This is a genomic window from Ventrimonas faecis, from assembly GCF_040096075.1.
GTDB lineage: Bacteria > Bacillota > Clostridia > Lachnospirales > Lachnospiraceae > Brotaphodocola > Brotaphodocola faecis.
Genome location: NZ_JBBMFJ010000011.1, coordinates 1 through 57,671 on the forward strand (window position 1 = coordinate 1; position 57,671 = coordinate 57,671).

At 51.3% G+C, this 57,671-nt stretch carries 50 protein-coding genes, 1 tRNA gene and 1 riboswitch (1 of these 52 running past the window's edge); of the genes, 8 read left to right on the forward strand and 43 right to left on the reverse strand.

Features of this window, described 5'->3' with window-relative positions; genetic code table 11:
* Positions 1–241: 241 nt before the first annotated feature.
* The 8 genes from WMO41_RS06785 to ribD form a co-directional block, all read right to left on the reverse strand.
* A complete protein-coding gene (locus tag WMO41_RS06785) occupies positions 242–2,068 on the reverse strand; it encodes a putative bifunctional diguanylate cyclase/phosphodiesterase (protein WP_349229099.1) in 1,827 nt (608 codons plus the stop codon).
* Between the two features lie 45 nt (positions 2,069–2,113).
* A complete protein-coding gene (locus WMO41_RS06790) occupies positions 2,114–3,598 on the reverse strand; it encodes an AAA family ATPase (RefSeq protein ID WP_349229100.1) in 1,485 nt (494 codons plus the stop codon).
* 106 nt (positions 3,599–3,704) lie between these two features.
* The gene (locus WMO41_RS06795; RefSeq protein ID WP_349229101.1) at positions 3,705–4,238 is read right to left on the reverse strand and encodes a DUF3877 family protein; all 534 of its coding nucleotides are present in this window, start codon (positions 4,236–4,238) and stop codon (positions 3,705–3,707) included.
* A 76-nt stretch (positions 4,239–4,314) separates the two neighbouring features.
* Entirely contained in the window at positions 4,315–4,725 is a 411-nt protein-coding gene (locus WMO41_RS06800) for an ACT domain-containing protein (protein WP_349229102.1), read from the reverse strand.
* Between the two features lie 108 nt (positions 4,726–4,833).
* Positions 4,834–5,301: a 6,7-dimethyl-8-ribityllumazine synthase gene (ribH, locus tag WMO41_RS06805; protein ID WP_118532110.1), complete on the reverse strand. Its 468-nt coding sequence runs from the start codon at positions 5,299–5,301 to the stop codon at positions 4,834–4,836.
* A gap of 89 nt (positions 5,302–5,390) precedes the next feature.
* Positions 5,391–6,590, reverse strand: a complete 1,200-nt coding sequence (locus WMO41_RS06810; RefSeq protein ID WP_349229103.1) for a bifunctional 3,4-dihydroxy-2-butanone-4-phosphate synthase/GTP cyclohydrolase II — start codon at positions 6,588–6,590, stop codon at positions 5,391–5,393.
* A 101-nt stretch (positions 6,591–6,691) separates the two neighbouring features.
* Entirely contained in the window at positions 6,692–7,393 is a 702-nt protein-coding gene (locus WMO41_RS06815) for a riboflavin synthase (protein WP_349229104.1), read from the reverse strand.
* A complete protein-coding gene (gene ribD, locus WMO41_RS06820) occupies positions 7,374–8,477 on the reverse strand; it encodes a bifunctional diaminohydroxyphosphoribosylaminopyrimidine deaminase/5-amino-6-(5-phosphoribosylamino)uracil reductase RibD (RefSeq protein ID WP_349229105.1) in 1,104 nt (367 codons plus the stop codon). The genes WMO41_RS06815 and ribD overlap by 20 nt, the downstream gene beginning before the upstream one ends.
* A gap of 202 nt (positions 8,478–8,679) precedes the next feature.
* Positions 8,680–8,794: riboswitch (FMN riboswitch) on the reverse strand.
* A gap of 147 nt (positions 8,795–8,941) precedes the next feature.
* Here ribD and WMO41_RS06825 point away from each other — a divergent pair.
* Positions 8,942–11,005, forward strand: a complete 2,064-nt coding sequence (locus tag WMO41_RS06825) for a M28 family peptidase (RefSeq protein WP_349229106.1) — start codon at positions 8,942–8,944, stop codon at positions 11,003–11,005.
* Positions 11,006–11,046: 41 nt separating this feature from the next.
* On the forward strand, positions 11,047–11,682 hold the full coding sequence (locus WMO41_RS06830; RefSeq protein WP_349229107.1) for a GNAT family N-acetyltransferase: 636 nt from the start codon (positions 11,047–11,049) through the stop codon (positions 11,680–11,682).
* 74 nt (positions 11,683–11,756) lie between these two features.
* Here WMO41_RS06830 and WMO41_RS06835 read toward each other — a convergent pair whose 3' ends face one another.
* The 6 genes from WMO41_RS06835 to WMO41_RS06860 form a co-directional block, all read right to left on the reverse strand.
* Positions 11,757–12,476, reverse strand: coding sequence for a transglycosylase domain-containing protein (locus WMO41_RS06835; RefSeq protein WP_349229108.1), 720 nt, complete (start codon positions 12,474–12,476; stop codon positions 11,757–11,759).
* A gap of 211 nt (positions 12,477–12,687) precedes the next feature.
* Positions 12,688–13,254: a chromate transporter gene (locus WMO41_RS06840; protein WP_349229109.1), complete on the reverse strand. Its 567-nt coding sequence runs from the start codon at positions 13,252–13,254 to the stop codon at positions 12,688–12,690.
* Entirely contained in the window at positions 13,255–13,818 is a 564-nt protein-coding gene (locus tag WMO41_RS06845) for a chromate transporter (protein WP_349229110.1), read from the reverse strand.
* A 14-nt stretch (positions 13,819–13,832) separates the two neighbouring features.
* Positions 13,833–14,360 carry an anaerobic ribonucleoside-triphosphate reductase activating protein gene (gene nrdG, locus WMO41_RS06850; protein WP_349229111.1) on the reverse strand — a complete coding sequence of 176 codons (528 nt, stop codon included), beginning with the start codon at positions 14,358–14,360 and terminating at the stop codon, positions 13,833–13,835.
* Between the two features lie 17 nt (positions 14,361–14,377).
* Positions 14,378–16,057, reverse strand: coding sequence for an ABC transporter transmembrane domain-containing protein (locus WMO41_RS06855; RefSeq protein WP_349229168.1), 1,680 nt, complete (start codon positions 16,055–16,057; stop codon positions 14,378–14,380).
* A 76-nt stretch (positions 16,058–16,133) separates the two neighbouring features.
* The gene (locus tag WMO41_RS06860) at positions 16,134–17,885 is read right to left on the reverse strand and encodes an ABC transporter ATP-binding protein (RefSeq protein ID WP_349229112.1); all 1,752 of its coding nucleotides are present in this window, start codon (positions 17,883–17,885) and stop codon (positions 16,134–16,136) included.
* A gap of 172 nt (positions 17,886–18,057) precedes the next feature.
* Here WMO41_RS06860 and WMO41_RS06865 point away from each other — a divergent pair, with 172 nt between their 5' ends.
* Positions 18,058–18,894, forward strand: coding sequence for a YihY/virulence factor BrkB family protein (locus WMO41_RS06865; protein ID WP_349229113.1), 837 nt, complete (start codon positions 18,058–18,060; stop codon positions 18,892–18,894).
* Here WMO41_RS06865 and WMO41_RS06870 read toward each other — a convergent pair.
* Entirely contained in the window at positions 18,891–19,370 is a 480-nt protein-coding gene (locus WMO41_RS06870) for an NUDIX hydrolase (protein WP_349229114.1), read from the reverse strand. The two genes, WMO41_RS06865 and WMO41_RS06870, sit on opposite strands and share 4 nt — an antisense overlap.
* A 97-nt stretch (positions 19,371–19,467) precedes the next feature.
* Positions 19,468–20,283 (reverse strand): succinylglutamate desuccinylase, encoded by an 816-nt coding sequence (locus WMO41_RS06875; RefSeq protein WP_349229115.1) that lies wholly within the window; start codon positions 20,281–20,283, stop codon positions 19,468–19,470.
* Between the two features lie 146 nt (positions 20,284–20,429).
* Here WMO41_RS06875 and WMO41_RS06880 point away from each other — a divergent pair, with 146 nt between their 5' ends.
* Positions 20,430–21,305: a LysR family transcriptional regulator gene (locus WMO41_RS06880; RefSeq protein WP_349229116.1), complete on the forward strand. Its 876-nt coding sequence runs from the start codon at positions 20,430–20,432 to the stop codon at positions 21,303–21,305.
* An 18-nt stretch (positions 21,306–21,323) separates the two neighbouring features.
* Here the strand turns inward: WMO41_RS06880 and WMO41_RS06885 are convergent, their stop codons facing one another.
* The 16 genes from WMO41_RS06885 to WMO41_RS06960 form a co-directional block, all read right to left on the reverse strand.
* The gene (locus tag WMO41_RS06885; RefSeq protein ID WP_349229117.1) at positions 21,324–23,735 is read right to left on the reverse strand and encodes an ATP-dependent DNA helicase; all 2,412 of its coding nucleotides are present in this window, start codon (positions 23,733–23,735) and stop codon (positions 21,324–21,326) included.
* An 83-nt stretch (positions 23,736–23,818) separates the two neighbouring features.
* Positions 23,819–23,889: transfer RNA gene (locus tag WMO41_RS06890), tRNA-Trp, on the reverse strand.
* A gap of 168 nt (positions 23,890–24,057) precedes the next feature.
* Positions 24,058–25,425 (reverse strand): DNA repair protein RadA, encoded by a 1,368-nt coding sequence (radA, locus tag WMO41_RS06895; RefSeq protein WP_349229118.1) that lies wholly within the window; start codon positions 25,423–25,425, stop codon positions 24,058–24,060.
* A 29-nt stretch (positions 25,426–25,454) separates the two neighbouring features.
* Positions 25,455–25,868 (reverse strand): endosialidase, encoded by a 414-nt coding sequence (locus tag WMO41_RS06900; protein ID WP_118542998.1) that lies wholly within the window; start codon positions 25,866–25,868, stop codon positions 25,455–25,457.
* 105 nt (positions 25,869–25,973) lie between these two features.
* The gene (locus WMO41_RS06905) at positions 25,974–28,442 is read right to left on the reverse strand and encodes an ATP-dependent Clp protease ATP-binding subunit (protein ID WP_349229119.1); all 2,469 of its coding nucleotides are present in this window, start codon (positions 28,440–28,442) and stop codon (positions 25,974–25,976) included.
* A 24-nt stretch (positions 28,443–28,466) separates the two neighbouring features.
* On the reverse strand, positions 28,467–29,504 hold the full coding sequence (locus WMO41_RS06910) for an ATP--guanido phosphotransferase (RefSeq protein WP_349229120.1): 1,038 nt from the start codon (positions 29,502–29,504) through the stop codon (positions 28,467–28,469).
* Positions 29,501–30,121 carry a UvrB/UvrC motif-containing protein gene (locus WMO41_RS06915; RefSeq protein WP_349229121.1) on the reverse strand — a complete coding sequence of 207 codons (621 nt, stop codon included), beginning with the start codon at positions 30,119–30,121 and terminating at the stop codon, positions 29,501–29,503. The genes WMO41_RS06910 and WMO41_RS06915 overlap by 4 nt, the downstream gene beginning before the upstream one ends.
* A gap of 14 nt (positions 30,122–30,135) precedes the next feature.
* On the reverse strand, positions 30,136–30,519 hold the full coding sequence (locus WMO41_RS06920) for a GntR family transcriptional regulator (RefSeq protein WP_349229122.1): 384 nt from the start codon (positions 30,517–30,519) through the stop codon (positions 30,136–30,138).
* A 102-nt stretch (positions 30,520–30,621) separates the two neighbouring features.
* Positions 30,622–32,235, reverse strand: coding sequence for a cadherin-like beta sandwich domain-containing protein (locus tag WMO41_RS06925; protein WP_349229123.1), 1,614 nt, complete (start codon positions 32,233–32,235; stop codon positions 30,622–30,624).
* A gap of 116 nt (positions 32,236–32,351) precedes the next feature.
* Positions 32,352–34,595 (reverse strand): cadherin-like beta sandwich domain-containing protein, encoded by a 2,244-nt coding sequence (locus WMO41_RS06930; RefSeq protein ID WP_349229124.1) that lies wholly within the window; start codon positions 34,593–34,595, stop codon positions 32,352–32,354.
* Between the two features lie 226 nt (positions 34,596–34,821).
* A complete protein-coding gene (locus WMO41_RS06935; protein WP_349229125.1) occupies positions 34,822–36,234 on the reverse strand; it encodes an oxaloacetate decarboxylase subunit alpha in 1,413 nt (470 codons plus the stop codon).
* Between the two features lie 67 nt (positions 36,235–36,301).
* Positions 36,302–37,450 (reverse strand): sodium ion-translocating decarboxylase subunit beta, encoded by a 1,149-nt coding sequence (locus WMO41_RS06940; protein WP_349229126.1) that lies wholly within the window; start codon positions 37,448–37,450, stop codon positions 36,302–36,304.
* 39 nt (positions 37,451–37,489) lie between these two features.
* On the reverse strand, positions 37,490–37,855 hold the full coding sequence (locus tag WMO41_RS06945) for a biotin/lipoyl-containing protein (RefSeq protein WP_349229127.1): 366 nt from the start codon (positions 37,853–37,855) through the stop codon (positions 37,490–37,492).
* 21 nt (positions 37,856–37,876) lie between these two features.
* Entirely contained in the window at positions 37,877–38,653 is a 777-nt protein-coding gene (locus WMO41_RS06950) for an OadG family protein (protein ID WP_349229128.1), read from the reverse strand.
* 17 nt (positions 38,654–38,670) lie between these two features.
* Positions 38,671–40,119 carry an acyl-CoA carboxylase subunit beta gene (locus WMO41_RS06955; protein WP_349229129.1) on the reverse strand — a complete coding sequence of 483 codons (1,449 nt, stop codon included), beginning with the start codon at positions 40,117–40,119 and terminating at the stop codon, positions 38,671–38,673.
* A gap of 153 nt (positions 40,120–40,272) precedes the next feature.
* Positions 40,273–41,622, reverse strand: coding sequence for a D-alanyl-D-alanine carboxypeptidase family protein (locus WMO41_RS06960; protein ID WP_349229130.1), 1,350 nt, complete (start codon positions 41,620–41,622; stop codon positions 40,273–40,275).
* A gap of 123 nt (positions 41,623–41,745) precedes the next feature.
* Between WMO41_RS06960 and WMO41_RS06965 the strand changes: the two genes are divergently transcribed.
* From WMO41_RS06965 to WMO41_RS06975, 3 genes are all read left to right on the forward strand, one after another.
* Complete coding sequence (locus WMO41_RS06965) at positions 41,746–43,023, forward strand: DNA polymerase Y family protein (protein WP_349229131.1); 1,278 nt, start codon at positions 41,746–41,748, stop codon at positions 43,021–43,023.
* A 4-nt stretch (positions 43,024–43,027) separates the two neighbouring features.
* Positions 43,028–43,942: an RluA family pseudouridine synthase gene (locus WMO41_RS06970; RefSeq protein ID WP_349229132.1), complete on the forward strand. Its 915-nt coding sequence runs from the start codon at positions 43,028–43,030 to the stop codon at positions 43,940–43,942.
* A 154-nt stretch (positions 43,943–44,096) separates the two neighbouring features.
* A complete protein-coding gene (locus tag WMO41_RS06975; RefSeq protein WP_349229133.1) occupies positions 44,097–45,533 on the forward strand; it encodes a DUF1576 domain-containing protein in 1,437 nt (478 codons plus the stop codon).
* Positions 45,534–45,588: 55 nt separating this feature from the next.
* Here the strand turns inward: WMO41_RS06975 and WMO41_RS06980 are convergent, their stop codons facing one another.
* The 4 genes from WMO41_RS06980 to WMO41_RS06995 all read right to left on the reverse strand — a co-directional run bounded on the left by WMO41_RS06980 (position 45,589) and on the right by WMO41_RS06995 (position 48,802).
* Positions 45,589–47,022 carry an RsmF rRNA methyltransferase first C-terminal domain-containing protein gene (locus WMO41_RS06980; RefSeq protein ID WP_349229134.1) on the reverse strand — a complete coding sequence of 478 codons (1,434 nt, stop codon included), beginning with the start codon at positions 47,020–47,022 and terminating at the stop codon, positions 45,589–45,591.
* Positions 47,023–47,158: 136 nt separating this feature from the next.
* Complete coding sequence (locus WMO41_RS06985; RefSeq protein ID WP_349229135.1) at positions 47,159–47,563, reverse strand: DUF6465 family protein; 405 nt, start codon at positions 47,561–47,563, stop codon at positions 47,159–47,161.
* Between the two features lie 206 nt (positions 47,564–47,769).
* Complete coding sequence (locus WMO41_RS06990) at positions 47,770–48,090, reverse strand: AzlD domain-containing protein (RefSeq protein ID WP_435435937.1); 321 nt, start codon at positions 48,088–48,090, stop codon at positions 47,770–47,772.
* Positions 48,083–48,802, reverse strand: a complete 720-nt coding sequence (locus tag WMO41_RS06995; protein WP_349229136.1) for an AzlC family ABC transporter permease — start codon at positions 48,800–48,802, stop codon at positions 48,083–48,085. Before WMO41_RS06995 ends, WMO41_RS06990 begins: the two co-directional genes overlap by 8 nt.
* A gap of 205 nt (positions 48,803–49,007) precedes the next feature.
* Between WMO41_RS06995 and WMO41_RS07000 the strand changes: the two genes are divergently transcribed.
* Positions 49,008–49,934, forward strand: coding sequence for a LysR family transcriptional regulator (locus tag WMO41_RS07000; protein WP_349229137.1), 927 nt, complete (start codon positions 49,008–49,010; stop codon positions 49,932–49,934).
* A gap of 25 nt (positions 49,935–49,959) precedes the next feature.
* Here WMO41_RS07000 and WMO41_RS07005 read toward each other — a convergent pair whose 3' ends face one another.
* The 7 genes from WMO41_RS07005 to WMO41_RS07035 form a co-directional block, all read right to left on the reverse strand.
* Positions 49,960–51,051, reverse strand: a complete 1,092-nt coding sequence (locus WMO41_RS07005) for a M42 family metallopeptidase (RefSeq protein ID WP_349229138.1) — start codon at positions 51,049–51,051, stop codon at positions 49,960–49,962.
* Between the two features lie 16 nt (positions 51,052–51,067).
* Positions 51,068–51,880 carry a M55 family metallopeptidase gene (locus WMO41_RS07010; protein WP_349229139.1) on the reverse strand — a complete coding sequence of 271 codons (813 nt, stop codon included), beginning with the start codon at positions 51,878–51,880 and terminating at the stop codon, positions 51,068–51,070.
* A gap of 125 nt (positions 51,881–52,005) precedes the next feature.
* Positions 52,006–53,028 (reverse strand): ABC transporter ATP-binding protein, encoded by a 1,023-nt coding sequence (locus WMO41_RS07015; protein WP_118543020.1) that lies wholly within the window; start codon positions 53,026–53,028, stop codon positions 52,006–52,008.
* Positions 53,028–54,053 carry an ABC transporter ATP-binding protein gene (locus WMO41_RS07020; RefSeq protein ID WP_349229140.1) on the reverse strand — a complete coding sequence of 342 codons (1,026 nt, stop codon included), beginning with the start codon at positions 54,051–54,053 and terminating at the stop codon, positions 53,028–53,030. The genes WMO41_RS07015 and WMO41_RS07020 overlap by 1 nt, the downstream gene beginning before the upstream one ends.
* Before the next feature lie 14 nt (positions 54,054–54,067).
* The gene (locus WMO41_RS07025) at positions 54,068–54,967 is read right to left on the reverse strand and encodes an ABC transporter permease subunit (RefSeq protein WP_349229141.1); all 900 of its coding nucleotides are present in this window, start codon (positions 54,965–54,967) and stop codon (positions 54,068–54,070) included.
* 17 nt (positions 54,968–54,984) lie between these two features.
* Positions 54,985–55,905 carry an ABC transporter permease subunit gene (locus tag WMO41_RS07030; protein WP_177292106.1) on the reverse strand — a complete coding sequence of 307 codons (921 nt, stop codon included), beginning with the start codon at positions 55,903–55,905 and terminating at the stop codon, positions 54,985–54,987.
* Between the two features lie 152 nt (positions 55,906–56,057).
* A protein-coding gene (locus tag WMO41_RS07035) for a glutathione ABC transporter substrate-binding protein (RefSeq protein ID WP_349229142.1) crosses the window boundary here: on the reverse strand, positions 56,058–57,671 show its 3' portion. Its footprint extends 69 nt past the window's final position; 1,614 of the gene's 1,683 nt are visible here — the last part of the coding sequence; the start codon falls outside the window, past its right edge; it ends in the stop codon at positions 56,058–56,060.

Sequence of the window (57,671 nt, forward strand, 5' to 3'; positions counted from 1 at the left end):
GGATGGGGGCGAAATCACAACCGATTTCGCCCCCATTTGGGCATAAAGCAGGGCTGCCGCCCAGCAAAAAATATTTGATAGTGCGACAGACCCTTTCGTGTTTTCAGGATATTATGTTATCGTGGAAAAATGGATGAAAAATATGGATTTGGGGACTATAAAAGTCGCCTTGACTTAATGTACTTCGTGTACTGCTCGGCGACTTTTTTTCATGCCAGTATATGTGTTCACCAGGTTCCGCTTACTGGTCCAGCAGGGTCTCAAATTCCTTTAACGGCATTGGCTTTGCGTAATAAAAGCCCTGGAAAAAGTCGCAACCGTGTTCTTTCAGAAATGCCGCCTGCTCTTTGGTCTCTACGCCCTCCGCAATGACTTTCATATCAAGCCGGTGGGCCAGCTCAATCAGGGACATGAGAATATGGTCTGTCTTTTTGCTGGTTCCAATCCGCTGTACAAACCCCATATCCAGTTTGATGATATCAAATTCATAGTCCCGCACTGTGCTGAAGGAAGAAATTCCACTGCCAAAATCATCAATCAGAATCTTTGCGCCTTCCTTCTGCAGGTTTGTCAGGAAACGGACTCCGTTATCCGAAATGTCTGCGTACGCGGATTCTGTCAATTCATAATGGAACATATTGATCGGAATTTTCTTCTCTGCGAGATTATCCCAGATTCGTTTCATAAAATGATCATCCATCAGGTCCATACGGGATAGATTCACAGCCACCGGGACTACCTTCCGGCCCTCACGATAACGTCTTGCAATTGCCTCCTGAACAGTCTGATTGACAAAGGCATCCAGCTTGGTAATATGTCCGCTGTCCTCCAGCACCGGAATGAAACGGCCAGGCAGCACCGGCTTCTGGTTGTCTGGAATCCAGCGTACCAGCGCCTCAGCCGCCACAATTTCTTCTGTTTTCGCGTCATAGACCGGCTGGTAATACACACAGAACTCCTGCTTTTCGATGGCCTGCTCCAGATTGATCATGACCCGACTGTTTCCTTCGTATTCCAGCTTCATTTTTTCGTTATAAACGGCATACGGTCTCACATACTGGTTGGAAATATAGTTCTTGGCCAGCTTGGCGCAATCACACATATCGGATACGCTTAAATCACACTGCTCCGGAATATAATAAATACCACATCTTTCATGGAGTTCAATCTGAGTGTTGCCATCGCGGTAAGAATAATGCAAAAGCTCCGTCAGCTGTTCCAGATTCAGGTATTTCACATTGACCAGCGCAGCAAAGCGGTCCGCTTCCATGCGCGCTGTAATCAGCGGATTTAAGAAGCTTTTCTGGATCAGTTCCACGATCTTCTTTAAAATCCTATCTCCGGTATCGTAGCCAAACAGATCGTTGATTGCTTTAAAGCGCTGAATATTGAAAAACAGGATTGCATAGGAATCTCCAGTTTTCTGATGCAGGATTTTTTCCGCATGCCGGAAAAATCCCGCGCGGTTTGGGATTCCCGTCAGAACGTCTGTCTCCAGTTCCTGCGTCATATCATCCGCCACAAGCAAAAGCATATTTTCGGAGCGGTCAAGCCAGTAGCAGGTATAGCGTTCTGTCATATTTTTGATACTGCGCACCGTAAAAGAAAACTGTCCCTGTTTTTCCATGGTTTTTCTTAAGAAATCCAGATCTGTACAGGAAAGGAAACGTTCCTGGTCATTCGGATGAATATGCCGGCTGACAAACAGCTCCGTAATTTCTTCATAGGGATAATTTTTCCGTTCTTCCAGGGAAAGTCCCTTCATCCGGCAGCAGCGTAAATTGGCGATCTTCCGGTCCAGGCTGATCACGCTGAGGAGCATATAGTCCTTCTGATACAGAATATCGTTGGTAATGCTGTCAAGATATTCCTGGGCGATATCTTCCAGGAACATCTGGGCCTCCACATGCCCTGTCTGGCTGTTTTCAAAGAGATAGATGCTCACTTTATCAACCAGCATCATATCCCGTTTTACCAGATGACACTGATACACTAAAAGCTGTCTTCCCTGTTCAAATGCATGCAAAAGAGACTGACTGCCAAGCTTCTGTTTCATGGCTTCCAGCATATTCGGAGTTGAGGCGTAGGCATAAAGATGCCGTTCCTGCCACGGCTATCCGAGCAGTTCCATAACCATCTTCCGGTTAAAGACTACTTCCGATACGTGATCCACCTCAATCTGGTACAGCGCGTTGGCCGCGATGTGCTCTGCTGCCTGCTCCAGGTCTCGGATTCCACTGGTTCCCGCGAAAAATTCCACCACGGCATCCAGTCCGTCCGGCGCTACCACACACTCACCGTCTTTCAGTCCCATGCGCTTTAAGACCTTCGGAAGCGCAAACCGGGAGAAGATAATTTTCTTCTCTTCTGCCGTGTAGTCCGGAATATCGATCACCGCAAAACGTGACATGAGTGGCGCGCTGATCTGGGATTTATCGTTGGCCGTCGCGATTGGGTACACGCCCACAGTGGGAATCATACATTCCATGTAGTTATCGGTAAAGCCCAGGTTATCCAAAAGGGTTAAGAGTACATCGGCCGGACTGCCGTTGCCCTTGCCGGAAGCAGCTTTATCCAGCTCATTGATGATAAATACCAGATTGGACTCTCCCGCCATGGAAAAGGCATCCATGATGATGCCAGGCTTTGCGTTGGCATAGATACGGGAGCTTCCCGTAAGCTGTTCCGGATCGTTGATAGAGCTCATATCCAGCGTCGTCCACGGCAGTTTCAGGATCCGCGCCACCGCATAGGCAATCTGGGATTTACCGGTTCCCGCCGGGCCCACTAACAAAAGGCCATACGCCGGAAGCGTATGAGTCCGGTTGATCTGGATGATGGTCTCAATGATACGCTGTTTTACCCGTTCCATGCCGTAAAGTTCCTCATCCAGAATCCGGCGGGCCTCGTTCGGGTCAATGGACTCAAAATAATTGCTCTTCCACTGCACATTCATCATGATGGAAAGAGCACGCTGGGCATGACGGCGCTCCTCCGGAGATACCTCATGGGAACGCGCTACCGCCAGGTTTCTTCTGGCCCAAAGGCGGATGTTGTCCGGTAAGGTTCTTCCCGCGCAGTTCATAAAATCCGTGATGCTCTGCAGGCTGGTGAGCTTCATGTCATCTCCGGCCTCCTCCAGGCTTTCATCGGCTTCCTCCTCGCCCGGCGCATCGCTTGCAAACAGGCGCTCGATCATAAACTGTAAAAATCCGTCCTCCGCGGACAGTTTGGTTCCGCCGCCAAAAGCCGTCTCGCGGATTTTGTAGACCGCATAACCCTCCGGGCGGTTTTCGCCCGACAGGCGTACACTGATGTGGTTTTCTCCCAGCCACTTTAAGAGGCTGACAAAACGGGCATCTATCTTTAAAATATCGGCGCTGATCGTGCCATCCTCCTCATGAAATTCAAAGGTGGTGCGCTTGACCGGATTCGTAAACATTCCACAGGAATGATGCTGCCATTTTCGCTTGCTGTTGTCCAGAATCAGAATCGGCTTCTCCGGAGAAGCTTCCGGCTCACTGGACTGAAATGTGGTATAGGTGCATTCTGCAGGGTTCTTTTTATCCGGCGCGTCATTGAAATCAAATACTGGCATACTCGTCCTCCCATTATCTCATGTATAATTATAGAAATAATTGCATATTTAATCACCATATCAGTGTAACACGGTTTTCCAGAATCAACAAGAAGTTCCGTACCTCCTAAAAATCAAAATCCGCGTAATCTTCCGGAAGGAAACGGTGATAAATGATATGACAGCCTTCATCTTTAAAGCAGTAATAATACGGATCGTTGGGGCCTTCTCCAAAGCGGATCAGAATGTCAAATTCCCCATTGTTCACCGGCTCCACCGTCACCGGCCAGGGCTGTTTCTCAAATAAGGCTTTGATCTCGTCCATCGTGCAGTCGTGGCGGCCCACCAGGTCCACCAGATCATGAATAAATTCATTCGGACTGGTATGTTCCTTCACATACACAACCCCCTCCTCCGGGATCAGAAAGCAGAAACGTTCCTTCTTTGCCGTAACGGCAACGCCTCCAAGATGCTCCTTTGTCTCCTCACCAAATTCAGACAGCAAGTCCAGCATCTCCTGTTCTCCCAGATCTGCTCCGGTCAGATGAACCAGGGAACTGAGCGGATAATACAGACGGATGCTTTCTTTCCGGTAACCAAGCTTCGCCTGCTCCTCTTTGATCATGTCGATGATGTTCTGTTCCAGTTTTTCAAATCTCATGTCTATTCTCCCGCAAACATCAAAAATGGGGATGTCCGGCTTTCGCTTACACATCCCTCATTTTTTTGATTCCATTTTATACTTCGGTCATCTGAAAGCCCTTCGCTGCCAGACATTTCTCTACAAACTCACAGTCATCGGTGTGGAGTACCATAACCGGCTTGCCGGACTGACGGTTAAAGGACAGATACTGGTAATTTACATTGATGTTGCTCTCCAGGAATGCAGCCAGCACCTTGTTTAAGCTTCCTACTTCATCCTCTACCTCAATGCCGAGCACATTGGTTAAACGGCATAAATATCCGGCTTTCTGTAAGATTTCCTGCGCCTTTTCCGGCTCGGTAACCACCATGCGGATGATGCCATATTCCGCACTGTCGTTGGTAACAGAACCAAGAATGTTGATCTGTGCCTCCGTCAGGATTCCGGTAACAATCTTTAACGCGCCTTTTTTATTTTCTGCATAAACAGAGACCTGTTTTAACATTGCGTAATTCCTCACTTTCCAGTTCTATATTATCTATTGTAACCGAAAAATGAGATTCGTCAACTTTTTATTGCTTCACACCGTAAAAGCATCCGGCATCTCCATATTTTATGCTTCCAGAGCACGGATCAGGTTTACCATTTCGATGGCTCCGGTTGCGCACTCGTAACCCTTGTTTCCGGCCTTGCTTCCGGCACGCTCAATGGCCTGTTCAATGTTATCCGTGGTCAGTACACCAAACATCACCGGAATATCACTGTTTAAAGAAACATTCGCAATGCCCTTGGAAACCTCACTGCACACATAATCGTAATGGCTTGTGCTGCCGCGGATGACAGCGCCCACGCAGATCACTGCGTCATACTTTTTACTCTTTGCCATTTTCGAAGCGATCAGCGGAATCTCAAACGCGCCTGGCACCCAGGCCACATCAATGTCTTCCTCTTTCACGTCATGACGCTTCAGTCCGTCTAAGGCACCGCCCACCAGTTTTGAGGTGATGAACTCATTAAATCTTGCTGCCACGATTCCCACGCGGATTCCCTTTGCTACTACATTTCCTTCCAGTACTCTCATGATTTTCTTCCTCTTTCGCAACTGTTCAGTACCCTCACAGTTACTCTCTTTCTTCTATTAATAATATGTTTTTCTCAGATTCCCGTTTTTTAGTATCTCAGTAGATGTCCCATGCGCTGCTGTTTTGTCTTTAAATAGAACAGGTCATACTTTGTAGCGCTCATCTGAATCGGCACCCGCTCTTTGATGGCCATGCCAAACTCAGAAAGCTGATATACCTTATCCGGGTTGTTGGTGAGAAGGCGCATACTCTTCACGCCAAGATCTTTTAAAATCTGCGCTCCGATGTAATACTCCCGCTCATCTCCGGCAAAACCAAGCGCCAAATTGGCTTCCAGCGTATCCATGCCCTGCTCCTGCAGTTCATAGGCCTTCAGTTTATTGATCAGGCCAATTCCACGGCCTTCCTGCCGCATATAAAGGAGAATTCCGCGGCCCTCTTTTTCAATCTGGGTCATGGCTGCTGCAAACTGCTGCCCGCAGTCACAGCGCAGGGAACCAAAGGTATCACCGGTCAGGCATTCCGAATGAATGCGGGCAAGAACATCCTCTCCATCTCCGATTTCGCCCTTTACCAGTGCCACATGATGTTCTCCGTTTAAACGGTTCACATAACCGTATGCGGTAAATTCCCCGTATTTGGTTGGCATCCGGGTTACCGTCACCCGGTCCACCAGCTTCTCATGGCATTTCCGGTACGCCTGCAAAGCCTGGATGGTGATGAATTTCAGATCCCATTTCCGTGCCAGCTCCTGCAGTTCCGAAGTCCGCATCATCGTGCCGTCTTCCCGCATGATTTCGCAGCAGAGCCCACATTCTTTTAAGCCTGCCAGGCGGCAGAGGTCTACAGTGGCCTCCGTGTGTCCGTTGCGCTCCAGCACTCCGTTTTTCTTTGCCACCAGCGGGAACATATGTCCCGGCCTGCGGAAATCCTCCGGTTTCGCGTCCTCTGCCACACAGCGCAGGGCCGTCACAGACCGCTCCGCCGCGGAAATACCGGTCGTGGTATCCACACAGTCAATGGAGACGGTAAAGGCTGTCTCATGATTATCTGTGTTGTTGGAGACCATCTGGGGGAACTGAAGCTTTGCTGCGTATTCCGCAGACATGGGCATGCAGATCAGGCCTTTTCCATGCGTCGCCATAAAGTTAATGTTTTCTGTGGTGGCAAACTCTGCCGCGCAGATAAAATCCCCCTCATTCTCCCGGTCCGCATCGTCCGTAACCAGGATGATATGTCCTTTGCGAAGCTCCTCAAGCGCTTCCTCTACTGTATTGTACTGAGTCATTATGCTGTTCTCCTCTCTCCACATGTTTTCTGTCTTGTAACTGTTCAGTACCCTCACAGTTACTCTGTCTTCTATCTCTGCTGCCCGGGTTTTCTTTCTTGTCAAAATCCGTACTGAGCCAGGAACTCCTTCGTAATGCCCTGTCTGTCTGCACTTGTTTCCTGCTCTGTTTCCGGGTTCCTTTTTCCCACGGTATTCCGCTCCTCTTCCGTTTTCATCGGCTGCAGCAGCCGCTCCACATATTTCCCGATGATGTCCGTCTCCAGATTGACCAGGTCACCCGCTTTTCGTTCTCCCAGCGTAGTCACCGCATTCGTGTGGGGGATCGTGGAAACAGAAAAGCTGTCCGCTGCCACCGCTGCCACGGTCAGGCTGATGCCGTCTATGGTAATGGATCCCTTCTCCACAATATAGCGAAGAAGCTTGGGACTGGCAGTGATGGTGAACCACACCGCATTATCATCCCGCCGGATCTGCCGGATCGTTCCGGTTCCGTCCACATGTCCGCTCACAATATGTCCGCCGAACCGTCCGCCTGCCGCCATGGCCCGTTCCAGATTCACATGCATGCCCGGTTTTGCTCCTTTTAATGACGAGCGGTTTAAGGTCTCATGCATCACATCTGCCGTAAAGGCTGTTGTTTCCAGGCTGGTGACCGTCAGGCAGATCCCGTTTACCGCAATGCTGTCTCCCACCGCGGCATCGGAAAGCACTCGTTTCGCCTGAATCGTAAGCGCTGCCGAATGCGCGCCCCAGACGATTTTTTTCAGAATTCCGACCTCCTCAACAATTCCCGTAAACATCCTGCACCTCACTTTCGATCAGAAGATCTTCTCCCAAATGGCGGATTTCCTTTATCTTTAAGAGAACCGCTTCTGATGGATCCGCCACGCCCCGGCCTTCCACCGGAGTTTTGGCCTCCGCGCCGCCAAAGAGCTTCGGTGCCACATAGGCATGTACCTCCCGCACAATCCCGCACTTACAGGCCGCCCAATTTAAGGTGCCACCGCCCTCTAAGAGGATGCTGTCGATCTGGGCCTGCCCAAGCTTTTCCATAAGCGCGTTCAGATCTATATGCCCCTCAGCCTCTGGCAAGGCCAGAATCTGGCATCCGGCCTCTTCATAGGGTTGATACCGATTCCGGTCCGGCTCACAGACTGCCAGAATCGTAGGAATTTCTTTCGCCGTCCTTACAATCTGTGAAGTAACCGGCGTCCGCAAATGGGTATCACAGATGATTCTCACCGGGTTTCGACCGCCAGGCATCCGGCAGTTTAACATGGGATCATCCGCCAGCACGGTTCCAACTCCCACCATGATACCCCGGTATCGGTGCCGCTCCCGCTGGACATATGCCCTGGCCTCCTCCCCGGTGACCCACTTCGAGGCGCCGGTATAGGCCGCAATCTTTCCATCCAGAGTCATGGCATATTTCATGACTACATAAGGCGTTCTTTTGCGGATGAAATGGAAGAACACCGGATTTAACCGGTCGCATTCTTCCTTCAGCACATGGGTTTCTACAGTGATTCCCCGCTCCCGCAGATACCGGATTCCTTTTCCGGCCACCAGCGGATTGGGATCGTCAGAACCCACGAAGACTCTCCGGATGCCAGCCTGTACAATGGCCTCCACGCATGGTGGCTGCTTTCCGTAGTGGCAGCAGGGCTCCAGCGTTACATACAGGTCTGCACCCTCGGTCGGTTCCATACAGGCTTTCAGAGCATTCCGTTCCGCATGACATTCGCCGTATCTGGCGTGATATCCTTCGCCAATTACCCGTCCATCCTTCACAATCACAGCGCCCACCAGCGGATTGGGGCTGGTCCAGCCCTCTCCCTGTTTTGCCAGTTCGATGGCCCGGCGCATATAATCCTGATCTGTCAAGATTTCATTCCTCCCTTTTGATTTCAGGGTAAGAAAATTAAAAAGCAGACCCGAAAGTTTTATGCTTCAGGATCTGCTCTTTCTGTCTGTGTGCTTCCCATCCCCCGCAGACAACCCTTTATAGAACAAAAAAACTCTGGAACTTTCATTCCAGAGCGGTCATTCTATGGTGACACGGTACATTCTATGGAGAACGCACACTATCTTTCTTCTTTCATCCAGACTATACTGTCGGCTTCGGAATTACACCGAATCATGCCTTGCGGCCCGTGGGCTTTACCACCGGTGGAGAATTTCACTCCGCCCTGAAGACTTATTTGGTTTTGTTGGTTTGAATATTACCACTCAATTCACACAAAATCAAGTAGTTTTTTCATAATTTTTCTTTTTCTCCTTTTTTCTTTTCTCAGCAGCCAATCAGTGTTATAATCACTTTGACTGTAAAAGACGGAGGTTGTGCATACATGAACTTACAAGAATCCATTCTGAAAAACCTTGATATAGATTACTCCTACCAGCTGGCCAAGCGCATGGAGCAGTTTCGTACCAACCCGGTTCTGGGCTACCGCCCGGCCGGTTCCCGGGCTGAATTTGAGACCGGAGAAATGCTGAAACAGGAAATGGAAGCCATTGGCCTTTCTGATGTGAGAAAGGATGCCATCAAGGTCGATGGCTGGGAATTTAAAAAAGCAGTGCTCTCCTACACTGCGGCAGATGGCAGCCATTGTGAAATCCAGCTTGGTGCTTACCAGACCACGTTTGTCACCGACGGGCCAAAGGACTTTTCCCTGATGTATCTTGGAAAAGGAACTGCTGCGGATTATGAGGGCAAGGATGTCACCGGAAAGCTGGTTCTCGTGGATATCAACCAGCGGGATGAGTGGTGGATCAACTACCCGGTCTACCAGGCGCACTTAAAGGGCGCTGCCGCCCTCATTGCCGTGCAGAGCGGCGGCTACGGCGAGATCGATGACGAGGCGTTAAACGCCCAGGATATTGCCGGTCCGGAGGACGCTCCCGCTTTCTCCATTTCCAGAAAAGATTCCGATCCGTTAAAGGAACTTCTGGAACACACCCAGGAGATCACGGTAACCCTGGACGCGAACAGCCGCATCACCCGGGACTGCACCACCTACAACATTGTGGGAACCATCCCGGGAAAACACCCGGACCGCATGGTTCTGTTGTCCGCCCACTATGACTCCTATTTCAGCGGCTTTCAGGATGACAACACCGCCATTGCCCTGATGTTTGGCATCGCGAAAGCCCTGCTGGCAAGCGGTTTCAAGCCCAATAATACCATCGTGATCTGCGCTATGGCCGCAGAGGAATGGGGCGTTGTGGATTCCAACTTCGACTGGTCCACCGGTGCCTACGAACAAGTATTTACAGCGCACCCGGAATGGGTGGGAAAGGTTATTGCCGACTTAAACTTTGAGCTTCCGGCCCTGGCCCATGGCACCCGCGCCCGCATCCGCAGCTGCTACGAATATACCCGGTTCCTGGAGGAGTATTTATCCGAGCTTCCGGATCTGACCCGGGCTTACCCGGAGGAAACCCGCGTAACTTCTCCGATTGAAACCTGGTCCGATGATTTTTCCATGGCTATTGCCGGTATTCCGTCCATGGTCAATGACTTCACCGGCGGCAGCTTTATGGAGACCCATTACCATTCCCAGTTCGACAACGATGCCTTTTACGACGAACAGGTTTACCGGCTCCACCACGAACTGTTCGCCCTGCTGATCGCGGCTCTGGATGAAACCTGCGTCATTCCGTTATGCTCCGCTCCGGTCATGGAACGGGCTCTGGACGGCTACCATGCATCCAGCGACGTTCTCCGCCCCTTTGTTGCCATGGATCTCATCAGCCCTATGACACTGGCTTCTCTGGTAGAAAAAATTTCCGGACTGGAAAAGATGCTTGCTGACGCAAAGGATGTCGCAGAAAGCCGCTACGAATCCCGCAGGAGCTTAAATGACCGCTACCGTGCACTTTTATCTGAGAGTAAGGTGAAAGAAGCAGAACAGCTGTATCTGGAAGCCCGGGAAGCAGAGGAAGAAGCCCTGCGCCGCTTTAAATGCGCCCAGGATGAACTGGTACGCATCGACTGGTACGGCAACGTCCATTACCCGCATGAAATCCTGCTGCAGAACATCCGTCTGATCGGAGGCGCCATTGCGAACTTAAAAGAGCAGAATCTCTCCTCTGCCCTGAGAAAGCTCTATCAGGTAGACAACAATGCCTATGCCTTCATGTTCGATGAAGCGGTTTACAACCATTTCACCGATTACGTGTTAAATCAGCCGCAGGACCGCTTAAAATGGGGCTACAAACGCCTGATGCCACACGAAAACCTCTATGCGCTGGTAAAAGACCTGCTGCAGAAAAAAGAGGCCGACCCGGAAGAGATTTCCCTCTCCTGTGAGATCAGCCATCTGACCCGGATTTTCCAGGATCAGTGCCGTATGCTGATTCAGACCACCGACCAGATCCAGAGCCTGGTACACGACCAGTTTCTGATCTGAATAATACAGAAAGGACAGGCGAACGTTCGTCTGAACATACTATGGAAAGCGATAAACTATACCGCGTACAGCGAGAAGACCTGCCAAAGCTGGAGCAGCTTTTATATGCCTGCTTCAAGCATGACCCGCTCTATGAGACCCTGATTCCGGACCCGGAGGTCCGGGAACGCCTTATGCCGGAGCTCTTTCACTGCGATATGGATGAATTTTACGAGACCTGCGAGATTTTTTCCGACAGTGCCGATTTGAATGGCATTCTCGTGGTTTCTGACGAGGCTGAGCCCTACAATATCTTCCAGTTTTACTTTGCGGAAGCCCGGGCCACGCTCCAGACCGACACCTACCTCATCAAGGAGGATCACACTTTAAAGACCTTCCACAACTTCTTAAAGGGTGTGGACTACTTAAATTCCAGCTGGACCGACCAGCTTCATCAGAACCAGCGTCTCCACATCATCTATCTGGCAGTGGATCCAAACATGCAGCACCACGGCATTGCCGCCCGCCTTATGCAGGAAGCCATCGACTACGCCGACACCCACCGCATGATGATCTCCCTGGAGACCCACAACGAAAAGAACGTGGAGTTCTACCAGAATCTCGGTTTTAAAGTCTACGGAATCATGAAGCAGAACTTCCCATTAAAACAATACTGTATGATCCGGGAAATCCAGTAAAACATAATTCCCACACAACGGGAAGGGACTGACACAAAACGGGCGCCAGTCCCTTCCTTTCTCGGTGCGCTGGTTTAATTCAGAGCCACCAACTGCGCTGCCATAATCGTGGTCTCCTCCTCGGTAATGTATCCGCAAGCTTCCATACGGCTCAATACTTTCTGCTGACGTTTTTCCGCCAGTGCCAGGTTTTTACTAGGCGCGTATTTTGAAGGAGCGTTTGGAACTCCTGCCAGAAGCGTGCACTCATAATCATTCATCTCGGATGCCGGTTTTCCAAAATATCCTTCGCTGGCTTCACCGACACTGTAGTAGCCGTCTCCAAAGTAAATGCTGTTTACATAGAGCTCCAGGATTTCATCCTTGGTGTATTTCTGTTCGAGTTCCAGTGCCAGAAAGACTTCGGCTGCTTTGCGGTTCATAGTCTTTTCCTGAGAAAAGTACAGGTTCTTTGCAAGCTGCTGAGTGATGGTGCTTCCGCCCTCCACATAGCGTCCGGCCTTGATATCATTCACAACGGCCCGGCCGATGGCAATCAGGTCCAGCCCGAAGTGGTCATAAAACCGGTGATCCTCCACCGATACCACCGCCTGCACATAAGTCTCCGGCATATCTTCCAGGGAAGTAAAGCTCTCCTGGCTGCGAATTTCATTCACCTTCTCCTCCAGGCTCACTTCCTGCACTGCATTCTTATATAATCCATAGCCCTCTCCGGCTAAAGCAAATCCACATCCTGCCATGATCGTGCATGCAAATGCGAACACCCATTTTACAATTCGTTTTCCGTTCATCATAATATAAGCCCCCTCTTTCGTGCTGTCTGAATTCTGTCATCGTTTTCTTATGATAGAATTCTAGCATAAAGAGGGGGCTTAAGACTTTACCGTTCTCTTAGCGATTCTGACACTATTTCTACAATTCTGACGGAAATTGGAAGATTCTGACAAATTCCTTACAGCCCGTCAAGAGGACCTTTTGTTTTTGGGCACAGAATAAACACATTTCTCAGCCCCCAGCAATCAGGGCCGCCAGCACTTTCATAACTCCAGCCAGCACCATAACCAGGATCGGGTTCATCTTTCCTTTCTGCAACAGTACTACGCAGATCACAAAAATTCCCACCATGATCCAGTTGGTTCCGGCAAGGGCAATCTGTGCACTGCTGCCCCAGAAGGCATTGATCAGAATGGCAATACCGGCAGAACCGATCAGTGCCACCACCGCCGGTCTTAAGGACGCAAGCACACCCTGCAGCATTGCCATATTCCGGTACTTCAGATACAGCTTCGCAATCAGGGTAACAATGACGCAGGATGGCAGAATACAGCCCAGTGTCGCCACAAAAGCCCCGGGCACTCCGGCAATCTTTGTTCCGACAAAGGTGGCGGAGTTCACCGCAATCGGACCCGGTGTCATCTGGGAAATGGTGATCAGATCGGTAAATTCTGCCATGGTCAGCCACTTGTGGCCAGTCACCACCTGGCCTTGAATCAGCGGCATGGCCGCATAGCCGCCGCCGAAGCTGAACACTCCAATCTGGAGAAAGCTGATAAAAAGCTGAAGATAGATCATCTACGCTTCCCCCTTTCCGGCAAGCAGTGTCCGCGCCACGCCGAGAAGGCCGCAGGCAATCACCACATAAATAACATTGACTCCAAATACGCAGGAAGCCACAAAGGCACAGACCATGATCAGCATGGAGGCCTTATTTCTGCCATGAACGATACCAGCTCCCATCTCGTAGGTAACCGAGGCAATGACTGCTCCCACGCCGGACTGCATGCCCTGCAGCATCTGGCTTACAATAAAGTTGTCCTTTAGCAGATTGTAAAAGACCGAGATCACGGAAATGATCAGAAATGGCGGAATCACGGTTCCCAGAATCGCAATGACCGTTCCGGCCAGCCCGGCAAGCTTATAACCAACCACAATCGCTCCGTTGACCGCAATGGCCCCCGGAGAGGACTGGGCAATGGCAACCAGATCCAGCATCTCATCTTCCTCAATCCAGTGATATTCATCTACAAATTTTTTCTTCAGCAGCGAAACGATCACATACCCGCCGCCGAAGGTAAAGGCGCTTAAGTAAAGTGTGGAGACAAACAGTTTCCACAGCACCTTTCTCTTATTTTCCATATCAGGTACTCCCATTATCGGTACTGCTCCATCCAGACTGCTTTCCCGGCCGCAAGGGAACGCGGCACATCCAGAATCCGCTGGTTTTCGGATCCGCGGAATTTCAGGCTTAAGTTCTTTAAGTCCTCCACAAATTTCCCGTCCACCAGAACATCCAGAAGCGGCACCAGTTCTCTGGTCACTTCCGACTCCTTCATCATGCGTCCCAGAATATCCTTCTCGAAATCATATCCGGAAAAGCACCAGATGCTCTTTTCCGGGAAACGCTTTTTCAGTTCTTTCAAAAACGGCAGAAGCCCCGCCTGGTTTTCCGGCTCCATGGGTTCTCCGCCAAGCAAAGTGATACCCTCCATGTAGTCGTGATCCAGACAGGAAAAGATCTGTTCCCAGACCTCCTTTGTAAAAGGCTCTCCATATGCAAAATCCCATGCCTGGGCATTGAAACAGCCCTTGCAGTGGTGCCTGCAGCCGCTGACAAACAGCGACACCCGCACACCCGGGCCGTTGGCAATGTCCACCGGCTTGATGCTTGCGTAATTCATACTCGTCACACTCCTTATTATCCCGCGAACTGGCTGTTGTACAGGTTCGCGTAAAATCCGTTCTGGGCCAGCAGGGACTCATGGGTGCCCTGCTCAATGATGTGGCCGTCCTTCATCACCAGGATCACATCGGCCTCGCGAATGGTAGAAAGACGGTGCGCTACAATAAAGCTGGTGCGGCCCTTCATCATGGTGGCGAACGCCTTCTGAATGCGGATCTCGGTACGGGTATCGATAGAGGAGGTTGCCTCATCCAGGATCAGCATCGGCGGCAGGCACAGCATGACGCGGGCAATGCACAGAAGCTGCTTCTGTCCCTGGGACAGATTGCCTCCATCCTCGGAAATCACAGTGTCATAGCCCTGGGGCATACGCTTGATAAAGCTGTGGGCATGCGCCTCTTTGGCTGCCTGGATGATTTCTTCTTCGGTGGCATCCGGCTTGCCGTAGGCAATATTCTCCCGGATGGTTCCGGCCTTTAGCCAGGTTTCCTGCAGAACCATGCCATAATTGGTGCGCAGGCTCTTTCTTGTGACATGGCGGATATCTTCGCCAGATACCTTGATGGAACCGCTGACCACATCGTAGAAACGCATCAGCAGGTTGATCATGGTGGTCTTACCGCAGCCGGTCGGTCCGACAATGGCAATACGCTGGCCCGGCTTTACATCCAGGTTTAAATCCTCGATCAGGGAAGTATCCGGGGTATAGGAGAAGTTTACATGCTCCAGTTTTACGCTGCCGTCCACATTCTGAAGGTTGACTGCGTCAGCGTCCTCCGGGGTAAAGGGCGGCTCATCGATCAATTCAAACACACGGGCCGCGCAGGCTAACGCATTCTGCAGCTCGGTGACAACGCCGGAAATCTCATTGAACGGCTTGGTATACTGGTTCGCGTAGCTTAAGAACGCGGAAAGCTGTCCCACGGTAAGCAGGCCGCGGATGGCAGCGAACGCGCCGGCAACACCCACACTGGCATACACCATGCTGTTGACGAAACGGGTGGCAGGGTTCGTAATCGAAGAGAAAAAGATGGCACGCAGACTGTAGCCCTGAAGGCGTCCGTTAATCTCCTCAAAGCGCTTCTGCGCCTCATCCTGATAACCAAAGGCCTGTACTACTTTCTCGTTTCCCACCATCTCGTCCACCAGAGAAGTCAGCTCCCCTCTGGTCTGAGACTGGAGTTTGAACATGGAATAGGTTTTCTTTGCGATAAAGCTTGCCACAAACAGGGAAAGCGGGGTCACGCATACGACCACCAGGGTGATAAACGGGTTTACCACCAGCATAAAGCCCAGGGTTCCAAGAATGGTTAACACACCGGTAAAGAGCTGGGTAAAGCCCATCAGCAGTCCCTCAGAGAACTGGTCAATATCCGCGATGATACGGCTGATGATATCGCCATACTGATGGGAATCGATGTAGCTCAGCGGAAGAATCTCCAGATGGTTGAAGGCCCTGGTACGGATATCCTTTACGACCCGGTAGGTAATCTGGTTGTTGATGTGGTTCATGAGCCACTGGGCCAGCGCCGTAATGGCAATCACCACTGCGATCTTGCGAAGAATTGCAAACAGTCCGGCAAAATCCACATTGCCAGGACCCAGGATCAGGTCCACGCCCTCTCCCACCAGAATCGGCGCGTACAGGGTAGTGGCCACCGTCACGGCAGCCAGGACCAGAGACAGGACTACCATCCATTTGTAGCTTCCAATGTAGTCCAGGATCCGCTTTAAGGTTGATTTATGTTTTCCAATTTCAAGTTTAGCCACCTTACTGCACCTCCTCTTTAGAAAGCTGGGACAAGCAGATCTCGCGGTATACCTCACAGCTCTCAAACAGTTCTTCGTGGGTACCGATGCCCACTGTCGCGCCGTCATCCAGCACGACAATCTGGTCCGCATGACGGATCGTGGTCGCACGCTGGGATACGATGAATACCGTCATATCCTTTGTGCCCTTCTGGATGGCCATACGAAGTTTTGCGTCTGTCGCGAAATCCAGTGCGGAAGCACTGTCATCCATGATCAGGATCTCCGGCTCGCGCACCAGGGCACGGGCAATCGTCAGACGCTGTTTCTGTCCGCCGGATAAATTCTTTCCGGCCTGGTCAATGTAAAGATCCAGTCCCTTTTCCTTGCTGTCCACAAACTCGCGGGCCTGGGCAATGTCCAGGGCACGGTAAATTTCCTCATCGGTGGCATCTTTTTTGCCCCACTTCATGTTCTCACGCAGGGTGCCCTTAAAAAGAATTGCCTTCTGCGGAACCACGCCAATCTTTTCCCGCAGGGTTTCCAGACGGTAATCCTTTACGTTTACGCCGTCCACCAGAACCGCACCCTCGCGCACATCATAGAAACGCGGGATCAGGTTTACAAGGGATGATTTTCCGGAACCGGTACCGCCGATGATGCCGATGGTCTGTCCCTTCTTGACGGTCAGGCTGATGTCCGTTAAGGAATCTGCCTTGGCACCCTTGTAAAGGAAGTTTACATGGTCAAACTGTACCTTGGCCGGTATGTCTGCTCCCTCTGCAATTGCTGCCGGAACCTGTTCCATACCCTTAGCCGGGCTGACAATACTGCTCTTTTCCTCCAGCACATTGCTGATACGGTTGGCACAGGCCAGCGCCTTGGAGATGGAAACGATCAGGTTTGCCATCTTAATCAGTTCTACCAGAATCTGGGACATGTAGTTTACAAGCGCTACCGTTTCACCCTGGGTGATGATGCCTGCATCTACCTGTTTTCCGGAGATCCACACCACTGCAATGATGGAAAGATTCACCACCACATAAGTCAGCGGGTTCATCAGCGCGGAAATCTTGCCGACAAAGACCTGAAATTTCACAAGAAGTCCATTGGACTCATCGAAGTTCTGAATCTCATCTTCCTGGCGGTTAAAGGCACGAATTACCCGGGCGCCGGTTAAGTTCTCGCGGGTTGCCTGGGTCACATGGTCTAACTGCTTCTGCACCTTTTTGTACAGCGGCATGCTGATGGCCATGATGCCGAATACGATCACAGAAAGCACCGGAATGGCAACCACAAAGACCATGGCTGCCTTTGCGTTTACGGTAAAGGCCATGATCATGGCACCAAATACGATGAACGGGGAACGCAGGAGCAGACGCAGCGTTAAGTTCACGCCAGACTGCACCTGGTTGATATCGCTGGTCATACGGGTGATCAGCGTGGATGTTCCGATGGTATCCTGCTCACTGTAGGATAGGCCTCCAATGTGGGCAAACAGGTCATTCCGCAGACCGGTGGCAAAGCCAACTGCTGCCTTTGCCGCAAAGTACTGTGCCGTGATGGAACAGGTCAGGCCGATCACTCCCAGTAGTACAAGGAGTCCGCCCATTCTCAGAATGTAGCCTGCATCCTGGTTTTTGATACCCACATCCACGATCTGGGCCACAACCAGCGGCACAAACAATTCAAAACTGGCTTCCAGCATTTTAAAGAGAGGGGCCAGCACCGACTCTTTTTTGTAGGCGTTTAAATAACGCAGCAACCTCTTCATGGTAAACCTCCCGGTGTCATAGGTTTTTCATTTTGTAATTCACACAAAACATACCGAATTATTATACCACATCTTTCCATCATCCACAAGAATCCGTACGGCTCTCCTTGCCATATTCCGACGCCCATGCTACTATGGTAAAAGGTAAGACTTCAGAAAGGAAACGCTTTTTATGATTTCTTTTTTCTTTCACTGCAAACAGATCTGGGACCGGTGCGTAAAGGATGAGATCACCGTGTACGCGGCGCAGGCATCCTTCTTTATTGTAACCGCATTTTTCCCCTTTATCATGCTGCTTCTGACCCTGATCCAGTTTCTGCCCAATGTCGGGAAATCCGACCTGCTCTCTGTCATGGTGCGGATTATGCCGCAGATGCTGCATTCCCTGGTAGTCAGCATTGTCGATGATCTCTACATCAAATCTCCGGGAACCATTCTGTCTGTAACCGCGCTGACCGCCCTCTGGTCCGCTTCCAAGGGAATGCTTGGCATTGAGCGGGGCTTAAACCGCATTTACGGAGACTTTAAACACCGCAATTACATTTTACAGCGGCTGCTTTGCTCCTTTTACACGCTGATCTTTATGCTGGTCTGTGTCATGTCCCTGGTGCTTCTGATCTTCGGCAAAAACATTGAGCACCTGCTGTTTCGTTTTCTCCCGATCCTGGCACCTACGGCCCGCGTTGTCATCAGCCTGCGCTTTCTCTTTGCTATGGCTGTGTTCCTGCTTACCTTCGTGGGACTCTACACCATTGTTCCTTCCAGAAAGCAAAAACCGCGGCAGCAGCTTCCGGGAGCTGTCTTTACCGCGGTCGGATGGCTGGCATTTTCCTATGCCTTTTCCATTTATTTTACGCATTTCAGCAATTTTTCCTATATGTACGGAAGCCTGACAGCCATTGTCCTGCTGATGCTGTGGCTCTACATCTGTATCTGCATCCTGTTTATCGGGGCAGAGTTAAACGGATTTTTAAACCTGGAACATGTTCTGTTACGAAGCCGCTCCTAAATCGGGAGCGGTTTTCCATTCAGGGCGGCAGATAGCAGGCCGCCGTGTCCGTCATAGACCAGCTTCAGGGAGAAAAACGGGATCCCATCATTCAGCAGTTTCAGAAAAATCTTATCGCCTTCCCAGATATTTAACTTCAGCACATCTTCTTTAACCATCCATTCCAGCTGTCCCTCATTGCAGGGCACCGGGGTTCCGGTGAACCCATCAGCAGTGAACAGGGACATATACTCCGTCTCGCCGTCACCGGAAACAAAGGTCACAAGTCCGCGGAATTGCCAGGAAGTCAGCGTGTAGCCGGTTTCTTCCCGCACCTCACGCAGAAGACAGTCTTCCGGGCTTTCCTCCGCCTCAAAATGACCGCCCACTCCAATCCATTTATCTTTATTCAGATCATGTTTTTTCGATGTGCGGTGAAGCATCAGGTACTTTCCATCCTGCTCGATATAACATAATGTGGTAAGGTTTAAGGCCATATCACGTTTCCTCCTTTTATTCTGTCTTTCCACAGGCATTCCGGTAAAACTTCCACATCGGGATCACCCCTGTAATATCCGCGATCAGCCATCCGGTCTACTCATGCAGCCGCCGGATGATCTGAAAAACAATACTTTCCTCCTGAACCTCAGAAGCTCTGCGGGCGTAAAACACGATGCCGTCTGAAGGGGAAAGAATCTCACTGAGTATCTCCCCGTCAAATGGGTCGGTCAGCAAAGCCAGTACTTCCCCACGATGTACCTCGGTCCCGGGCTGCACCAGCCTGCGGTACAGCCCACTGTGATCACTCCGCACCGTACTCAGATCCTCCTCGCGGATCACACTTGCAATATACCCGCTGTGACTGGTATAGCGCAGCACGCCCATGCGGGTCAGAAAACGAAGAACTGCAGCCACTGCCCTTCGGGCCGCTTCCTCGTCAATCTGGTCTGCCTGTCCTGTATACACGCAAAAAACATTGGAACTCCTGTGATCTGGCCCCATATGTTCTTCCGCAGTCTCCTCTTCTTCTCTCTGACGGATCACCACATACGGATATCCGAACAGATTGGCCAGACTTGGATTCTGAAAACCGGCGTCAGAAATTTCTATATAAGGAACAGAATCTCCTTCGCGCTCCACTTCCTGAAATCGGATCACATAGCTGTATTCCTGTGTTTCCGGGCAGAACATTTCATTCACTTCCTGCGGTTGCGGAATGACAAGAATCTCATTGTCATGAACAATTGCGCCTTTCTCTTCCAACTCCCGGAGTTTTTTCACCAGGCTTGCGCAGACAAACCGCTGCTGTACCGACGATTCCCGGTCCGGTCCCAGAATGCAGGCAGATTTTTCTCCTTTTCCAAAATAAAAATGGCTGTTCTCCGGCTGTAATGGTACTTCTTTTCTCAATTTTCTCTTCACTCCTGTCGTAACACATCAATTTCCGTTATTTATGACAGATTAACGCCTTTCCCTCATTTTGTCAATTTGATTTCCTCTTTACAATTCATTATCTGCGTGATAGAATAGCCGTAGTTTTATAAGGAGGGCTAATATTGGATATCAATTACGAACTATATAAAGTATTTTATCATGTGGCAAACACCTTAAGCTTCTCGGAAGCCTCCAAGCAGCTGTTCATTTCCCAGTCCGCGGTCAGCCAGTCCATTAAGGTACTGGAAAAGAAGTTAAACCAGCCTCTTTTCATCCGCAGCACCAAACGGGTCCAGCTGACACCGGAGGGCGAGATCCTGTTAAAGCATATTGAACCGGCCATGAACCTGATCCGTCAGGGCGAGAACCAGCTTTTGGAAGCCAACACCTTAAACGGTGGCCAGTTGCGCATTGGTGCCAGCGATACCATCTGCCGATATTATCTGGTTTCTTATCTGAAAGATTTCCACCGGCGTTATCCGAATGTGCATATTAAGGTTACCAACCAGACATCCATTGCCTGCGCGAAGCTGCTGGAATCCGGTCAGGTGGATTTTGCCATCACCAACTATCCGAACTCTGGACTTTCCAACACCCAGAATGTGCGGATCATCCGGGAATTCAAGGACGTATTCGTGGCCAATGACGAATACAAAGAACTGAAGGGCAAAACCGTCAGCTTAAAAAACTTAAAGCAGTTCCCGATCCTGATGCTGGATCGCAAGAGCACCACCAGTGAGTTTCTGCACAGCATGTTCCAACGCCATCAGCTGGACCTGGTGCCGGAAATCGAGCTTTCCAGCAATGACCTCTTAATTGACCTGGCCCGCATTGGCCTGGGCGTTGCCTTCGTCCCGGATTACTGCATTCCGGAAAATGAACGCAGCCTCTTTAAGGTTCAGATTGAAGAAGAACTTCCTATCCGTCAGATTGTGGTAGCAAGCAATGACAGCCTGCCAATTTCCCAGGCTGCCAAGCAGTTTATGGAGATGCTATAACGCATCTCCTTTTTTATGTCAAACTTCCGCTTTTTCCTGTCCGGACATGGGTTCTCCCCCGCTTCTATCGGTCTGTTGGTTCTCCCAGAAATGTTTCAGCCACCCGCCCACGGTTTCCCGGGTCACCAGGCCATATTCGGACCACTCCCGCGGGAACAGTTCCTGGATTTCCGGCCGCAAGAACCGGTCATCTAAAAGCAGGATCACGCCCCGATCCTCGGCCGTGCGGATAACCCGGCCCGCCGCCTGCAGCACCTTGTTCATGCCCGGATACTGATAGGCATAGTCGTAGCCATTTTCTCCCTGCTCAGCAAAATACTGCATCAGAATTTCCTGCTCACTGCACACCATGGGAAGCCCGGTTCCCACAATGATCGTTCCTTCCAGACGTTCTGCCTTCAAATCGATTCCTTCCGAAAAAATTCCACCCAGCACACAGAGTCCCACAAAGGACTGTTCCCGCTTTTCTTCAAACAGTTCCAGAAAGCCTTCCCGTTCTTCTTCTGTCATGCGGTTTGTCTGCATCTGCCAGCGAAAACTCCCGTCATACCGCTCATCCAGAAGCTGCTCCACCGCCTCCATATAACGATAAGAAGGAAAAAACACCATATAATTTCCCACATGGCTGTGGGCCAGCTCCGTGATATAATCCGCCACCTTGCCAAATTCCGTGCGATTTCTGCGGGTGTAGCGGCTGCTGACATCCTTCGCCACCAGAATCAGCCGCTTTTCACTGTCAAATGGCGAATTGGCATAAACTGCATAATCCTCCGTGTTACCGCTCAGCAGCTTCTTATAATAGACCACCGGAATCATGGTGGCGGAAAAGAAAATTCCAGCGATTCCCTTCTCCAGACAGGCATTTAAGCACCGGGACGGATCAATGCAGAACAGATACAGCCGGAAGTTTCCATCCTCCCCCAGTTCTGTATAGATCTGGTAATGGTCATCCAGCCCATCATACATATTCAGAAAATGCCGCAGGTCAAAATAAAACTGCAGCACCAGATCCCGGTCCGGGAATTCCTTCTCTTCCTCCAGAAACGGCTCAAACTCTCCCATCACGGTCAGCAGATTCGATACCAGAAGGTTCACATCCGGCAATACCCGGTACTCTGCCGATTCCCGTTTCAGTTCCAGCAGATTCCGGTTGCAGCGCTCCAGTTCCCGCGCAAGCTTCCCGGAACGCCCCTTGATCAGCTTTTTCACCAGCAGGATATCTTCCTTTACCAGGCAGGCGCTGAACATCTCCCTCGCCCGGCTCACCAGATTGTGGGCCTCATCCACCAGAAACAGATAATCTCCCTGGTTGCCCTCCGCAAAATACCGTTTCAGCCTTGCATTCGGGTCAAACACATAATTGTAATCGCAGATAATGCCATCCGCCCAGCTGCTGATGTCCAGACAGAACTCAAAGGGGCAGACCTGATACCGGTCCGCATAATCCAGAATGATCTCCCGGGTAATGCTCTGCTGCTCATGAATGATATCAAACACGGCGTCATTCACCCGGTCAAAATGTCCCTTCGCATAGGGACAGGCATCGGGATTGCACTCGGTCTTTTCCAGCGGGCAGAGCTTTTCCTTCGCCGTGATGGTCACCGTAGTAAACAGCATGCCACGCTCCCGAAGCAGCGCAAAGCAGTTTTCCGCCACACTACGGGTGATGGTCTTGGCCGTTAAGTAAAACAGCTTCTCCCCGTTCCCACTTCCCATGGATTTCAAGGACGGGTAAACCACGGAAAGTGTCTTGCCAATTCCCGTTGGTGCCTGAATAAACAGATTGCGTTTTCTGGCCAGCGCCCGGTACACCGACACCGCCAGTTCCTTCTGCCCGGCCCGGTATTCATATGGAAACTCCAGTTCCCGCAGGGATTCATCACGCCGCAGGGTATGGCGGTACAGATACTCGGCCCATTTCACATATTCATGGATCAGACCCTGAAACCATTCCTCCAGTTCTTCTCTTGTCTTCTCCTGCTTCAGACGGCGGATTTCCTCGGTTTCCAGGTTGCAGTAGGTGACCTGGATGGTGATGGCATCCACATTTTCATGGTCTGCACAGTACATATAGCCATAGCAGAGGGCCTGGGCCAGATGGACCGGAAGCGGCTCCTCTAACTGATGAATGTCCATATAGACGCATTTGATCTCATCAATCGTGACGCCGGAGACCGTCTCAATCACGCCGTCCGCCCGGCCCTCCACCAGAATTTGATATTCTTCCTGCTCCACTCTGTGCTTCATCGAGACTTCCGCATGATAATCCGCACCCTGGCGCTTCTGGATTTTCCGGTGCATGCGGCTGCCCGCCTGCATGGCATCCTTCTCTGCTGCGGAGGTTCTTCTATTATCAATATCCCCGCCCCGCATGACAAACTCTACCAGATTACGCACGGAAATACGGATGATACCCCGGTCAGCGCCCATGAAGCTTCCTCCTTTCTGAAATGCCGGTTATGAATATACGAAAAAAGCGATAAGATCTTTCGACCTTACCGCTTTTCACTTAGCAGGGGATGAGGGGCTCGAACCCCCATCGACGGTTTTGGAGACCGGTGCTCTACCATTGAACTAATCCCCTATGCTGTTTTGTTGAGGCTTTTTTTCGTTTCCCTCAACGCTCATTTATAATAACACGGATTATTCTGACTGTCAACAATTTTTTTAATTTTTTGAAAAAAATATATTTTTGATACGAAATGTGGGTTTTAAACAGGAAGCCAGGCCGCAGCCCGGCTTCTGTTTTTCATCAGATCAGCCTGATAGCTTCTCTCACATTGCTCACGCCATACAGCGTGATCTTATCCGTTTTCTTCATCTTGTCCAGGGATACCTGCGGCAGGATGCAGGACTCGAATCCCAGTTTGATGGCTTCGTGTACCCGCTGCTCTGCCTGGGATACGGCACGCACTTCTCCGGCCAAGCCGACCTCGCCGAAAATCATACACTTCGGATTCACCGGCTTATCTTTCATGCTGGATACCAGTGCCATGATGATGGCAAGATCCAGTGCCGGCTCATTCATCCGCATGCCGCCCGCGATATTCACGTAGGCGTCATAGCGGGACATCTCGTACCGGCAGCGCTTTTCCAGTACCGCGATCAGAAGATTTACACGGTTGAAATCGGCTCCCGCAGCGGTGCGCCTTGGCATGCCAAAATTGGTCTGAGTCACCAGTGCCTGCACCTCCAGCAGAATTGGCCTGCTTCCCTCTAAGGAACAGGCTGCTACCGCGCCGGACGCATCCTCCGGACGGCCGCTTAAGAGATATTCAGAAGGATTCTCTACCTCTTCCAGGCCATTCTCCTGCATCTCAAACACACCAATCTCGTTGGTAGAACCAAAACGATTCTTTACACCCCTTAAAATACGGTAAGAGGCGTTGCGCTCACCCTCAAAATAAAGCACCGTGTCCACCATATGTTCCAGCACACGGGGACCGGCCACCACGCCCTCTTTGGTCACATGGCCGACAATAAACACGGAAATGCCCATGCCCTTGGCAATCTGCATCAGGACATTCGTGGACTCCCGCACCTGGCTGACGCTGCCCGGTGCCGATGTCACATCTTCCCGGAACATGGTCTGGATGGAGTCGATGATGACAATCTCCGGCTTTGTTTCGCGGATAGCCTCCTCAATGGTATCAAGATTCGTTTCGCATAAGAATAAGAGTTCCCCGCTGATGGTCCCGATGCGGCTGGCCCGCATCTTGATCTGCTTTAAGGATTCCTCACCGGAAATGTAGAGCACCCGGTGTCCGTCCCGGGCCAGATTCCGGCACATCTGAAGCAGCAGGGTGGACTTTCCAATACCGGGGTCACCCCCAACTAAAACCAGGGAGCCGGCTACAATGCCGCTCCCCAGTACACGGTCCAGTTCCGGATATCCGGTGGAGATCCGGTCCTGCTCTTCTATGGACACTTCCTCCAGCTTCACCGGCTTTGCCAGTGTGCGCTGTGAAACCGCGCCGGTACGGCCGGATGGCGTTTTCTTCGCCACCGGCTCCTCCACCAGCGTGTTCCACTCCTTGCAGGCCGGGCACTGCCCCAGCCACTTGCTGGATTCGAAACCGCATTCCTTACAGAAAAATACGGTTGTCTTTGCTTTTGCCATATATGTATATCCTTCCCGTCAGAGGATGCTTAGCGTTTTACCACCTTAACCTGACAGGCAACACCCTCATTTAACTCTACGCTGACTACCAGCTTGCCGCTCATGTTAGTCTTCATGCCGCCCACTGCAACACCGTCCACATATACCTCATACTCGGTATCGTCTTCCAGCTGTACCGTGATCTGCGCATCCTTATCACCAGATACGGTAAACTCAACGCCATCATGCTTCGCGGAGAAATGCTCCACTGCGGTTCCCGGTACGGATTCGTAAACGAAAGAACCGTTGCGCTCTAACTTGGTGATCTCATAGAAAGTTTTGATCTTATATAAATCTCCCGCATGTTCAAAATTATCAAGCTTGCTCTTGGTGTCTAATTTGTAATTGCCAAAGCTGATGGTGCCATCTGCCTCGGAGCGGATTAAAGATTCGATTACTGGCATGTGTTTGCCCTCCTGGTATATTATTACATTTTACTGCTGTATAGAAACGGCACTGCCTGGCAGTACCGCTTCTCATAGGATTATACAACAACCGTCAAAATTAATCTAGTTTTTTATCACTTCTGCCGATAAAAATTTCAGGCCATCTTCTCCCTTTGTGACGGTCACTTCATCCCCTGCTTTGACCTGGCCATCCAGCACGGCCTCTGCCAGGCCATCCTCCAACAGGTTCTGGATCGCGCGGCGCAGCGGACGGGCACCGTATTTCTCGTCGTAGCCCTTTTCCACAAGGAATGCCTTTGCGGAATCATCCACTGTGAGCTTTAAGTTCATCTGGGTCAGGGTACGTCTGCAGATGCCCTTTAACATGATGTCCACGATCTCTTTCATGTGATCCTGGGACAGCTGGTGGAATACAATGATCTCGTCAATACGGTTTAAGAACTCCGGCTTAAACATCCGTTTTACCTCTTCCATGACACGCTCTTTCATGAAACGGTAGCGCTCCTTCGCATCGTCATTGGAGGCAAAGCCCAGGCGTTTCGGGGAAATGATATTCTCCGCGCCTGCGTTGGAGGTCATGATGATCACCGTGTTCTTAAAGTCAATCTTTCTACCCTGAGCATCGGTAATGTGGCCGTCATCGAGCACCTGCAGCAGGATGTTGAACACATCCGGATGTGCTTTCTCAATCTCATCAAAGAGGATAACGGAATACGGATTTCTGCGGACCTTCTCGCTGAGCTGTCCGCCCTCCTCGTAACCGACATATCCTGGCGGGGATCCGATCATCTTGGAGACACTGTGTTTCTCCATGTACTCGGACATATCAACCCGGATCAGGGCATTCTCGGTGCCAAACATGGCCTCGGCCAGCGCCTTGCAAAGCTCGGTTTTTCCGACACCGGTCGGTCCCAGGAATAAGAAGGAACCGATCGGGCGCTTCGGGTCCTTTAAGCCCACACGGCCTCTGCGGATGGCTTTCGCCACAGCGGTCACCGCCTCTTCCTGTCCTACCACCCGCTCATGCAGGATGGACTCCAGTTTGCGCAGGCGCTCCGACTCTTCCTCTGCCAGCTTTCTCACCGGGATCTTGGTCCATCCGGAAACGACATCCGCGATTTCGCCTTCACCGACCGTCAGCTTTCTGGATGTTTTTTCCTTCTGCCATTTTTCCCGGATCTTTTCGATTTTCTCTCGCTTTTTCTGCTGGCGCTTCTTAATATCACCAGCCTTCTCATACGCCTCATTCTTGATGGCCTGTTCCTTCTGGATCTCCAGCTTATCAATATCCTCCGTGAGAGTCTTGATCTCTGCCGGTTCCACGTAGGTGGTCAGGCGGCTCTTGGAAGCCGCCTCATCGATTAAGTCAATAGCCTTGTCCGGAAGAAAGCGGTCATTGATGTAACGCGCGGAAAGGCGGACCGCAGCCACAAGAGCGTCATCGGTGATGGTAACCTTATGATGCTCCTCATATTTCGGTCGCAGGCCCTTTAAGATCGCGATGGACTGCTCCTCATTCGGCTCTTCCACCACAACCGGCTGGAAACGGCGCTCCAGAGCCGCATCCTTTTCAATGTATTTGCGGTACTCTTCTCTTGTTGTAGCGCCGATTAGCTGGAGTTCTCCCCGGGCCAGGGACGGCTTTAAGATGTTGGAGGCGTCAATGGCTCCCTCCGCGCCGCCCGCGCCAATGATGGTATGGATCTCATCGAGGAACAGGAGCACGTTTCCATCCTCCGTCACCTCAGAAATTACCTTCTTGATGCGCTCTTCGAACTCACCGCGGTACTTGGAACCAGCCACCATGCCGGACAGATCCAGCGTCATGACGCGCTTGTCCGCAATGGTCTCCGGCACATTGCCGTCGGCGATCATCTGAGCCAGACCCTCCACGACTGCGGTCTTGCCGACACCCGGTTCCCCGATCAGGCACGGGTTGTTCTTGGTTCTTCTGCTCAGGATCTGGACAACACGCTGAATCTCGCTTTCCCGGCCGATCACCGGATCCAGTTTTCCTTCCCTGGCAAGCTTTGTCAGGTCACGGCTGAAGCTGTTTAAGGTCGGTGTGGACGCGCTGCTGTCTTTTCCTGCCCGGGATGACTGCAGCTCCTCTCTTGCGTCTGCGCCATCCTCTCCCATGGCGCTGCGCAGATCCACGTAAAGCTTCTGCAGGCTCACATCCATGGTGTTGAGCAGGCGGACTGCCGCACAGTCGCTCTCCCGGATCATGGCAATCAGCAGATGCTCGGTGCCGATGAGCGGTGCCTTAAAGCGCACAGCCTCCCGGTAGCTCTGGTTCAGCACCCGCACAGCCCCCGGTGTATAAACCGTCTCGCCGATGGTGCCCACGTTCTGATTTGGAAAGATCAGCTGGCTGATCAGTTCTTTTACCTTATCTGCATTTACACCGTTGGCCTCCAGAACTCTGGATGCCACTCCCTCCTCTTCCAGCAGAAGTCCCACCAGAAGATGTTCGGTTCCCACATAATTATGGCCCAGATCATTCGCTGCCTGGGTAGACAGCGCAATCGCGTTCCAGGCCTGTTCTGTAAAATGATTTCTGTCTATCAAATTCAGGTCCTCCTTGTATCTGTCTTAAGCCAGAAGCTGTGGCAGCTCTACCCGCACATAGGCGGCCCGTGCCATCTCCAGTTCTTCCCGGCCAAGCGGTCTGGTAGAAAGCTTCTGAAGGTTTGCCGGCTGAATTCCCAGCATCAGGCGGTATACCGCGCAGGGCTCTTCCATGCGCAAAAGCCCGTCCGCGCATCCGGCCATCAGCCGGGATAACAGCGTCATAGCCTCCTTCAGGGCCAGCTTTCTGGCATATTTTAATGTGCCGTAAGCGCGGCAGGCATCGTCCTCCCGGGATACCCGGTTTTTGTCGAGGGCAAGCTTTCGCATCTGCTCTTCCTGTGCGGTAAGCTGCAGCGCCACCTTGGACACCATATCCAGAATTTCTTTCTCTGTCATGCCCAAGGTTTTCTGGTTGCTGACCTCATAAAGAGATCCGCAGTTTTCCTCACCTTCGCCATACATGCCTTTCACCGAAGCGCCAAAGCGCGTCATCTCGGTGACCATGCCGTTAAAACGCTTGCTCTGGGACAACAGTGGCAGATGCAGCACCACCGACGCCCGAAGCCCGGTTCCCACACTGGTGGGGAACGAAGTCAGGTAGCCGTATTTGTCATCAAAGGCGTAATCAAACCGCTCATTTAAATAATCATCAATCTGCGCCGCCTGGCTCATAAGCTCATCCAGAGGCAGGCCAGAGGCAAACAGCTGGATGCGGATATGGTCCGTTCCGTTTAATACGATACCCACCCGCTCATCATCCGATACCATAACCCCGGCCGGGGCCTTACTGGAAGCAATGGTAGAATTAAACACCCGGCGCTCCCGCAGGGCTCTGCGTTCCAGATCACTTAATTCCTGCAGCCTTGCCTGTTCATAATGGCGTCCGTCCACGCTCCCAAGATCCTTCAGGCCTTCCTCCAGGCGTGTAATCATCTCATCCGCCTGTTTCTCATTCAGTCTGGATGGAAAGGCATACTCCTCCAGATTCCGTACCAGACGTACCCGGCTGCAGATGACCGCAGGGCGGGTCAGGTTTACTTCCTCAAACCATTTCATCATGCCTGTGCCTCCTTTAACGCCCGGATCTGGTCACGGTACTCTGCCGCAGCCTCATATTCCTCCGCCCGGACTGCCTCCCGGAGTCTTGCCTCCAGTTTGCGGATCTGGGCCTGAACATCGCTCTCTCCGGCAGAAACAAATTCCGCGTTCTGTCCCCCAGAGCCAGCTGCGGCATCCACAGCAGTTTCCTCCTCCGGCTGTCCGGAAGAAGTCAGATGGAAGGGATCTGCCTTGATCTTCTGGAATTTCGGATGTTTTCCGGTATGACGCACATTGCCCTGAAGCTGCTTGATCTTGTCATTGATCAGCAGGTCAAAGACACTGTAGCAGTCCGCGCAGCCAAAACGGCTGTTTTTCACAAAATCATCGTAGCTGGTGCCGCAGGTCGGGCAGACAATCTGGCTGGTCTTTTCTTCCGCATCGGCTTCCCCCTGTACCCCCAAAAGGCCTGACAGAAGCTTGCCTAACGGGAATTCACCCTCAAAAATTGCGGAATAAGGACCAAAATCCATCTCCTTTGCGCACTGGGTACAGTAATTGTGTTCGGTGCGTACCCCGTTCGCAATTTCCGTATACTGAATATTTGCTTCTCTTATCTTACAACGCTCACATAACATGGCACTTCCTCCATTTAACCCTGGCCTCCGCCCGTGTAATAATCATAAATTTCGTCCACCAGATCGTGGACTTCCTCCCTGGAAATATTTTTACAGACGCTCCTGGCAAGAAGAACCGAAAGCTCCTCCCGCAGACGTTCAATGGAACGGATCTTGTCAATATCCAGAGCGATCACGGCTCCGCGGCGGCGGTCCAGCTTGATATACCCCTCCTGCTTCAGTACGGTATAAGCTTTATTTACCGTATGCATGTTGATCCCGATATTTTCCGCCAGTTGGCGGACAGAAGGAAGGGAATCCCCCTCATGAATACGGTCCGTCGCAATACCCATGATGATCTGGTTCCTGAGCTGGATGTAAATAGCCTCCTCGCTTTCAAAATCAATCTTAATGATCATGTTATCACCATCTTTCGCACTCTCTGTTATAGAAATTGTATAACAGTATTATAGCAAAAAAAGCGGCGAAGTCAATACACCGCTTTTTTTGCTTATTTCTTTTTAAAGTTCATCATCCAGGTCAAACACTTCGAAGTCATCGTCTTCCGGCTTTGTTTCTGCCTTCGGTGCTTCTTTTTCGTGTTTTTCTGCCTGTTCTGAATCTTCTGCCAGGCTCGCAGCCAGCTGCTTTTTCACCTGATCTAACTGTGCGTCCGCTTCCTGCGCAGGATCCGGAATGTATTCCTGGGCGTCCTGAATTTCCAGTTCGTCATCTTCCGGTTCTTCTTCGTCAGGTTCCTGTTCCGGTTCATAGTCGTCCTCGTAATCGTCCTCTTCGCCCATCATGTAGCGTTCTTCCCGGCTGAGCTTACGGCCATTTTTACGGGATTCTTTCTTGGCCTTCTTTTCTTTTTTCTCCGGCTTTTCGTCTAACTGCGCGTAAGCATCGTACGGATCTTCCTCCCTGCGGCCACGGCCTCTGCGGCTGAGGATCAGAAGAATCAGAAGAATCACTGCAACAACTGCCACCGCACCAAGCGCGATTCTGGCAATGTTGTAATCATCCACCAGACTATTGTAACGGTCTGTCACATCCTGAAGCTCCAGCGTCTGGGTGTTGCCGTCTGCGCTCTGCTCAAAGTAACGCTGAATGGTCTTGTCTGTCAGGTCATAACGGTAGAAACCAACTGTACCGCTCTCACTCACGCCATAGAAGATGCAGTACTCCGGCTGTCCGCCCTGGGTATCCGGAACCCATCCCTGAACCTTGGTCTCGCCGATGGTAATGGAGGTTTCCTTCATGCCGTACGGAACAGCTGCATCTGCAGGAAGTGCTGCGATGCCGATCTTGAGCGGGGTTCTGGATGCCTCTAATTCTGCCAGAACTTCCACATTCTCAGCAGCTGCCGTGGTTTCTTCCTGACCAGCTTCTGCCATGCTCTCGCCGCCCTCTACACGGTCCACCAGAATGGTGTAGGTATGGCTGGTCGTGCCATCCTCCGCAGTTACGGTACAGGTTACGGTATTCTCACCCTCCTGCAGATCGGTTCCGCTTAAAGTAACAGTTGCCTTATCACTTGCCGGCACTGCGCTTACGGTAAGCTTTTCGGTATCCAGGCTTACGGATGCGGTATAGCTGTCAACCTCCGCGCTGAACTCCGGACTTAAGGTGCCAGGGGAAATCTTCAGGGAAGACAGGGATGCGTCACTGGATGCAGCTGCCGCCGTACTGCCGCTGTTAATGGTGACAGTAGAGCTTCCCAGCTGGGTAATGTCGAGCAGCTGCTCGTCTGCGTCGTAACCTTCATAGTCGGTTACCTCAATCTTGCTGCTTCCTGCTTTGAGTGCCTTAAAACGGATGGTAGAGGCAGACTCGCTGGTCCCACTCACACTGCCAATCACACGTATGGCGCCGTTTCCACCGCTGACATCCGGCTCACCGCCAATAAATTCCATGGCACTGGTATCATAGGAAAGCATGACTACCGTTTTGCCAATCTTCTCACCTGTTGTGCAGGTAAATTTTACGTTTACCGTAAACTCACTTCCCACCTCTGCGGTAGGATCAGAGAACGCGATGCGCGCATTCCCCGCAAAACTCTGAAATGGGATTGCCACAGCCAGCATCAGTACCATGGCAAACCGGATCCAGATCTGTTTCCAATTTCTGTTCATAATTGTCTGTTATCTCCTGTTTCTTTCTATCAGTCGTAACTGTTCAGTACCCTCACAGCTACTATCAATCTTATTATGCCCGGCAGCCATTTGCAGGCCGCCGGGATCATTCATTTTTAATTTCCACCCGGACTGGAAAACGTCACGCGGCTTCCACCTGAGGATGATCCGGAATTCGGGGACGTACTCGTGGAGCCTCCATTCGGTCCCACCGTGATCACACTGGATGACGTGCTTCCTGAAGACGTACTGCCGGAACTGCTTCCCGGTCCTCCCACCGTAACACCAGAGGAATTGCCACCTGAAACACCACTTCCAATTCCGCCGTTATAGGTCGGACCGCCAGCCTGGCGAACCACATGGATCGTGTAAGTACGCTCAGTGCCATTCTCTGCCCTTACGACTACGGAAATATCGTTGATTCCGCTGGAAAGGGATACGTTTCCGTTGCCCCGTACCGATGCCTTGGAATCAATCGCCGATGCGCTTACCGTTACATTGGATACGGAATGGTCTACGATGAGGTCATAAGAATAAGTATCACGGTTAAAGGTCGGTGTTAAGGTGAAGCCCTCTACACCCAGGCCATTTAACTTGTTGTTCGGGCTGCCGCTTAAGGTCGGCTGCGGGCACGGAGTCTCCGGCATGTTGTTGTATACCGGAATCTTGAAATTCAGAGCCGTACTCTTCTGCTGGGAAGTAAAGCCTTCCGCGAAAATGGAACCCTCAGAAGCTGCACCATCCACATTGGTCATGTACTGGTGTTTGTACATATTGGAGCCCTGGACATTGTACTTCTTTAAATAGAGGGTATCCTGTCCGGCCTTTACATAGTTGGTGCCATAGAACTGGGCACCGCCTGCAATCGAACTTTCCGGCGTGGTCCACGGTCTGCCGTAGCTGCCGCTCTGGGATGCGTACCAGAGTCCTCTCTGAACCGCTCCCATGCCATCGGAAGCATAGGCGCCTACATTAAAGTAGTTGTAATAGCCGGTATATCCTGCATAGTTTCCGGAAATGGAATTGCCGGTACCGTTACGTCCCTGTTCCTGAATGATCATGGCCGCAATGACATACGGGCTGACGCCGGAACTCTGGGCTGCGCTCATGATCGCGTCTGCATAGCTCACACCGGAAGTGGAAGTTCCTGTACTGGTTCCCGGAGTCTGGGTACCGGAAGATGTTGTTCCGGAAGGACTGCCGCTGGTAGAACTTCCGCTATTGGAGGATGCTGCTCCCGGTCCCACACCAATCACGACGCTGGATGCTAAAAGCTCCGTGTTTTTCTTTGTAATAGAAGCACTCGGCCCTTCCAGTCGCACCTGATGGCCACCATTTGAGGATGGTGACTGACTGGTGCTGCCGGAACTGCTGCTTCCGCCCGGGTACGATGAGGCTCCTCCGGAACTGCTTTCTCCCGGTGTCGCGGAGGTTGTTCCTGAGCTGCTTCCCCCAGGTGTCGCGGAAGTTGTTCCGGAAGACTTGCCGCCGGAGACTCCCGGGCCCGCACTCACTACGCCGGAAGAACTGCTTCCCGATGAACTGCTGGATGATGAACTGCCGGAAGACGTGCTGCTGGACGCAGAGCCTCCGTTCTTTACACTTCCCTCCATAAAGGTTCCTTTTAACATGGACTGTAAGCCCTCTTTTGTGTGTAGGGAAGCATTATAGCTCTGATCCAGGAACTGGAAGATATTCACCTCATCCAGGAAATTTCGCGGATCCATATAATAGCTGATGATCTCCGTGGAAGCTGCCACCCAGGTACTTCCGTCAAACCCGGTCCAGGTGCCGGAGTCCCAGTTATAGGCCCCATCCGCCAGAGATTTATAGGAAGAAATGCTGTTGGTATGTACCAGGTTTCGTCCAAGGACGCCCTCGTTCTGAATCACGGTGTTCCAGTCCAGTCCGGTCTTCACCGCCGTGAAGGTCCAGTTCGGATACTGGGCATGGATCTGACGCAGCCCGTCTTTGTAGGATTCCGGGAATCCCTGGGCAGAAAGCTGGGACTCAAAGCTGGAATCATGGCTGTAAGACACCGGGAATTTGACGTAGGTGCTTAAGACATATCCCGTCTGGGTCGAGCCACCGCTGGTATAACGGATCTGATACCAGGTCTTGCCGTCAGAAGCAGATTTTTCACCCACCACGGTAACCGCCGTTCCTTTTCCCAGTTTTCCGACCGAGGAATAGGAGGTTCCCGCCCCACTCCGGACATTTAAGCTGGACGCGTTGATGGTAGCAGACCGTTCCTGCGCGTATGCGGAAAGCTGCAGGGCACTGTGCACTGACGGCATCTGCACACAGAGTGCCAGTCCCAGAACTGCAGCCAGACCTTTTTTCAAGGTTTGTTTTTTCATTTGATGATCTCCTTAGTATCGCTTTTGCCGTAAAACAAAAAGCCCATTTCCGACAAATTTGCACTATGTTACATTATAATGACAAAATCCGACTGCGTCAACGGGAAGCAAAGAAACTTCACAGAATCACAAAAAATTGTAAGAATTTGGTCGATAGTAAAACAAAAAGCAGGGAGAAACCTGTTTTCACAGATTTCTCCCTGACTGATCGTAAATTCAGTATTTATTATACCGGATAAGCCTTGCTCTCGGTATCTGCCACGGTAGCATCTACCTTGGTCTGCTGAGCCTCTCTGTACTTGAAGAACTCTTCTGCTACCTTCGGGAACAGAGCGTAGGAAAGGACATCCTCATCCTGCTGCTTCCACTGAGCACACTCTTTCTCGAACTGCGGCAGCTGCGGAGCGATCAGGTCTGCAGGTCTGCAGGTGATCGGGGTCTCGTCGCCGATGATCTTCTTCTGTACTTCTGCGTTGAACGGTTTTACAGTCTGGCCAAACTCGCCAAGCATGATCTTCTTGGACTCCTTCGGAACCAGTTTGTAGCGCTCGCCGGAGATAACGTTCATAACAGCCTGAGTACCAACGATCTGGGAAGACGGGGTAACCAGCGGCGGCTCACCGAAGTCCTTACGAACGCGCGGGATCTCCTCAAGAACCTCCTGGTACTTATCTTCCTTACCAGCCTCTTTTAACTGGCTTACCAGGTTGGACAGCATACCGCCCGGAACCTGATAACGAAGGGTCTTGATGTTAACGCCCAGAACCTTCGGGTTTAACAGACCGGTCTTCAGAGCCTCTTCACGGATCGGTGCGAAGTAATCGGTGATCTCAGCAAGCTGATCCTGAGATAAACCGGTATCGTACGGAGTGCCCTTGAAGGTCTCTACCATAACCTCGGTTGCCGGCTGGCTGGTACCAAGTGCCAGCGGGGAGATTGCGGTATCGATGATATCGCAGCCTGCCTCTACAGCCTTTAAGTAGGTCATGGAAGCTACACCGGAGGTGTAGTGGGTATGCAGGTCGATCGGCAGCTGGGTAGACTCTTTTAATGCGCTTACCAGCTCCTGTGCTGCATACGGGGTTAACAGACCAGCCATATCCTTGATACAGATGGAATCTGCGCCCATATCTTCGATTCTCTTTGCGATTTCTTTCCAGTAATCCAGGGTATAAGCATCACCCAGGGTATAGCACAGTGCGATCTGAGCGTGTGCTTTCTCTTTGTTTGCTGCCTTTACAGCGGTCTGCAGGTTGCGCAGGTCGTTTAAGCAGTCGAAAATACGGATGATATCGATACCGTTTGCAACGGATTTCTGTACAAAGTATTCTACTACATCATCTGCGTAGTGGTTGTAACCCAGAATGTTCTGGCCACGGAACAGCATCTGTAATTTTGTATTTTTAAAGCCGGCTCTTAACTTTCTCAGTCTCTCCCACGGATCCTCTTTCAGGAAACGAAGGGAAGCATCGAAGGTAGCGCCGCCCCAGCACTCTACTGCATAATAACCAATCTTATCCATCTTGTCGATGATCGGAAGCATCTGCTCGGTGCTCATTCTGGTTGCGATCAGGGACTGATGAGCGTCACGCAGGACAGTCTCAACGATCTTAACCGGTTTTTTCTGAATCTCAGCCATGATTCTTTACCTCCAAATTTATGTGTTGCGGCAACTTTTGATTGCCGCAGCAAGAAATGATTGAATTTTAAACGCCGAAAATTGCCATGAATGTACCGGCTGCTACTGCAGTACCGATAACACCTGCTACGTTCGGGCCCATTGCGTGCATCAGCAGGAAGTTGGTCGGGTCTGCCTCAGAACCAACCTTCTGGGATACACGAGCTGCCATCGGCACTGCAGATACACCTGCGGAACCGATAAGCGGGTTTACCTTGCCGCCGGTAAGCTTACACATGATCTTACCAAAGATAACACCGGCTGCAGTACCTACTGCGAATGCGACCAGACCCAGGGCAACGATCTTTAAGGTGGTTACCTTTAAGAAAGCTTCTGCACTGGTAGATGCGCCTACGGAAGTACCAAGCAGGATAACTACGATGTACATCAGGGCATTGCTTGCGGTCTCAGACAGCTGTTTTACAACGCCGGACTCACGGAATAAGTTACCAAGCATTAACATACCAACAAGCGGTGCGGTAGTCGGCAGAATCAGGCAGACTACTACGGTTACGATGATCGGGAACAGAATCTTCTCCAGCTTGGAAACCGGGCGAAGCTGATCCATCTTGATCTTACGCTCTTCTTCTGTGGTCAGGGCCTTCATGATCGGCGGCTGGATGATCGGAACCAGAGCCATGTAGGAGTAAGCTGCTACTGCGATCGGTCCCATGAACTCGGACTGTCCAAGCTTACCTGCAAGGAAGATGGAAGTCGGGCCATCTGCACCACCAATGATGGAGATAGCTGCTGCTGCCTTGTCATTGAAGCCCATGAAAATAGCCAGGAAATAAGCACTGTAGATACCAAACTGAGCTGCTGCGCCAAGCAGGAAGCTCTTCGGGTTTGCGATCAGCGGACCGAAATCGGTCATTGCGCCGACACCCATGAAAATCAGAGACGGAAGGATACTCCACTCATCCAGAATGAAGAAGTAGTGAAGAAGTCCGCCTACGCCATTGGACATATCTTCCGGGTTAGCCATAATATCCGGGTAGATATTAACTAACAGCATACCAAACGCAATCGGAACCAGTAAGAGCGGCTCGAATCCTTTTCTGATTGCCAGATACAGGAATACGAATGCCACCAGGATCATGATAAAGTTTCCAAAGGTCAGATTGAAGAATGCGGTCTGCTGAAGAAGATTGGCCAAAGTAGATCCAATATAATCCATTTTAATCCCTCCATGTGGAACTTGCTTTTTGGCAAGCTATTAGTTTAATGTAGCAAGAGTTGCGCCAGCTTCTACTGCGTCGCCTGCTGCTGCATTAATGCTTGCAACGGTTCCATCCTGAGGAGCTACGATATCGTTCTCCATCTTCATAGCCTCGAGAACCATGATTACGTCGCCTTTCTTAACAGCCTGTCCAGCGTTAGCCTTAACTGCCAGAATCTTGCCCGGCATCGGAGCGGTTACAACGACAGAACCCTGAGTGCCAGCCGGAGCTGCTGCCTTCGGTGCTGCCGGAGCTGCCTTCGGTGCTGCTGCAGCAGGTGCCTGAACTACACCAGCAGTGGTTCCTTCTTCAACAGTTACATTGTATACATTGCCATTCACAGTAATTGTGTAATTTTTCATGATAAGAATCCTCCTATTCGCTTATGCTCTTTTCCATTTTGCGCCCGGTGCACGTTTGATGGAGCGTACTACCAGGGAGTCGGTTGACGTATTGGTTGATGCTGCGATAGCCGCAGTAATGACAGCCACCAGTTCCAGATCATCCACAAGCTCTTCCTCTTCTGCTGCCGGTGCTGCCACAGGAGCTGCTGCCGGAGCCGGAGCTGCGTTCTTTGCTTTCATCTTGTTCTCGAAGACGCTGATGAACTTGAAGCAGCTGATCAGGATGCTGATGAAGATCAGTACCAGGAATACGGTACCCATGCCGAGTAAGGTATTCATGCCTGCCTTGGCCATGTTCTCGCCTACGGTATACTCCGGGCTGAAGGTCAGGCTGACCGGATTTAAGTTCTGGCTCTGCGGGTCCATGGTGTAGAATGCCTTGAACTCTACGTTGCGGTTCTCAAACTGTGCCTGAACCACACACACATACTGGTCATCCTCACCAAGCTCGGTATCAGAGGAAAGAACGCTTACAAATGCGCCGGTGTCCTTCATAACACTAATCCAGGAAGTCAGGCCGCTTGCAAGGCCGTCCTCACCCTGTTTGATCAGGCCGGTCTCAGACTCCTCTGCTGTGGCCTCGTCCATCTCAGCGATGGTCTGGAGCAGGTTTTCCGTGATCTGAGAAATGTAGGAAGCTGTCTGCGGATCCAGAGTTTCTGCCTCAGCAGCGTTCTTGTTGGAGCATGCGGACAGAGCAAAGAGGCTGACTACCATGCTTAACACTAACAAAACTCGTTTCATATACTGTTTCATATACTTGTCACCTCATTCTAAACCGTTCCATGTTTTCTGTCCGGACGATCCTCTCTCTTGGTAAACAGCATCTCGAATGCTGCGATCACGCGTTTTCTGGTGTCGCAAGCCTCGATGATATCGTCTACATATCCTCTCTTTGCTGCTGCCAGTGCGCTGGACTGCATCTCACGGTAAGCAGCTGCCTTCTCGTTGATGAGAGCAACAGAATCATCTGCCTTTGCGATCTCGTCTGCATACATGATCTTAGCTGCAGCGGAAGCATCCATCATGCCGATGTTTGCGTTCGGCCATGCGTAAACTACATCTGCGCCGATGGACTTGGAGTTCATGGTCAGGTAAGCGGTACCATAAGCCTCGCCGACTACTACGGTTACCTTCGGAACGCTTGCATTTGCGAAAGCGTAGGTCAGGCGGCCTGCGTTCTTTGCGATGCGGCGCTCGGTGCACTTGCTTGCCTTGTAACCCTTTACGTTCACCAGGGTCAGTAACGGAATGTTGAACGCGTCACAGAAGGAAACGAACTTTGCTGCTTTCTCAGCGCCGTTAGCAGAGAGAACTGCCTCGAACTCGTCTTCCTTTACGCCATCTGCTGCGTAAACAGCGGTACGGTTTGCAACACATCCTACGGTAGTTCCGTTTAAGCGGATGAAGCCGGTTACCATGGACTTGTCGTAGTTTTTCTTAACCTCTAAGAAGAAGTTGTCATCAGAGATCTGTGCCAGGGCCAGGTCGGTAGCGCCTGCATAGTTCTCAAGATCGGAGCATACACGGTTTAAATCATCAGTGCACTCGCTGTAGGACATATCATCCTCGTTGTTTGCCGGAAGGATGGCTACCAGGGAGCGGATCTGGGATAAGATATCCTCTTCGCTCCCGGTAAAGTCAACCAGGCCGGTCTCCTCGCTCTGGAATGCTGCGCTGGAAGTATCGCACTTCTCAACACGGTTTCCGTCGATTGCGTTCGGAGAATTTACAAATAATTTTGCATTCTTCTCTTCCATAAAAATGAAGTCAGCCATAGCGGAAGCTACTGCCATACCGCCGCCGCAGGTACCGAAAATAGCGGAGATCTGCGGAACTACGCCGGATGCCATGGTCTGGCTTAAATACATCTCACCAAAGCCGTTTAATGCGTCAGTTGCCTCCTGCAGGCGAAGACCTGCGCAGTCAACCAGTCCGATAACCGGTGCGCCCATCTTTACAGCCATGGAATAGATGTTGGAAATTTTCTTTGCGTGCATCTCACCTAAGGAGCCGCCCAGTACGGAAGCATCCTGGCTGTACACATACACAAGGTTTCCTTCGATAGTACCGTAACCGGTGATCACGCCATCTGCCGGAGTCTCCTTGTCAGTCATGTTAAAATCGGTGCTTCTCGCTGTAATATAAGCGCCAACTTCAACAAAACTGTTCTCATCAAGTAATGCGTTGATTCTGTTACTTGCTGATGTTTGATTACTCATTTTGCAATCCTCCATTTTGAAATATTTGACGATCGCTGTATTTCTCTTTTGCATTGTTAAGAGAAAAACAAACTATCGCTTAGTAAATCCAATTTCTGCCGAGTATAATAATATAATGTCAGCCGATAAAATTCAAGTATTTTTGAAATTTTTTTACAATTTAAAGAAACTCCAGATCGTAACGACTTTTCGCATACAGTACGACAGGCTCCAGGCCTCTGCCGCTTCCACGGTATGGTATGTGCTCACGCCAATCATGTTCCCGCTCAGCCGGTATAAAACACGCCCTGCCGCTTCCCCTTCTCTCACCGGCGCCTGGAATTCTTTTTTCAGCTCATACTCTGCCTCTGCCCTTTCTCCGTCTGCCACGAGAAGCCGGAAGGCCCGTTTCTCCCCTGGGCTGTCAGAAACCGCGCAGATCCGGTCTTTATACGCACCATTTTTCAGCGGAATCTGGACCTGCTTTTCCTCAAACGCAAACTCCTGATAGAAAAAATGCTCTTTGCCATAGCGGTACAGTTTTCTCACATCTTCCCATTTCCAGGTTTTGTGGGGAGGCCATCCGCAGCCCAGCAGCGCGACAATAAACCCCCGGTCGCCGTCGGACAGCTGCGCAATATAGCAGTACCCCGCCCCTCCGGTAAATCCGGTCTTGCCGGTCACCGCCTCCTGTGTCATCTCCAGAAGCGCGTTGTGGTTCCTGCAAGAGTATGTATGCGTTCCATCCTGATCCGAAAAGGCATGGTTTCCGGTACGCGTTATTGTTAAAAATTCATCGCGTTTCGGTGAGACTTCCGTGCAGTAGCGCAGGATTTTTGCCAGTTCCGCAGCCGTAGTACTGTGCCGTATCCCTTCGCCCGCCTCGGTCTCTGCTTCCGCGTCCAGTCCGTTCGGCGTCAGAAATGTAGTGTCTTTACAGCCGATTTCGCGCGCCTTGCGGTTCATCGTTTCCGCAAAAGCCTCTATACTTCCACTGATATACTCTGCGATCACTACGGCGGAATCGTTATGAGACTCCAGCATCAGGGAATACAGAAGGTCCTGAAGTTTTAAGCGACTGCCCGCCGGAGCGCCGAGTTTTACCTTTGGCTGCGTCGCCGCTTTCTTTGAAACCTCACAGAAGTCGTCCGGGTTTCCCAGCTCCAGCGCCAGAATGCAGGTCATGATCTTGGTGGTACTGGCCATAGGCCGGATCTGATGCTCGTCCTTTCCATATAAAATGCGTCCGCTGTCCGCGTCCATTAAAACAGCGCTCTGAGCATGCAGGGAAAGTGGCTGTTCGCCGTCCTGTTTCATCTTCACAGATTTCTGCGCTACTGCAGTTTCATTCACCACAGCCTGTTCTTTCTCTGCTGTCTGCCATTCTTTGCCCGTCTGTACGCTTCCCGCGACCCGCCACGCATCCGGCTGCGGCCGCACACTTCCCCATGCCGCAAATCCGATGCTGATTCCGGCCATCAGCCCGATGATCCGGTTTTTCATTCCCGCTCCTTTTCTGCCCAATCCGCACTCCTTCATATTCTTTTATCATTCCATCTCTCTATCCTATTCTGGTAAATTTTCGGATATTCTGCTATGATAGAAGGCATATCGGACTTACAAAACAGGAACAGGAGGAAGCAAACCATGGAAACCAGAAAACGGCTGATTTTTCACATCGATGTAAATTCCGCGTTCTTAAGCTGGGAATCCGTATACCGCCTTTCCCAGGACCCGGACGTGCAGGATCTGCGCCTGATTCCATCCGCGGTGGGTGGAGATGTCAGTTCCCGGCACGGCATTATCCTGGCAAAATCCACCCCGGCGAAAAAGTTCGGCGTCGTGACGGCAGAAACCATCGGCTCTGCCCTGCGCAAATGCCCGGAACTAATCATCGTGCCGTCCCGGTTTGACATTTATTCCAGGTATTCCAGGCAGATGCTCGCCCTGCTCTCCGAATACACGCCGGATATTGAAAAGTTCAGCATTGATGAGGCCTTTCTGGACATGACCGAAACCATTCATCTGTTTGGCCGCCCCAGGGAGGTAGCAGACCAGATCCGCAGCCGTATCCGGGATGAGCTGAAATTCACGGTAAACGTAGGAATCTCCTCCAATAAGCTGCTGGCGAAAATGGCTTCGGACTTCGAGAAGCCGGATAAGACCCACACGCTGTTCCCGGAGGAAGTTCCTGCCAAAATGTGGCCGCTTCCGCTGCGGGATCTGCTTTTTGTAGGAGGCTCCGCCGCAGACAAGATGGCCCGCATCGGCCTTCACACCATCGGGGATGCCGCCGCCTGCGACCTGGGGATTTTAAAAGCGCATCTCGGTGACAAATACGCCACCCAGGTTTACCGTTACGCCAACGGCATTGACCAGGCCCCGGTGGCTCCGCCGGATCCCACCCGCAAGGGCTACGGCAACAGCATCACGCTCCCCCAGGATGTTTCCGACTTTGAAACCGCCTGTCAGGTTCTGCTGGCCTTAAGCGAAACCGTAGGGGCCAGGCTCCGGGAAGCCGGGGTGCGCTGCAACAGCGTAACCGTAGAATTCAAAGACTGGCGCTTTGCCAGCCAGTCCCACCAGTGCGTCTTAAAAAGTCCCACAGACTCCACCTCGGTTCTCTACGATACTGCCTGCCGCCTGTTAAAAGAATTCTGGGACAAAACGCCAGTCCGCCTGATTGGCCTTCGCACCGCCCAGATTCAGGAGGATTCCTTTGAACAGATGAGCCTGTTTGAAGATGCCCGCGCAAAGAAAATGCGGGCCATGGAAAAAGCGGTAGACAGCATCCGCGGACGCTACGGCATTGACAGTGTGCAGCGGGCCAGCTTTCTAAAAGAAAACAGTCCGACGCCCCACGCGGTCAGCCGCCAGAAACATTTAAACAAGTCATCAGAACAACCTGCCGGAAAGGAACTGTAACATCATGAACCATATCATCCGCCACTCCTACGCTGCTTCCAGAGACGGCCAGACCGTTGAAGAGCTGCTGCGCTCCCAGGGCTATTCCAAAAGCCTGATCAACCGGGTCAAGCTGACCGATGATGGTCTCATGATACGCGGGGAAAAGGTCTATACCACCCGTCGCATGCAGGCCGGCGACCGGCTGGATGTGGCCCTGCCGGAGGAAGCCTCCTCAGAGCACATCGTTCCCACGCCGATGCCCCTCTCCATTCTCTACGAAGATGAAGACCTGATGGTCATAAACAAGGCCGCCAATGTTCCCATCCACCCCTCCCAGGGAAACTTTTCCAACTCCCTGGGCAACGGTCTGGCCTGGTACTTTGAACAGAAACAGCAGTCCTTCGTGTTCCGCGCCATCAACCGACTGGACCGGGACACCACAGGACTTCTGATCGTGGCAAAAAACGCCCTGAGCAGCTGTATTCTTTCCAATATGATAAAGAACCGCCAGATCCACCGCACCTACCTGGCGGCGGTAAGCGGGGATCTCTCCGGTCAGCCCGAAGGCACGATTGACGTTTCGATTGCCCGGCTTCCCGGTTCCACCATTGAGCGCATTCCGGATCCGGTTCACGGAGAATCCGCAGTGACCCATTATCAGCTTCTCTCCTACCAGCCAGAGACTGGCACCTCGCTTCTTATGATCCGCCTGGAAACAGGACGTACCCACCAGATCCGTGTCCACATGAAATACATCGGCCACCCGCTCTACGGAGATTTTCTTTACAACCCGGATTACCGCTTTTTGCAGCGGCAGAGCCTGCACTCCTGGCAGCTGTCTTTTACACATCCTGTGTCGAAGATCCCGATGGAATTTACCGCCCCTGTACCAGATGACATGCAGCAATTTCTTCCGGACATCTGGATTCAGAAATAAACTCCAGGAAAACTGCGCCTTGCACTTAATTCCGTACAAGTTTCGTTAAGAAATTATATTGAAATGCTCTATCCCCTGCTCTATAATTGAGAATTAGAACACTACTACTCAGACAATTTTATAAAAATGTATAGGTACAGGGGATTTTTAGGTTATGGAAGGTAAAAAATTATCCAACAGCACCATCATCAACGGGGTAGCTCTCGGCTTCTCCGTTGCTTTTCTGATTTCTTCTCTGGTTGCAGCCATCTACACCAGAGAACTGGGCAATGTTCTCCACGGCTGGTATCTCATTATGACATCACCAAGCCCGCTGGTTACAGACTATCTGGAGATCGGCGGCCTGCCAAGCGCCATGTTAAACGCCGGAGCCTGCGGTATGGCCTGCTGGCTTTTCATGGTCGGCTTAAAAGGGGACTCTCGTCCCAGCACACTGGCCGGTTATTTTCTTGTAGTAGCCCATTGTTTCTACGGACTGAACTTTCTGACCATGTGGCCCTGCTTTCTGGCCCCGTTTCTCTATCTTCATTTAAAGAAACTGGATTTCAAGAACAATCTTCATGTCTGCATGTTCACGACTTCCTTTGGGCCGTTCATCGGGGAACTGCTTTTTCGCTACACCCAGAAAACATTCACCTTTGGCCATCCGAGCCTGACGGTCAGCGGTGTGCTCTTAACCATCGCTTTCTCAATTATGCTGGGTTTTATCGTGCCGGCCATTCTTCCGGGTGCCCACGCATGGCACAAAGGCTACAACTTATACAACGGCGGCCTGGCCTTCGGACTGTTCGGTTTCTTTCTGTTTAACTTTTTTTATAACACCATGGGAATCGATCCGTCTTCCAAACTGACCCGCTTCAATCCGGTATACGAACAGTTCGGCCACTCCTTTCAGCTGTACGCCAACTGCTTCTTCCTGATTCTGTTCGCCATCTGCATCGCAACCGGATATTACTTAAATGGCAAAAGTTTCAAGGGTTATGGAGAGCTGATCCGGGACACCGGTCATCAGAGTGATTTCGCCGCCAAGTACAGCATGCCGGTCTGTCTCATCAACATCGGCCTGGTAGGAACCTGTTTCCTTCTGTATCTGGATGTGATCATGGTCTATACGGAGGGCGTTGGCTTCACCGGTGCCACCATCGGCGTAGTGCTGGCTGCCATGACCTTCACCTGCATGGGACAGCACCCTGGAAACATCTGGCCGATCCTGGCCGGATACCAGCTGCTCTACTTCGTCACCATGTTTCTCTGCCACATCAACGGCCGTGAAATGAGCTGGACCATCACGACCCAGGGATACATCAACGGTGTGGCTTTCGCTACCGGCCTGTGTCCCATTGCAGGACGCTACGGCAGACGCGCAGGCATCGCAGCCGGATTCATGTGTGCTTCCATGTGTACCGCCACCAGTGCCCTGCACGGCGGCCTGGTGCTCTATAACGGAGGTTTCACCACCGGCATCACCGCACTGATCCTGCTCCCGATCCTGGAACATTACATTCCGAAGACACGGGAATTCATGAACAATAAGAGACTGAATAAAGAAGATATGATTGCGCTGGTAGAGACCTTCAAACCCAACGACTGATCACACTGAATCAGCTGCATTCAGACAAACCAAAAGGGCTTCGCACATCAGGGATTTAACCCTGTATGCGAAGCCCTTTTGGATAATGGTTTTTTACTGTGCCGGAAACCGCTTTTCCCCAGCCCAGCGGATAATCTCCAATGCAGACAAGAGTCCAGCCGGAAAGACCAGCCTCTCCTTTTACCGTATTGCCCTTCAGATAATCCAGCACCTGCGGATCTTCCGGTTCCAGGCGGCACACGGATACAGCCTGCTCCGGTTTCAGAAAATGTGACAGCGCGTGAGCCGGTTCAAAGCGTTTGGTCTTGAAAGCGCCAAGATGAAGGCCCGGACGAAGGACTCTCAGTCGGTCCAGAGCCGGTGTTCCCTCCGGCAGCTGGTACAGCTGGTCTCCAAAGAGAATCAGGCGGTCCATGCCTTCCTCCAATGCATCATGGTCAGACGCTGTCAGCGACTTTTTCAGAAATTCTTCCACATAAGAACGGCCAGCCTTGTCATTCCAGTATTTCGGCTGTTTCCGCTTCCGGCCATCTTCTGCTGTCCACGTTCCATTCTTGCGAAGCAGCGCCAGATAATGGCCCTCGCCCTCTGACTTATGCGGCCAGATACGGAAGGTATTCCGAAGGTCCGGATTGTGATTGCGGCTCCACTCCGGATATCCGCAGGATAAGCCCTCCGGCACCTCGTCTGGTTCCAGGCATACTACAGAAAATTCCGGATGGCGTTCCAGAAAGGCCGCCATACCGTCCTCATCCTCCTCCGGCGCAAAGGTACAGGTGGAATAGACCATTCTGCCCCCTGGCTTTAACATCTCTGCCGCATTGTCCAGGATCTCCTGCTGGCGCTCTGCGCAAAGCTTCACGTTTGCCTCACTCCACTCATTTCTGGCCTGCTCATCTTTCCGGAACATGCCTTCGCCGGAACAGGGCGCATCCACCACCATGCAGTCAAAAAATTCCGAAAAAAAGTCAGCCAGACTGCCGGAGTCCTCGTTCGTCACAATGGCATTGCCGATTCCCATACGCTCCACATTCTGGGACAGGATTTTTGCACGGGCGGGATGGATTTCATTGCTGACCAGAAGTCCTTTTCCGTTCAGGCGGGACGCAATATGGGTGGTTTTGCCCCCAGGAGCCGCACACAGGTCCAGCACCCGCTCACCCGGCTTTGGATCAAGCAGGGATACCACTGCCATGGCACTGGGCTCCTGAATATAATACACACCCGCTTCGTGATAAGGATGACGTCCAGGGCGACTTTCCTGTTCATAATAAAAGCCTTCCCGGCACCAGCTTACGGGGCGCAGGGAAAATGTCTCCTGATTTTCCCGCGCAAACACCTCTGCCGGAACCTTCATGGTATTCACTCTGAGTCCGAGCGCCCGCTCCTTCTCATAACTTGCGAAAAAGGCATCGCATTCGCTTCCCAGAAGCTGCCTCATTCTCATGACAAATGCATCCGGGAGTTTCCAGGTATCCTGCTGTTCCATCTGTGTTTCTCCTTTTTCCTAGATTTCTATAACAAATGAGGGGTTGCCGCAAAATGGGATCCAGAATGTCTGGCATCCATCCACAACAGCCCCTCCACTCTTCACAAAGTGTACAGATACAACTGAGATTCCTGAATTATAAGGTTACCTTATAATTGTCAGAACCTTCTCCGTTTACTACATAGTAAGCAACATTTTCTTCCGGTTTTACATAAACTTCAATGGTTTTGATCTCTGCGCCCTTATGAGCTTCCTCGTATGCCTTCACTGCCTTGTCCAGAACGTCTTTTGCAACGATCTGCTTGCCAGCGAACTCAATAACTACGCAAGCCTTCGGGTCTGCCTTCTTTGCAGGAGCTTTCTTTGCTGGTGCCTTCTTGGTGGTCTCGACTGGCTTTGCTGCCGGTGCCTCAACAACCGCCTTTACCGGAGTCTCTGCTTTAACCTCTGCTGCTGTGGTCTTAACCTCTGCTTTTACGGTCTGAGTCTTCGGTGCTGCTTTTGCTGCTGCTTTAGCTGCGTTTTTTCTTGGTGCTGCCATAGTTCTTATCCTCCTCATTCGATTCCAAATATGGATTGCTCCCACCGTCCGTTTTTGGACAGACGATGAGGGAATTATAAATCTGTTTCCTGTTTTTGTCAATGTTTTCCAGCGGTTTACGGGCTTTGATGGCCTCTTGTTTCCACTTTTATGCAGGATTTCTTTGCTGCTGTTTCAGCATTGCGCAAAAGCAGCGGATTTTTTGTTTAGAAAATCCCTGTCTGTGTTACAATCATTTCAGCCACGTACACAGCCACACAGGCTCCGATGGAGACCCGAAACAGGTTTCCGTCAACCCAGGCCAGAACCACGCCTGCCACAAACCCGACAATTCCCGTGATCCGGTTTCCTGTTGCGGAAAGAATGGACGGGAACGTCATAACCGAAAGGCTGACATAAGGCACATAGTATAAAAATGACTGAATGAATGGATTTTTGATTTCTCTGCGGATCAGGGTCAGCGGCAAAGCCCGCACGGCATAGATCGTCAGAAACATAACCAGAATAGACGCGTAAATATTATGCATGATTCTCCTCCTTTACCGGGGATAACACAGCTGCCGCAGCGGAAATCAGCACCGTCAGTAAAATGATCTGAAAGCCCGATGAAATACTTTTAAGCCCCGGAAGACTCTGGAATAAAAAGCTTACCGCCATGGAAACGACCACTACCATGGCAATGACCTTGTCTTTTCTTGCCGGTGGAATCACCACGGCAAGAAACATGCCATAAATAGCCACACTCATGGCGCTCATGACCGGTGCCGGAAGGATCATGCCTACCACAGTGCCCAGAAACGTTCCCAGCACCCACCCCGGTGCTGCCACGCAGGCTGCTCCATACTGGTAAAACGGATTCAGCTTTCCCGGAACCGTCATGGAAATGCCGAAGATTTCATCCGTCACGGCATAGGACATGAAAATTCTATGCAGAAACGGACGGTCCTGCTGCACCTTCTGAGACAAGGCGCTGGACATAAGAAGATAACGCATATTGATGACCACTGTTGTCACGATCATCTCCATAAATCCGGCCCCGGTCGCAATCATGCTGATTGCCGCAAATTCCCCGGCAGAAGCCAGCATCAGCGCCGACATCAGAGAGGACTGCAGCGCGTTCATCCCCGCCTTTCCAGCGGTGATACCAAGGGTAAACGCCACAGCAAAGTAACCCAGGCCAATGGGGACACCATCGCGCAGGCCGTTAAAAAAACTTGTTTTATCATTGTTCTGTTCCATTGTAAAACCCCTTCTTCATGGTAAAAATCCGGTTATTTAACAAAACCTGTTTCATTCTAGCTCAGTCTGTCTGGCAAGTCAACCTTCTGACCGGGGATTTCCCATCCGATTCCATGATAGTTTTTTTAATGTCTATAGGTAATAGTGACTTTTTTAACATTTTGTATTATAATTTCCTATGGAAACATTGAAAGAAGGACATAAGATGACCAGTAAAGAATTATTATACGTAAAAACAGTTGCAGATGAGAAAAATATATCCAGGGCAGCCAAAAAACTATTTATTGCCCAGCCATCTCTCAGCCAGTCTATTCAGCGGATTGAGGATTCCGTTGGCATGCCTCTTTTTAACCGCACGGCAGGTGGCCTTACGCTCACCTTTGCCGGAGAACGCTATTACCATATGGCAGTTCAGGTGTTAAAGATTTATCAGGATTTTGAACTGGAGGTCAGCGACATCAACAATCTGAAAACCGGCAAGATTCATCTCGGCACCACCAACCATCTTGGTACCCTGGCTCTGTCCAAAATTCTCCCGAGATTCTGTGATGTCTGCTCCAACATTGAGCTCACGATCTCCGAAGAAAACTCTTCCAGACTGGAACAGATGCTCATGTCAGGAGAACTGGATTTTGCCATTATGCACACACCGGCCGACCTTCGGACACAGCCACAGTTCAATTTTGATATCATGCGCCGTGATCCGTTTGTGATTGCCCTTGCGCCAGATCACCCGCTGATTGATCAGGCTGTACGCAAGGAAGGATACCCCTATCCGGTGCTGGATGTGAAAATGCTAAAAAACGAAACATTCCTGATGCTTCACAAATCACAGCGTATCCGCCAGATTACCGATGAGGTGCTTGGACGTGCAGGCATCCTGCGTCCAAAGATTTCACTGACGCTTCGCAATTTTGAAACTGCCCAGTTGCTTGCTGCCCAAGGTCTTGGCGTTACCTTTGTTCCACTGGAATACTCACAGATCACATCCGAGGAATACCACCCTGCGCTCCTGTCCATCGACAATCAGTATCAGGCTTACTGGGATATGTGTATCACATCCTTAAAAGACGGTTTTCTGTCAAAAGCAGACCAGCTCTTCATCCGCATCGCAAAGGAAGAGCTGGCCTGAACAGGTCTTTTATTCAGTTTCGTTATTACAGCACATCCTGGCGCATGATATGGCGGATGCGCTCCTCGTTTAATCCGCGGATGACCTCAACTGCCATGTTAATGGTAGATTCGATGTCTTCCTTCGCGCAGAAATTGTAATGGGTGTGCACATAGCGGGACGGAATGCCCAGTACCAGAACCGGAACCGCCTGATGGGTCAGATGAATCTTGCCTGCATTGGTGCTGCCGCCGCGTCTTACCGCATCCTGGCATTTGATGTCGTACTTGTCTGCAATCTCGTGGGCATAAGCCATAAACGCGTCATTGGCCACATAGCTGTTGTCCATATGGCGGATCTGCACGCCCTTCTTCATGCAGCCCTGGGCCACACCAGTGCGGTAATAGAAATCGTCTGCCGGGGATCCTTCAAATACGATAGCCAGATCCGGTTTTACCTGCTGGGCGGTTACGGTAGCGCCGCGCATACCGACTTCCTCCTGGGAAGCAAACGCGCCGACTACATCAACTGCCAGGCTGTCGGTCTCCTTCATCAGGGCTTTCATAGTCTCAATGATGCAGACACAGCCAAGGCGGTTGTCGAAAGCCTTGCCGGAGCAGATGCCGTGCTTCTCATCATAGGAGAAGGTTACATCCGGCATGATCGGATCACCGATATGGATGCCGTAATCCTCTTCTACTTCTTCTCTGCTGCTGGCTCCCACGTCTACCTTTAACTCCTCGATGGTCAGGGAATTGTCTGCTTTCTGGGCTGCCGTCAGGAAATGTACCGGCTTGGAGGTGATGATGCCTTTGATCTTCTCCCCTTTGCTGTTGCGTACAATCACGCTATGGGCCGGAAGGCTGGTCATATGGAAGCCGCCCAAAGTGATGATGCTTAACAGGCCGTTGTCCTCCACATTCTGTACCATAAAGCCGCACTCATCGGTGTGGGCATCCAGCATGAATACCGGGCGGTTTCCCTTTGCGTCCGGCATGGTAGCATACACATTGTACATTGCATCATTTCTTAAATTCAGTCCCTCACAGTGCTTCTGTACTGCCTTTACAACCTCCTCCTCAAAGCCGCTCGGGCCAAAGGCATTGGTCAAATCCTCAATTGTCTTTAAATCTGCCATTTCTCATTTTCTCCCTTTAATATACTACAAATGAATGCGCCGTCACGATGTCCATCCAGTTTTTGCTGGTCAGACGGTTGGTGCGCGCGTCTACGGCTTCCATGCCCGGATAGAAGGACATCTGGTAAGCCTTCTTTAAATCCTTGTAGTTCACCTCATAGGTAAACTGCTCCGGAAGTGCGATCTTACATGCTGCAAGCTTTGCCTTTACATCACCGGAAAGCACCTCAGTAACAGCGGCTTTCAGATCCGCAATCACTGTCTTCGGAGATACGTTCCAGGCGCTTCCGCCCACACCCTTCTTGGATGCCACCGTCGTGATCTGCGGAACCAGTTCCTTTGAAAGTTCACAGATCCTCTCATCACCAGATAAGAACAACACCGGCACGCCGTACATGGCTGCCGTGTAGGTGTTCAGCATAAACTCGCTCATGCGCTTTCCATTCAGCTCAATGAAGTTGCTGGCACCCGTAGACGTATGGCTGAGGGGGCTGCCCGGATCACCGGCCGGCGCATGGTAGCCCACATAAAATACTGCATCGTAAGTTTCATCCAGACCGTACATCATATTGATCGGGTGTCCACTCTTTCCGCGGATCAGGGTAACGTGCTCCGGCATAGCCATGACATCGATGTTGGTGGCATCCCCATGTCCATCCTTCACCACGATTTCGTCCACGCCTGCAGCCAGAGCTGCCTCGCAGACGGCAACAACCTCATCCGTCATCTGCTTTGCGTATTTCTGGTAAGCCGGTTCGTCTTTGTGGGTTTCATAATTGAGGGTTGTTCCGGCACAGCCTTCAATATCCGCACTGATAAACAGTTTCATTGTTCGTGCCTCTCTTTTTATGAATTTTTATTGCATCTTTTTCTCAAAAGGCAAAAAAGGAGCCGGTTCATGGCACTTCGTCATGAAACCGGCTCCTATGCCATGCAATTGCTATTTTGATTTGATTACTGATGCGTAACTGCGTTCTCTGCAGCCTTTGCGTTCTTCTTCGCTTCCTCGGTATCGTACAGATGGCAGTATACGAAATGATCGTCACCTACCTGGTACTTCTGCGGAGCCTCGGTTTTGCACCGCTCCATGCATTTCGGACAGCGGGTGTGGAATTTACAGCCAGTCGGCGGATTCAGTGCGGAAGGAATGTTACCCTCCAGAATGATCCGCTCCTTCTTTGCCTTCGGGTCCGGAATCGGAACTGCGGAAAGAAGTGCCTGGGTGTACGGGTGCAGCGGGTTCTGGTACAGGCTGTACTTGTCACCCTCCTCCACGAAGTTGCCCAGATACATAACGCCGACACGATCGCTGATGTGCTCCACAACGCTTAAATCGTGGGCTACGAAGATGTAGGTCAGGTTCATGTCGCGCTTTAACTGGTTCATCAGGTTTAACACCTGGGACTGGATAGAAACATCCAGTGCGGATACCGGCTCATCGGCAATGATGAGCTGCGGCTGCACCGCCAGGGCTCTCGCGATGCCGACACGCTGACGCTGGCCGCCGGAGAACTCATGGGGGTAACGGTTTGCATGATAATCATCCAGTCCGACACGGCGCAAGAGCTCTACAACCTTTTTATCGGTTTCCTCACGGGTCTTGGTCAGGCCGTGAATGATGAGCGGCTCTGCCACGATATCGCGGACAGACATACGCGGGTTTAAGGATGCATACGGATCCTGGAAAACCATCTGGACTTTCTTGCGGATCGGGCGCATCTGCTTTGGTGTGTATTTGGAGATTTCCTCTCCGTCCAAAACGATGGAGCCCTCTGTCGGCTCAATCAGCTTACAGATACTTTTACCAAGGGTAGACTTTCCGCATCCGGACTCTCCTACAATTCCGAATACCTCACCGCGTCTTACCTCGAAGTCGACGTTATCGACTGCTTTTACATAGGACGGCTCTTTTCCCAGACCGCCTTTTACCGGGTAATACTGCTTGAGTCCCCGGACAACTAATAAATTGTCTGCCATCAGTCCTTACCCCCTTCTTTCACACAGCGCCAGCAGCGGCTCTGGTGTCCGTTTCCGAGATCCGTGAATCCCGGTTCTTCCTCGCGGCAGCGGTCAAAGGCATACTTGCAGCGCGGCGCGAATTTACAGCCCTTCGGCATGTATTTCGGGTTCGGCACGTTGCCCGGAATGGATTCCAGTTCATCCACGTGCTCGCCCAGCTTCGGGATGGAATTTAACAGGCCCTCCGTGTACGGATGGGACGGGTTATCGAAAATGTCGTAAACAGAACCTTTCTCAACCACGCGGCCGCAGTACATAACAACAACCTGGTCACACACCTCTGCCACCACGCCGAGGTCATGGGTGATAAAGAGAATGGAGGTTCCGATCTCTTTCTTTAACTTGTTCATCAGGTCCAGAATCTGCGCCTGAATGGTTACATCCAGTGCCGTGGTCGGCTCATCCGCGATTAGGATCTCCGGATTGCATACCAGAGCCATGGCAATCATGACACGCTGGCGCTGGCCGCCTGAAAGCTGGAACGGATACTCCTTCATCATCTTCTCCACCCGGGGAAGGCCGGTCATGCGGAGCATCTCAATGGCTTTCTCTTCTGCTTCCTTCTTGCTGACCTTCTGATGCATGAGAATGGCTTCCATGATCTGGTCACCAATCTTCATAACCGGGTTTAAGCTGGTCATCGGCTCCTGGAAGATCATGGAAATCTTGCTGCCGCGGAGCTTTCTGCGCTCCTCATTGCTGATGTGTACGATATCTTTTCCGTCCAGAAGAATCTGTCCTTCTTCGATTTTACCGGTGGTTCCCATCAGCAGACCCATCACGGACAGAGCCGTTACGCTCTTTCCGCTGCCGGACTCTCCTACGATACCGAGAGTGGAACCCTCTTTTAATTCAATATCAACACCATCCACCGACTTGACAATGCCGCTGTCCATGTGGAACCAGGTGTGCATGTTTTTGATTTCGAGAATATTTTTGCCGGAGGCATCTTTCGTTGTCTCCACTTTGATTGTTTCACTCATGTGCCTGCACCTCCTTAATCAGTCAGTTTCGGATCCAGAGCATCTCTGAGACCGTCGCCCAGCAGGTTGAAGCTGAGTACGGTTAAGAAGATTGCAAGACCCGGGAACAGGGTGATGTGCCAGCTGTTCATCATGTAAGTACGTCCGTTGCTTAAAAGCAGGCCCCACTCCGGTGTCGGCGGCTGGGCGCCCATGCCTAAGAAGCTTAAGGAAGAAGCAGTCAGAATGGAAGATCCGATGGACATACTGTACTGAACGATGATGTCCGGGATCGCGCTCGGCAGGATGTGGTAGAACAGGATTCTCTTATCATCCGCGCCGATGTTCTTTGCTGCCTGCACGAATACGCTGTTCTTGGTAGCCAGCGTGTTGCCTCGTACCAGGCGGGCGAATTTCGGAATGTTGAACACTGCTACCGCAATGATAACATTGGTCATGCCGCTGCCTAAAATAGCTACGATTGCGATCGCCAGGATAATGCCCGGGAACGCAAACAGCGCATCACAGATACGCATGATCACAGCATCGATCATACCACCATAATAACCGCCCAGAAGCCCCAGAAAGGAACCGATCACGGCTGCGATGCTGACGGAAAACAGGCCGACACTTAAGGAAATACCAGTACCACAGATAATACGGGAGAACAGATCTCTTCCGAACTCATCGGTTCCAAACCAGTGCGCGCCAGTCGGTGCCTGCATGATCGCGTTGTAATCATAATCATTGATTCCGTAAGGAGCAATGAACTTTGCGGTAAAGGAAAGTACTACTAAAAACAGAATGAAAACCAGAGCCACAATGGCGGTTTTCTGTTTCTTAAACTTGCGGACAAACTCAGAAAGTGGAGTACTGATGTCCGTTTTTTCGTTCAGGGTCTCTTCGGCCTGATTTACTTTTTTCTCTTTTGCCATCTCAAACTCCTCCTTTCTTAGTCAAGCTGGATTTCCGGATTGAGTACGGCATAGAGCACATCTACAATCAGGTTAATCACAACGAAATGTAATGAAAAGATCAGGATCAGGGACTGGATTGCCGGGTAGTCACGATAGTTTACAGACTCAACCAGCAAAGAACCCAGACCCGGGAACGCGAATACGGACTCGGTTACTACAGAACCACCAAGCAGGAAACCAAACTGCAGGCCGACTACGGTAACCACGGAGATCATCGCGTTTCGGAACGCATGCTTCCATACAACCACGCGCTCTCTTAAGCCCTTTGCGCGGGCAGTACGAATGTAGTCATCTTTTAATACTTCTATAATAGAGGATCTGGTAAAACGGGCAATGATGGCCGCGATACTGGATCCCAGTGCAATCGAAGGTAACACGAGACTCTTCAGTGAATCCGCGCCCGTGGTCGGGAACCATTTCAGATTCACGGAAAATACCATGATCAGCATAAAGCCCACCCAGAAGGAAGGAAGCGATATGCCGGACACCGCCAGTGTCATTCCTGTGTAATCCTGCCAACGGCTTCTGTGTCTTCCGGACCATACGCCGAGAAGCACACCCACGATGGTACTCCATGTGAGGGCCAGCAGAGTCAGTTTTGCCGTATTGGCATAGCGGTTGGAAACCTCCACCGCAACCGGACGTTTGGTCCGGAGAGATGTACCAAGGTCACCCTTCAGCAGACCTGTTACATATGTAATGTACTGTTCGTGGATCGGTTTATCCAGTCCCAGTTCTTCTCTTACTACCTGAACATCTTCGATGGTTGCCTGCGGACCTGCTACCAGACGGGCCGGGTCACCGGGAATCAGCCGGACGAAGAAAAATACGAATGTTACCACGATAATCAGGGTAGGTATCACTCCAATGATTCTTTTACCTATGTACCTTAACATACACTCAACACCTTTCGTTCTTTTTGGGGAGTACCCCCTGGGTTAATAGGTTTCTTTTTATCTGAAAAGGGGTCTGGCGGATCAGAATTCCGCCAGACCACCTGTTTTGCAGTATTTCATTCTGTCAGATCTGTTTCTTATCTAAATATGGATTACTTTGCCAGCTTAGCGTTTCTTAAGTTCAGGCAGTTATCCGGGAACAGCTTTGCGTCTACCATCTTTGCGGAGCTGGCCCAGGTGTTGTTGTCGTTTGCCAGACATACCAGCGGGCTCTCCTCCCAGATGATATCCTGAGCTTTTGCGTAAGCCTCTGCTCTCTTGGAATCATCTGCGGTAGATAATGCGTCTTTCAAGAGCTGGTCAACCTCTTCGTTCTCATAGTAGCAGATATTGTAGCTTGCCGGCGGCTCAGATTCGATCGCCATCAGTGGACGGATACCCCAGTCCGCATCACCGGTAGATGGGGACCAGCCGATCACATACATATCAACCTCTGCCTCAGAGCCAGGAACATCCACATCCTGGATCTTCTGGTTTACCACCGCGCTCTCAAGAGCGTTGATCTGAACATCGATGCCAACCTGAGCCAGCTGCTGCTGTAAGAACTCACACTGCTTTAAGTTTGCGGTAGTAGAAGCACACATGATGCTGGTCTTGAAGCCATCCGGGTAACCAGCCTCAGCCAGTAAGGATTTTGCCTTCTCGATGTCGTATGCGTATACATCGTTGCCTTTGTAGTACTGAACTGCCGGTCCGATGATGGAGGTTGCCGGAGTTGCCACACCGTTCTTAACAACTGCGCAGTAAGCATCCTTGTTGATCGCATAGTTGATGGCCTGACGAACTCTTACATCGTTGAACGGTGCCTTCTGGTTGTTCATCATCAGGTAACGTACTACGATACCCTCTTCCTGACCAACAGATACGTTGCTGTCGCCGCGAAGAGTCTCAATGCTCTCGGTCGGAACCGGCCAGATGAACTGAGCATCGCCGGACTGCAGCATAGCAACACGGGTTGCGTTCTCAGATACCGGCTTGAAGGTAATGGTCTTGAAGCCTGCGTCCGGATCTACTAAAGCGGTGCCGCCGCAGATGTCTGCGTCATAGCCCCACCAGTCTTTGTTTAAAGCGATGGTAGCGTGCTCACCTGCTACCCACTCTACGAAGGTGTACTGACCGGTACCAACCGGGTTCTTTGCACACTCTTCATTGCCCTTTGCAATAACTGCCGGGCTCATAACAACACAGGCCGGATGTGCCAGGGTCGGAATAAATGCGCCAAACGGATTTTCCAGAGTTACTTTTACGGTGTAATCGTCAACGATCTCTGTCTCTTTTAAGACATTGCACAGTAAGGTAGTTCTCTTTAAGCCAAGGTTCTTGTCACCCCAGCGGTCGAAGTTGGCCTTTGCTGCCTCTGCGTTCCACGGAGTTCCATCGGAGAACTGGATACCCTCTCTTAAGTGGATGGTGAACTCGGTAGCGTCGTCGTTGGCCTCGTAGTCGGTTGCCAGCATCGGGATGATCTTCATGTTGTCATCGAAACCGAACAGACCGTCCATCATCAGTCTCTGAATACCGCCGGATAAGGTATCGCTGGTATCCATCGGATCCATGGTGGTAAAGTCTACCAGCATTGCTGCGGTAATGTCAGTATCCTGGGATACGGACTCGCCCGAAGCCAGCTCTACAGCTGCGGTAGTCTCTGCGGCTGCCTGGGTATCACCGGAAGCTGCTGCAGTGGTCTCAGAAGAACCAGAACCGCC

Excerpts from the sequence above, each read along its gene's own strand:
- WMO41_RS06870 (WP_349229114.1), bottom strand. The coding sequence starts at position 19,370 with ATGGCCTTAAACCTTACCACATTATGTTATATCGAGCAGGATGGAAAG.
- WMO41_RS06810 (WP_349229103.1), bottom strand. The coding sequence starts at position 6,590 with ATGACTCAGTACAATACAGTAGAGGAAGCGCTTGAGGAGCTTCGCAAA.
- WMO41_RS06900 (WP_118542998.1), bottom strand. The coding sequence starts at position 25,868 with ATGCCAGTAATCGAATCTTTAATCCGCTCCGAGGCAGATGGCACCATC.
- WMO41_RS06795 (WP_349229101.1), bottom strand. The coding sequence starts at position 4,238 with ATGAGATTTGAAAAACTGGAACAGAACATCATCGACATGATCAAAGAG.
- WMO41_RS07020 (WP_349229140.1), bottom strand. The coding sequence starts at position 54,053 with ATGAGTGAAACAATCAAAGTGGAGACAACGAAAGATGCCTCCGGCAAA.
- WMO41_RS06965 (WP_349229131.1), top strand. The coding sequence starts at position 41,746 with ATGGAAACCAGAAAACGGCTGATTTTTCACATCGATGTAAATTCCGCG.
- WMO41_RS06885 (WP_349229117.1), bottom strand. The coding sequence starts at position 23,735 with ATGGGCGCTGACCGGGGTATCATCCGTATTTCCGTGCGTAATCTGGTA.
- WMO41_RS06945 (WP_349229127.1), bottom strand. The coding sequence starts at position 37,855 with ATGAAAAATTACACAATTACTGTGAATGGCAATGTATACAATGTAACT.
- WMO41_RS07000 (WP_349229137.1), top strand. The coding sequence starts at position 49,008 with ATGACCAGTAAAGAATTATTATACGTAAAAACAGTTGCAGATGAGAAA.
- ribH (WP_118532110.1), bottom strand. The coding sequence starts at position 5,301 with ATGAGAGTACTGGAAGGAAATGTAGTAGCAAAGGGAATCCGCGTGGGA.
- WMO41_RS06830 (WP_349229107.1), top strand. The coding sequence starts at position 11,047 with ATGGAAAGCGATAAACTATACCGCGTACAGCGAGAAGACCTGCCAAAG.
- WMO41_RS06955 (WP_349229129.1), bottom strand. The coding sequence starts at position 40,119 with ATGAGTAATCAAACATCAGCAAGTAACAGAATCAACGCATTACTTGAT.
- nrdG (WP_349229111.1), bottom strand. The coding sequence starts at position 14,360 with ATGAATTACGCAAGCATCAAGCCGGTGGACATTGCCAACGGCCCGGGT.
- WMO41_RS06935 (WP_349229125.1), bottom strand. The coding sequence starts at position 36,234 with ATGGCTGAGATTCAGAAAAAACCGGTTAAGATCGTTGAGACTGTCCTG.
- WMO41_RS06800 (WP_349229102.1), bottom strand. The coding sequence starts at position 4,725 with ATGTTAAAACAGGTCTCTGTTTATGCAGAAAATAAAAAAGGCGCGTTA.
- radA (WP_349229118.1), bottom strand. The coding sequence starts at position 25,425 with ATGGCAAAAGCAAAGACAACCGTATTTTTCTGTAAGGAATGCGGTTTC.
- WMO41_RS06860 (WP_349229112.1), bottom strand. The coding sequence starts at position 17,885 with ATGAAGAGGTTGCTGCGTTATTTAAACGCCTACAAAAAAGAGTCGGTG.
- WMO41_RS06920 (WP_349229122.1), bottom strand. The coding sequence starts at position 30,519 with ATGATCATTAAGATTGATTTTGAAAGCGAGGAGGCTATTTACATCCAG.
- WMO41_RS07005 (WP_349229138.1), bottom strand. The coding sequence starts at position 51,051 with ATGGCAGATTTAAAGACAATTGAGGATTTGACCAATGCCTTTGGCCCG.
- WMO41_RS06790 (WP_349229100.1), bottom strand. The coding sequence starts at position 3,598 with ATGCCAGTATTTGATTTCAATGACGCGCCGGATAAAAAGAACCCTGCA.
- WMO41_RS06845 (WP_349229110.1), bottom strand. The coding sequence starts at position 13,818 with ATGGAAAATAAGAGAAAGGTGCTGTGGAAACTGTTTGTCTCCACACTT.
- WMO41_RS06980 (WP_349229134.1), bottom strand. The coding sequence starts at position 47,022 with ATGGAACAGCAGGATACCTGGAAACTCCCGGATGCATTTGTCATGAGA.
- WMO41_RS06985 (WP_349229135.1), bottom strand. The coding sequence starts at position 47,563 with ATGGCAGCACCAAGAAAAAACGCAGCTAAAGCAGCAGCAAAAGCAGCA.
- WMO41_RS07010 (WP_349229139.1), bottom strand. The coding sequence starts at position 51,880 with ATGAAACTGTTTATCAGTGCGGATATTGAAGGCTGTGCCGGAACAACC.
- WMO41_RS07015 (WP_118543020.1), bottom strand. The coding sequence starts at position 53,028 with ATGGCAGACAATTTATTAGTTGTCCGGGGACTCAAGCAGTATTACCCG.
- WMO41_RS06915 (WP_349229121.1), bottom strand. The coding sequence starts at position 30,121 with ATGTTATGTGAGCGTTGTAAGATAAGAGAAGCAAATATTCAGTATACG.
- WMO41_RS06910 (WP_349229120.1), bottom strand. The coding sequence starts at position 29,504 with ATGATGAAATGGTTTGAGGAAGTAAACCTGACCCGCCCTGCGGTCATC.
- WMO41_RS06990 (WP_435435937.1), bottom strand. The coding sequence starts at position 48,090 with ATGCATAATATTTACGCGTCTATTCTGGTTATGTTTCTGACGATCTAT.
- WMO41_RS06785 (WP_349229099.1), bottom strand. The coding sequence starts at position 2,068 with ATGCTGGAAGCCATGAAACAGAAGCTTGGCAGTCAGTCTCTTTTGCAT.
- WMO41_RS07025 (WP_349229141.1), bottom strand. The coding sequence starts at position 54,967 with ATGGCAAAAGAGAAAAAAGTAAATCAGGCCGAAGAGACCCTGAACGAA.
- WMO41_RS06840 (WP_349229109.1), bottom strand. The coding sequence starts at position 13,254 with ATGATCTATCTTCAGCTTTTTATCAGCTTTCTCCAGATTGGAGTGTTC.
- WMO41_RS06925 (WP_349229123.1), bottom strand. The coding sequence starts at position 32,235 with ATGAACAGAAATTGGAAACAGATCTGGATCCGGTTTGCCATGGTACTG.
- WMO41_RS07030 (WP_177292106.1), bottom strand. The coding sequence starts at position 55,905 with ATGTTAAGGTACATAGGTAAAAGAATCATTGGAGTGATACCTACCCTG.
- WMO41_RS06930 (WP_349229124.1), bottom strand. The coding sequence starts at position 34,595 with ATGAAAAAACAAACCTTGAAAAAAGGTCTGGCTGCAGTTCTGGGACTG.
- WMO41_RS06995 (WP_349229136.1), bottom strand. The coding sequence starts at position 48,802 with ATGGAACAGAACAATGATAAAACAAGTTTTTTTAACGGCCTGCGCGAT.
- WMO41_RS06815 (WP_349229104.1), bottom strand. The coding sequence starts at position 7,393 with ATGTTTACGGGAATTGTTGAGGAGGTCGGAATTCTGAAAAAAATCGTC.
- WMO41_RS06835 (WP_349229108.1), bottom strand. The coding sequence starts at position 12,476 with ATGATGAACGGAAAACGAATTGTAAAATGGGTGTTCGCATTTGCATGC.
- WMO41_RS06865 (WP_349229113.1), top strand. The coding sequence starts at position 18,058 with ATGATTTCTTTTTTCTTTCACTGCAAACAGATCTGGGACCGGTGCGTA.
- WMO41_RS06940 (WP_349229126.1), bottom strand. The coding sequence starts at position 37,450 with ATGGATTATATTGGATCTACTTTGGCCAATCTTCTTCAGCAGACCGCA.
- WMO41_RS06825 (WP_349229106.1), top strand. The coding sequence starts at position 8,942 with ATGAACTTACAAGAATCCATTCTGAAAAACCTTGATATAGATTACTCC.
- WMO41_RS06970 (WP_349229132.1), top strand. The coding sequence starts at position 43,028 with ATGAACCATATCATCCGCCACTCCTACGCTGCTTCCAGAGACGGCCAG.
- WMO41_RS06855 (WP_349229168.1), bottom strand. The coding sequence starts at position 16,057 with ATGGTAGTCCTGTCTCTGGTCCTGGCTGCCGTGACGGTGGCCACTACC.
- WMO41_RS06975 (WP_349229133.1), top strand. The coding sequence starts at position 44,097 with ATGGAAGGTAAAAAATTATCCAACAGCACCATCATCAACGGGGTAGCT.
- WMO41_RS06950 (WP_349229128.1), bottom strand. The coding sequence starts at position 38,653 with ATGAAACAGTATATGAAACGAGTTTTGTTAGTGTTAAGCATGGTAGTC.